The following is a 55,614-nucleotide window of genomic DNA, read 5'->3' as shown; positions in this document are numbered from 1 at the left end:
CGTTGCCCCGCCTCGGCACGCGGTCGCGTCGTCTCCGGACGGCGCCGACCGTGTTCCTCGTACTCGCCGTGGCGCTCGCCCTGGTGGCCCTGTGCACCGGCGGCTCCGAGCAGCGCAAGACCGCCGCCCGGCGCCTCGTCGTCGAGGTCTCCGAGAGCCACTGCGGCCGGGGCTGGACCCGGCCCGAGCCCGGGGTACAGACCTTCGACCTGCACAACACCTCCGACGGCGCCGCCGAGGTCTATCTGGAGGACCCCGGCAGCCACGCGGTCTACGGCGAGGTGGAGGACATCGGCCCCGGCACCACACGGCAGTTGACGGTCCAGGTGGGCAAGGGCGCGTACGCCTTCATGTGCGTGCCCGACGACGCCGACGCCGTCATCGGCCCCACCGTCCGGGTCACCGGCGGGCAGCGCGGCCCCGGCGCCGCCCCGGTCACCCAGCACGATCTGATCCCGCCCGCGCTCGCCTACCAGAAGTGGGTGGGCGGCGGACTCGCCACGGCCGTACGGCTTTCGGCCGAACTCAAGGACGCGATCGACCGCGGTGACCTCGCCGCCGCCCGCTCCGCCTGGCTGCCGGCACACCTCCAGTACGAGCGGCTGGGGGCGGCGTACGACGCCTTCGGTGACGCGGACGGCGAGATCAACGGCACCGACGCCGGGCTGGCCGACGGGGTGCACGACAAGGACTTCAGCGGGTTCCACCGCATCGAGTACGGCCTGTGGCACGGCGAGTCCGCGAGCGGGCTGCGCGCCCCGGCGGCCGCCCTGGTCAAGGCGCTCACCGGACTGCGCGACAGCTGGGCGCAGAGCCGCATGGACCCCGCCCAACTCGGGCTGCGCGCGCACGAGATCCTGGAGAACGCCGTCCAGTTCGAACTGACCGGCCGCACCGACTACGGCAGCGGCAGCAACCTCGCCACCGTCCGCGCCAACCTCGACGGCACCCGCGAGGTGCTGTCCCGGCTGCGTCCGCTGCTCACCACCCGGTACGCCGATCTGCCGGGCCTGGAGCGGGAGTTGACGCGGGCCGGGGGGACCCTCGACGGGTCCCGGCACGACGGGCGCTGGACCGCGCTCGACCGACTGACCCGCGCCCAGCGGGAGCGCATCGACTCCCAGCTCGACGACCTCGTGGAGCGGCTGGCGTCGGTGGCGACCCTGTGCGACCCCCGGAGGACCGTGTGAGCACCGCCGAACGACACCATGGACTGGCCCGGCGCGGCTTTCTGCGCGGCGCCGCCCTCGCCGGCGCGGGACTCGCCACCAGCGCCGCCGCCCCGGACCCGGGCACGGGCACGGCCGAGGCGGCGTCCACCCTCGCGCCGTTCCACGGCGTCCACCAGGCCTCCGCGATCGCGGCTCCCCGCCGTACCTGTGTGTTCGCCGCCCTGGACGTGACCGCCGAGAGCCGCGCCGAACTCACCGATCTGCTGCGCACCTTGACCGAGCGGGCCCGGCTGCTCACCTCCGGCGGCACCCCGGACCCGGTGGGCGTCACCGGACCGCCCGCCGACTCGGGCATCCTCGGCGAGGAGCTGCCCGGTGGGCAGTTGGCCGTCACGGTGGGCGTCGGCGCCTCGCTGTTCGACGACCGGTTCGGGCTGACCGCGCGCAAGCCCAAGCGGCTCAGGGCCATGCCCGCCTTCCCCGACGACGACCTCAAGGCCGAGTGGTGCCACGGCGACCTCAGCCTCCAACTGCACGCCGACGACCCGGACACCACCCTGCACGCGCTGCGCGACATCGCCCGGCACACCCGGGGCGGCATCCAGGTCCGCTGGCGGATGGACGGCTTCGCCAGCCCGCCCCGGCCCTCCGGCACCCCGCGCAATCTGCTGGGGTTCCGGGACGGCACCGCCAACCCGGACACGGCGAGCGCCCGCGAGATGGACCAACTGATCTGGGTGGACCGGGACTCGGACGAGCCGGACTGGGCCGTCGGCGGCAGCTACCAGGTCGTACGGCTGATCCGGATGCTCGTGGAGTTCTGGGACCGGGTCTCGCTCAGCGAGCAGGAGCGGATGATCGGCCGGTCCCGTTCCTCCGGCGCGCCGCTGGACGGCGACCGCGAGCACGACGTACCGAAGTACGCCGACGACCCCAAGGGCGATGTCATCCCGCTGGACGCGCACATCCGGCTGGCCAACCCGCGCACCCCGGACACCGCCCGCCAGCGCCTGCTGCGCCGCGCCTACAACTACGACCTGGGCATGGACGCCAACGGCAATCTCGACATGGGCCTGCTGTTCTCCTGCTACCAGCAGGACCTTGTACGGCAGTTCGAGACCGTCCAGCACCGGCTGGCGGGCGAGCCGCTGACCGACTACATCAGCCCGTTCGGCGGCGGCTACTTCTTCGCGCTGCCCGGGGTACGTGATGTCCAGGACTGGTACGGACGCGCCCTGTTCGCCTGACGTGTCCGGTCCCCCAGTGGACCGGTCCGGCTCTTTTCCCCTGTCTGACCGGGCAGTTCGTCGAAACCTGTCCGGACAACCCGGCGGCCCGCTCGGTCAACACACCGTCAAGTTTTCCCACAGGTTCCCTGACTCGGTGTTCACCTACGCGACATCATGGCTCCGCCATCGCGCCCCGCAAGGAGCGCAGCATGCCTGCTCGTACACCGCACAGACGTTCTGTCCAAAGGGGTAGACCACCATGGCCAGCAGAGGAAGACGAGCCGCGATGCGCAGCCTGGGCGCGCTCGTGGGAGTCGCGGCGCTCACCGCGCTCGGCAGCAACGCGCCCGGGTGGGCGGCGACGTCCGCCCACGGTCACGGGCCCTCGTCGACCGCGACGCCGATCAAGCACGTCGTCGTGCTCTTCGACGAGAACATCTCCTTCGACCACTACTTCGCCACGTACCCGAAGGCCGCCAACACGGACGGCACGAAGTTCACGGCGTCGAAGAGCACCCCGAAGGACATCGACACCCTCGCCAACGCCGGGCTGCTGGAGCACAACCCGAACCAGTACGCGCCCAAGCGGCTGTCGCCGTCCCAGGCCCTGACCTGCGACCAGAACCACTCCTACGGTCCGGAGCAGTACGCCTACAACGGCGGCAAGGCCGACCAGTTCGTGCAGAACACCGAGGTCGACAAGTGCAGCGGCGGCCTGTTCGGCGAGCCGGGCCTGGCGATGGACTACTACGACGGCAACACCGTCACCGCGCTGTGGAACTACGCCCAGCACTACACGCTGAGCGACCGCGCCTACAGCTCCAACTACGGGCCGTCCACCCCCGGTGCGCTCAACCTGGCCTCCGGCAACACGCACGGCGTGGTCTCCATCGACCCGGCCACCGGCAAGCAGACCGCCAAGCCGGACTCGTACACGGTCCAGTCCCCGGACGCCAAGGGTGTCGGCACGGTCGTCAACGACCCCGACCCGGCCTGGGACGACTGCTCCGACAAGGACCACACCAGCAGCAACGCGCTGGCGTCGATGCAGGGCAAGAACGTCGGTGACCTGCTCAACACCAAGAAGGTCTCCTGGGGTTGGTTCCAGGGCGGCTTCCGTCCGTCGACCGGGTGGGACGGCACGTCCGGCTCGTACGCGAAGTGCGACACCACGCACAACAACGTGGGCGGCGCGGCCGCGGTGGACTACAGCCCGCACCACAACCCGTTCTCGTACTACAAGTCGACGGCCAACCCGCACCACCTGCCGCCGAAGTCCGTCTCCGAGATCGGCCACAACGGTCAGGCCAACCACAACTACGACCTGACCGATTTCTCCGCCGCGCTCAAGGCGGGCCACCTCCCGTCCGTCAGCTTCCTCAAGGCCGGCGAGTACCAGGACGGCCACGCCGGGTACTCGGACCCGATCGACGAGCAGCACTTCCTGGTCAGCGAGATCAACGCGATCCAGAGCTCGCCGCAGTGGAAGTCCACCGCGATCGTGGTCGCCTACGACGACTCCGACGGCTGGTACGACCACGCGTTCGTCGCCCCGCGCAACGGCTCGACCGACACCTCGGTCGGCTCCAACGGCAAGGCCACCGACAGCCCGGCCTGCCAGAGCGGCCCGAAGGCGGCCGGCGGCTACGCGGACCGCTGCGGCCCCGGCACCCGTCAGCCGCTGCTGGTCATCTCGCCCTACAGCAAGGTGAACAAGGTCGACCACACGCTGACCGACCAGGCGTCCATCACCCGCTTCATCGAGGACAACTGGCACACCGGCCGCGTCGGTGACGCCTCCTTCGACGCCAAGGCGGGCTCGCTCGGCGGGATGTTCGACTTCCGGCACCCGAACAACAAGCGGGTGCTGCTGAACACCGACGGCTCCGTGCAGTCCGTCGGCCCGATCAAGCACGTCGCCCCGGTGCACACCAGCATCACCCCGGGCCCGGCCTTCCAGACCGCGGCCGACACCTCGGACGCGTCCTTCCCGACCCTCCCGGTCGGCCTCGGCGTCGGCGCCCTGCTGGCCGCCGGTCTGACGGGCACGTACTTCACGATGCGCCGCCGTCAGCAAGCCTGACGACAGCGGGTTCCCTGGGTGTGCCCCCGGCCGGCGGTCGGGGGCACACCCGTGTCCGCGCCGGAAAAACCGGTGGTCGGGGCCGTGGTCCTGCTGCTGGGATGGCGTGATGCACAGTGAGATCTCGATGACGGTGGACCGGGGCGCCTTCCCGGACGCGGTGACGCCCTGGGAGCAGGAGTCCTGGCGGGCCGCGGCCCTCGGCTGGGTACGGGAGCGGCTGGCCGAGCGCGGCCTGCGCGGGGAGGGCGAGCTCCGGGTGCGGCTGCGGCCGTGGTCGGTGCTGGCCCGGGTGCCCGTGGCGGGCCGGGACGCGGTCTGGTTCAAGGCGAATCCGCGGTCCGCCGCCTTCGAGGGCCCGCTGACCGCCGCGCTGGCCCGCTGGGTGCCCGGACATGTGCTGGAGCCGCTGGCCGTGGACGCGGCGCGCGCCTGGTCGCTGCTCCCGGACGGCGGTGATCTGTTCCGGCAGGTGCTGGCGCGGGAGCCGGTCGGACCGGAGGTCTGGGAGGACCTGCTGCGCCAGTACGCGGGCGTGCAGCGCGCCCTGACCCCGTACGCCGGGGAACTGGAGCGGCTGGGGGTCCCGAAGGCCCGTACCGTCGATCTGCCCGAGGTGTTCGACCGGCTGCTCGCCGCGAACACCGCGCTCGGCCCCGAGGCACGCGCCCGGGTGGCGGCCGTACGGCCCCGGCTCGTGGACTGGTGCGCCGAACTCGCCGCCGTCGGCATCGAGGACACCCTCGACCACGCGGATCTGCACGACGGGCAGCTGTTCCGCCCGGCGCCGGGCCGGTTCACGTTCTTCGACTGGGGGGACGCGGCCGTGTCCCACCCGTTCTGCAGCCTCCGGGTCACCGGTGAGCAGGTGCGCGAACGGTACGGCGCGGGGGCGCTGCCCCGGCTGCGCGACGCCTATCTGGAGCCCTGGACCGGCACCGGGGTCCCGGTCGCCGAGCTGCGCCGGGCCGCGAGCCTCGCCTGGCGGCTCAGTTCCCTGGGCCGCGCCACCTCCTGGAGCCGGATGTTCCCCGACCCGGGACGCCCCGCGCCCGGCGTCACCCAGAGCGCGGAATGGCTGCTTGACCTTCTGAACGAGCCGCCGTTCTAGACGCGTTGGCACCCGGCCGCCCGAAGTCGCCGGGGCGGCGCGCTCGACGGACACTGACGGTATGAGCCGTCCCCGCGCCGCCTCAGCGGGCCACCCCGCCGCCCCGGGCCCTCCCCCAGCGCCGGACCGCCCCGCCGCCCCCGACGCGCCTCCACAGCCGAGCCGCCCCATCGCCCCCGGCGCACCTCCACAGCCGAGCCGCCCCGCCGTACCGGGCGCGCCTCCACAGCCGGGCCGCCGCCCCGTGCCCTGCGCGCCCGCCGCTCCCCCGCCCGGTCGCCGTGCCGTCCTGGGCGCGCTCGCCGGGGTCGCGCTGGGCGCGGCGGGCTGCTCCGGCGCCCGGGGCCCGGCCGGGCGCGCCACCCCCTCGCCCACGTCCGCGCTGCCGAGGACCACTCCTTGGCGGCCGGGGCCCGGCGAGGTGGAACCGGCGGCGAAGCTGCGTGCCGTGCAGGTGGTGGAGGCGATCGGCGCGTGGCCGGAAGGGCACGGCGGGGCGGCCGCCGCCCGCTCCCGGGTCGCGGCCCTCGGCCTGCCGACAGCGCTCGTCGGCCAGGCCGGGCCGCTGGCGCCCGCGGCCGACCGGGCCGCGCTCCAGGTGGTCTTCGCGCAGTACGGCGGGATCCTGTCGCGGTCCGCCAGTGTGCTGGTGGTCTGCCGCCAGTGGACCCGGCGCGGCGGCGAGGTCGCCTCGGGCGGTACGACGGTGGACGTACGGCTCTCCCGGGGCGCGCACGGCTGGACGGTCGACGCGCTCCGTCCGGCGCACCCAGGGCCGCCCGCCCGCGCCCTGCCCGCCGACACCCGCGCGGCCCTGTCCGACGCCCGGATCACGCTGCCGCCCGCCGCCGTCGCCGACCTGCGTGGCGGCCGGGTGCACGGCAGCGTGACCCGGGCGATGCGGACCCTGGCCCGGACCTACCGGATCGAGGTGAGCGTCGTCCGCTCCGGGCATCCGCTGGACGTGTTCGGCACGGACCGGCCGAGCGACCATCCGCGGGGGCGGGCCTTCGACGTGTGGCGGATCGACGGCCACCCGGTGGTGGACCCGGCGACCTCACGGTCCCTGATCGAGCGGTTCATGCGGGCCGCGGCCGCCGCGGGGTCGTACAACGTCGGCGGCCCGGTACCGCTGACGGGCGGCAGCCCCGGCCAGTTCTTCAGCGACGCCACCCACCATGACCATGTGCACATCGGATTCCGCGCGTGACGGTTCGCGCGCCCGGCCGACGGGTGGCCTCGAAGACCCGCGCCGCCGGCCGACGGGTTGCACCGCGGCCCGGACCGCCCCGACGCTGGAGCGGTGACCCATCCGGGATTCGGCATGGCCCCGGCGGACGGCCCAGGGCTCGGGCGGCGGCGGTTCCTCGCCCTGTGCACGGGCGCGGGGCTCGCCACGGCCGCCGCGTGCACGGCCGCGCCGCCGTCCGGGCCCGGGAGCCGACTGCGGCCGGAGTCGGAGCGGGACGCGCCCGGCACCGCCGCCTGGCGGCTCGGCCCGACCGGGCCACCGGACGCGGTGAGCGGCTATCCGGACCGGGTGAGCGTGACCCCGGGCGAGAGCTTCGGCCTGCATGTGTCCACCACGGCGGCGGCGTTCCGGATCTCGGCGTTCCGGATCGGCTGGTACGGCGGCGCCGGGGCCCGGCGGATCTGGGCCTCGGGCCGGACACCCGGCCGGGCGCGGGCGGCCCCCGGGGTGCTGGCCGCCACCCGTACCGTGCGCGCCGACTGGCCGGTCAGCCTGCCCGTGGACACCACCGGCTGGCCGGAGGGCGCCTATCTGCTGCGACTGGAGGCGGACACCGGTCATCAGCGGTACATCCCGTTCGTGGTCCGCTCCACCGACGGCACGGGCCGTACGGTGCTGCTGCACGCCCCGGCCACCTGGCAGGCGTACAACCACTGGGGCGGCGCGAGCCTGTACACCGGAGCGGACGGCGGGTACGCAAGCCGTTCCCTCGCGGTCAGTTTCGACCGGCCCTACGACGGGAGCGGCGCGGAGAAGTTCCTGACGTACGAGCGGGCGCTGGTGGTGCTCGCCGAGCGTCTCGGCATCCCCCTCGCGTACAGCACCGGTAACGATGTCCACCGGGACCCAGGGGTGCTGCGGGGCGCGCACGCGGTGGTCTGCCTGGGGCACGACGAGTACTGGACGCCCGAGCAGCGCGCCCATGTCACCGCCGCCCGGGACGCCGGTGTGAACATCGCCTTCCTGGGCGCGAACACCTGCTTCCGCCGGGTGCGGCTGGAGCCCGGGACGGGCGCGCAGGATCGTACGGTGGTCTGCTACAAGAGCGACTACCGCGCGGACCCGGTCTATCCGTCCGCCCCCGCGCGGGTCACCACCGACTACCGGCTGCCGCCCGGCGCCGACCCCGAGTCCGCGCTCACCGGAGTGCTCTACGAGGGCTACCCCGTCGACGCGCCGTACGTCGTACGAGCGCCCGGACACTGGGCGTACGAGGGCACCGGCGTCCGTGCCGGGGAGGGCTTCGCGCATCTGGTGGGCGTGGAGTACGACCGGGTCACCCCCGGGGCCCCGACCCCCGGCCCGCTGGAGATCACCGCGCATTCGCCGCTGGTGTGCGCGGGCCGGCCGAGCCACAGCGACTCGGCGTACTACACCACCCCCGCCGGAGCGGGGGTGTTCGCGACCGGCACCATGCGCTGGGTGGAGGGCCTGCTGGCCGGGACCGGCGAGCTCGGTCGCGACCACGGGATGGACGCCCGCACCCGCGCCTTCGTCACCCGCGCCACGGAGAACGTGCTGCGGATGTTCGCGCGCGGCCCGGCCGCCCGGCACGCGCCGCCGCCGGACGCCGACACCCGTGCGGTGTACGGCGGTTGACCGGGTCCCGGTCAGGCCTCGTGGGCCCGCAACTGGTTCTGGCGGGCCTTGTTGAACAGGCGCCACAGATGCTTGGCCACGGCGCACGGCGCGGAGTCGGCGCGGCACTGGCGGCAGGCGCGGGTGTGCTGCTCGTACTGCGTACGGGCGTCTTCTAATGCGTCACTGACAGCAGACATGGACATCTCCGGGAAAGACATGACATCGAACGGCGCGCCGACTTGACCGGCCGATACAACCAGTCTCAAAGGTGATCATGTTACTGGCGGTACTGGGAAATTCGGGAGGCCTCAGGAGCCATGGATCCCGGTCAGCGTCCGGGCATGTCTCATAAAGGCGGTCAGACCGACCTCGAAGGCGCGGTCGGCCCGATGGCCGCCCACGGCGGCGAGGGCCGCGGCCAGACGGGGCGTCGCGGTGCGGTCCGGGAGCTCCCACATCGCCTCGGGGGCGGCGAGGTCGAGGGCGGAGCCCAGCACCAGGTTCTCCAGCGCGGTGATCAGCGCCATGACTCCGGCGGGCTCGAACCCGGCGTCCAGCAGCCGGGTGACCGCCCGCTCGTACTGGTCCAGGACCCGGGGCGCGCGCACCGGCGAGGTCATCAGCAGCGGGATGGCGCGGGGGTGCGCGGCGAAGGCGGCGCGGTAGGAGCGGGCCCAGGCCTCCATGGCCGTGTCCCAGGGTTCGAGGTCGAGGGTGGCGGTCTCGATCGCGGAGGCGACCCGCTCGCGCAGCAGTTCCACGATGCCGTCCCGGCCGTCCACGTGGTGGTAGACCGAGCCGGTCTGCACGCCGAGCCGCCTGGCTATCTGCGGCACGCTGAAGTCGCCGCTCTCGTCGACGAGTTGGAGCGCGGTGGTGGTGATGCGCTCGCGGTCGAGGAGCGGGGTGCGCGGCCGTCCCATGATCGGTGTTCTCCCTGAGGTCTTCCCGGATGCCCAACCGCAGGTTACATTGCGGAAACCAAAAGCCTTTAGGTTTACGGCTCCGGGCGCCCGCCATCCCTTCCGGGCGCCCGGTCGGCCGTACGCCCGGGAGCGTTCGCGGGGCCGTCGCCCGGTCCTCCGCGGACGCGCCCGCCCGTCTCCGGGACCCCCTCCCCTCCGCCGCCCGAAGGGCCCCTGTATGTCCGTCACCACCTCCGAACTGCCCGAGGAGAAGGCGCCGTCCGCCGCGGCCACCCTCCGCCCCGGTTCCCTCGGCACGGCCGACATCGTCTTCTTCGTCGTCTCCGCCGCCGCGCCCCTGACCGTCATGGCCGGGGTCGCGCCGCTCGCGATCCTGCTGGGCGGCATAGGCGCCCCGGTCGGCTATCTCCTCGCCGGGCTGACCCTCGCCGTCTTCGCCGTCGGCTTCACCACGATGAGCCGCCATGTCACGGGCGGCGGCGCCTTCTACGCCTTCATCGCCCGCGGTCTGGGCCGCCCGGCCGGCATCGGTGCCGCCCTGCTGGCGCTGCTCGGCTACAACGGCATGGAGATCGGCGTCTACGGCCTGCTCGCCTCCGCCTCCCGCGACACCCTGCACGCCCTGTTCGGCACCGATGTGCCCTGGCTGCCCGTCTCGCTGGCCGGGCTGCTGCTCATCGGCTACGGCGGCTTCCGCTCGATCGACTTCGGCGCCAAGCTGCTCGGCGTCCTGCTGGTCACCGAGACGGGGATACTCGTGCTGCTGGCCGGCGGGGTGCTGCTGAAGGGCGGCGCGCACGGGCTGTCCCTGGCCTCGCTCACGCCCTCACATGTGTTCGTGCCCGGCACGGCCGCCGTACTCGCCTTCGCGTTCGCCGCGTTCACCGGTTTCGAGTCGACGGTCATCTACCGCCGCGAGGCCCGCGATCCGGGGCGCACCGTGCCCCGCGCCACCTATCTGGCCGTCGGATTCCTCGGCCTGTTCTACGCGTTCGTGGTGTGGATCGCCGTCCAGGCGTTCGGCGACGACCAGGTGGTGCGCGCCGCCGGGAAGGATCCGGCCGGGCTGTTCTTCACCGCGATCACCACGTACGTGGGCGGCTGGGCCGCGGATCTGATGCACGTCTTCATCGTCACCAGCGTCATCGCCTCCCTCCTCGCCTTCCACAACGCCATCAACCGCTACGCGCTCGCGCTGGCGGAGGAGGGCGTACTGCCCCGCCGGCTCGGCCGGATCCACCCGCGCCACCGCTCCCCGTACCTCGCCGGCATCACCCAGACCGTGGTCGGCGCGGTGGTCGTCCTCGCCTTCTGGGCCGCGCACGCCGACCCCTACCAGCAGTTGCTGCTGTGGGTGAACACCCCGGGGATGATCGGCCTGATGCTGCTCCAGCTGCTCGCCGCGATCGCCGTGCCCTGCTACTTCCGGCGGGTGCGGCACGGCGAGGGAAGCCTGCGGACGGTGGTGGCACCGGTTCTCGCCACGGTGCTGCTCGCGACCGCGATCGTCCTGGTGGTGGGACACATCGACCTGTTCACCGGCGCCTCGCCCACCGTGAACACCCTGCTGGTGCTCGCGGCGCCGGTCGTCTTCCTGCTCGGGCTGCCGTTCGCGTGGTGGCTGCGGCGCAGCCGACCCGAGGTGTACGCGTCCTTCGCCACGGAGCCGCCGACACCGACGCCGACGCCGACCGAGACCGCCGAATGACCGTCGCTCACCAAGGAGTTCATGGCATGCCCGCCGCCGATCTCGTCCTCACCGGTGCCCAGGTGCGCACCCTCGACCCCGACCGTCCCACCGCCACGGCGGTCGCCGTGCGCGAGGGGGTGATCACCGCGGTCGGGGAGGCGGCCGACGTGCCGGACTGGCGCGGCCCCGGCACCGAGGTGGTCGAGCTGGGCGGGGCACATCTGGTGCCCGGTCTGGTCGACGCCCACAGCCATCCGGTGTGGGGCCTGGAGATGGCGACCGGTACGGACCTGTCGGGCGTGCGCGATCTGGCCGGGCTGCGCGCCGAGTTGGCGGCGGCCGGGCGGATCGGGGGCTGGGTGCTCGGGCACGGTCTGGACCACAACGCCTTCGAGGGCCGTCCGATCCACTACGACCTGGTGGCCGACGTCCTCGGCGGCGCCCCCGCCCTGCTGCGCCTGTACGACGGCCATTCCGCCCTCGCCGACGCGGCCGCCCTCGCCGCCGCCGGGGTGTCCGGGCCGCGCTCCTTCGACCAGCGCGCGGAGGTGGTGTGCGACGCCTCGGGCCGGCCCACCGGGCATCTGGTCGAACACGCCGCGATGGACCTGGTGACGGCCGTCGCGCCACGCCCCTCGGACGCCGAACGCCGTTCGCGGCTCGTGGAGTTGCTGTCCGCGATGGCCGCCACCGGACTCACCGGCGCCCATGTGATGGACGGCGGGGACCTGGAGCTGGTGGCGGCGCTGGCGCGGGAGACGGTGCTGCCGGTGCGGCTGCGGTTCGCGCCCTGGTGCATGCCGGGCGCGGACGCGGAGGCGCTGCGCGAGCTGGTCGCGCTCCAGGGGCGGGGCGGCCGGCACTGGCTGGTCGGCGGGGTGAAGTTCTTCATGGACGGCACCGTGGAGGGCGGCACGGCGTGGCTGGAGCATCCCGACTGCCACGGGCGGGGCACGGACGCGTTCTGGCCGGACCCGCACGCCTACGCCGAGGCCGTCCGCGCCCTGCACTCCGCCGGGGTGCGCACCGCCACCCATGCCATCGGGGACGCCGCCGTACGGCACGTGCTGGACACCGTGGCCTCGCTCGGGCCGAGCGGGCGCGGGGCGCACCGGATCGAGCACATCGAGACGGCGCCGGACGAACTCCTGCCCCGTTTCGCCGCGTTGGGCGTGGCGGCCTCCATGCAGCCGCCGCACACCGGGTACACCCGGGACGACGGCAGCGACGAGTGGTCCCGCCGACTCGGCGGTGAACGGGCCGCCCGTGCCTGGCGGTTGCGGGATCTGCGGGACGCGGGCGCCACCGTCGCGCTCGGCTCGGACTGGCCCATCGCGCACTACGACGCCCGCGCCGTGCTTGCGACCGCCCGCCGCCCCAAGGGCGCCGCCGCGCATCGCGCGGGCCTGACCCCGGCGCAGGCTCTGGAGGGCTGCACCAGCCACGCGGCCGCCGCGGCGGGCGAGTCGGGGATCGCCGGTCGTATCGCACCCGGGTTCCGCGCCGATCTGACCGCGCTGGGCGTGGACCCCGTGCTCGCGTCCGCCGACGAACTCGCCGACGCGCCGGTGGCGTTGACGGTGACGGGCGGGCAGGTGGTGCACCGGGGCACCCGCTGACGGGCGTCCGGTCCGCGTCCGGTCCGCGTCCTGCCCGCGTCCTGCCCGCTCCGGTCGTACGGCTCTCCGCCGTACTCGGTCGCGCTCAGTCGTGCGGGACGACCGCGACCGGGCACTCGGCGTGCTGGACGACCGCGTGGGCGACCTGGCCGAGGCGTTCGCCGAGCCTGCTGCCGCTGATCCGGCGGCCCACCACGACGAGTCCGGCGCCGTCCGTGGCCCGGACGAGTTCGTCCCCTGCCCGCCCCTCGGTGACGGTCGTGGCGACGGACACGTCCGGGTACTTCTCGTGCCAGGGCCGCAGCAGCGCGAGGACGGCGTGCTCGGCGGCGGCCGCCCGCTCGGGACCGGCGCCGCCGTCCGGCTCGTGGACATGGCACACGCGCAGCTCGGTGCGGCGCCGCCGGGCGGCCTCGAAGGCGAACCCGATCGGCTCGTCGCACGCGCTGTCGACGTCCAGGCCGAGGACGACGGCACGGTAGGGGATGCTCGGGATCTCGTCCGGCGCGAGTCCGGGCGCGGTCGGCAGATGCTCGTCGGCGGCACTGCGGCCCGCCCGCACCAGCACCACCGGGCAGGGGGCCCGGCCCGCGACCCGCAGCGAGACCGAGCCGACGAGGACCCCGGCGGCCCGGCCGAGCCCGAGGGTGCCCACCACCAGCGTGTCCGTCTCGGCGGCCACGGACAGCAGCGCGGGCACGGGCGACTCGGCGATCAGCCTGCCGGTCACGGCCAGCGTCGGATGCGCCGCGCGCACGCTGTCGACCGCCTCCCGCAGCACGCGCTGCGCCCAGCCGCGTTCCGTACTGTCCCGCGTCGCCGGCGGCGCCGACCGCACATCGGTGACCCATGCGTGCGCCACGATCAGCTCGGCACCCCGGCGCACCGCCTCCTGCGCGGCCCAGTGAGCGGCGGCGACACTCTGCGGGGACCCGTCGACTCCCACCGCGATATGACCAGCCATGACGTGTCCCTCCGGATCCGACCCGACGCTTCCCGCCGTCCACCGAGCGCTCTCCCGTACGACAAGCGTGCCTCGTGAAGGGGACTCGCGCCCGTGGGCCGGGTGGGTCGTCCGGGGGCCGGGCGTCCCCCGGAGAAACACCCTGCCGAGGCGGCCGGGCGACCGGGCCCCCGACCGGCGACGGCGCAGGTCCCCGGGCGATACGCGCGCGGCCGAGCGCGATGGCGACTCGGCCGGTCCGCCCGCCCCCGGCGGTGCCGGAAGGGGTCCGGGTACAGGACCAAAGGTCCCGTTCACGGGGGCGCCCGGCCCTCGGCCCCGGGCAACGGAGGCGGCACGCTGGTGGTACCGGCTCGAAACGGACAGCGGGGACGCGCGTGGCCGGGGCGTCGAGCGGGCCCACGAAGGCGGGACATCGACCGCCGCCCGATGAAGCGGGCCCGCCCACCCTGAAGGAGGAAGAGCCGTGATCCAGAGCACGATCGGCGAGGTGATGACCGGCGATGTCGTCACCGCGTCGGAGACGATGTCGTCCGCGGCCGTGACCCGGCTGCTGGACCGGTACGGGATCAGCGGGCTGCCGGTGATCGACCACGACGACAAGGTGCTCGGCGTCGTCTCGGCCTCCGACCTGGTACGCGAGCGGGCCGCCCGGCAGGCGCAGGCCCCCGACGAGCCGGTACGGAAGTCACCGGCGCGCGAACTGATGTCGACGCCCGCCGTCACCGTCCACCCCGAGCAGCGGGTCTCCGACGCCGCCCGGCTGATGGAGCGGCGTGGCGTGGAGCGGCTGCCCGTGGTGGACGAGGAGGACCGGCTGATCGGCATCGTCACCCGTCGTGATCTGCTCCGGGTCTTCCTGCGCGGGGACGACGAGATCCGCCGCCAGGTGTCCGAGGAGATCGTGTCGGGCGAGCTGGGCCTGCCGCCGGAGGCCGTCACCGTGTCCGTGCGGGACGGCATCGTCACCCTCGCGGGCGACGCGGAACTGCGCGGTGCCATCGCCCGCGCCGGCTTCGCGGCCTGGCGGCTGGACGGGGTCGTCGGAGTGGTCAATCTGGTGCCGTCGGCAACCCCCGAAGGGGTGGCGCGCCCGGGGTGATGCCCGTGCGGCGGAGCGCGGGGCTCGGCCTCACCGGTACGCGCCGAACCCCCGTCGCTCTCACCCCGCTTCGATACGACGGCCCGTGTACGCCGTGGGCTCGATCCGCACCCACAGATCACGGCCCCCGCCGGCCCACGGGGTGCTGTACGCGCGCTCGGCCAGCCGCTCCGCCTCGCCGGGATCGCTCACCACGCGGGCGGTCCCCCGTACCAGGACGCTCCAGCCCTCGCTCAACGCGTCGTCCACCCGGTCCACCTCGAAGGCCACCTCGCGGTCGAGGCCCTGGGCGATCACCGAGCCCTCGCGGGTCCGGAACACGATCGCGCCGTCCACGACGGTGTAGTTCACCGGGAGGACGACGGGCGCGCCCTCGGTGCTGAGGGCGAACCTCCCGACGCCATGCGTCGACAGCAGCTCCCTGCACTCCTGTTCGTCGAGTTCGCCCATCCGGGGATCGCGGGCGGCCTGCCCCAGTCCGGACGGCAGCCCGGAGTATCCGCCGCCGAGTTCCTGGGGGCTGGTGCGCAGCGCCCCGGCGAGCCGCAGCAGGGTGCCGGAGTCGGGTGCGGCGGTGCTGTGCTGCTCCAGATGGGCGACGTACGCCTCGGCCATGCCGGCGCGCTCGGCCACCTCTTCCCGGCTCAGCCCGAGTTCCGCCCGGCGCCGCTGGAGCCGGCGTCCGAGGTCGCCCCGCGCGCGACCGTCCTCCGGCTCCGGTTCGCCGTGCCCGGGTGTGGGGCGTTCTGCCATGCTCGCTCACTCCTCGCCGGGGCCCTGGCTCGTACCACGTCTACCACCGGGGCACCCCGCCTACCACTCGGGTGCGCCGGGGCATCCGGAGACCGTCGTGTCCGGCCTCCCCCCACTGGAGGCCGGACACGACGCCGCACGATCGGAAACCCTACGATCGCCCCGTCCCGCCCGCCTTGGGCCGAACGGCCCCTGCCCGGGCGGGACGTCACCTGGAGGAGACCAGGGGAAATCCCGTACGGGCTACGGGAGTCGCTCGGGTAGTCTCGGGGCCATGCCGAGTCCTGAGTCGGACAGGGTGGGGGCTTTCGGTCACGCCGTCAGCCCCCGGAACCACTGACCTCACCACCGTTCCGCCGTGCCTTCGCGCGCTACGGCCGGACGCGTGTGCCCCCGGGTGCTGACCGCGGTGACGAGATGACCGTCTCGTGCTTCTCCTCACCCCGGAGTCACCCTCGATGCCTCTCGCGCTCTACCCGCTCGCCCTCGCCGTCTTCGCCATGAGCACCTCGGAGTTCATGCTCGCCGGTCTCGTACCGGACATCGCCTCCGACCTCGGTGTCACCGTCGGCACAGCGGGCCTGCTGACCTCGGCCTTCGCCATCGGAATGGTCGCCGGCGCCCCGCTGATGGCCGCCCTCGCCCGTGACCGGTCCGGCCGCGCCGCCCTGCTCGGCTGCGTCCTCCTCTTCGCGGCGGCGCACGCGGTGGGCGCCGTCGCCACCGGCTTCCCCGTGCTGTTCGCGTCCCGGGTGGTCGCGGCGCTCGCCAACGCGGGATTCCTCGCCGTGGCGCTGACGGCCGCCGCCGCGCTGGTCCCGCCCGACCGCAAGGGCCGGGCGCTCGCGGTGCTGCTGTCGGGCACCACGGTGGCCACGATCGTCGGCGTCCCGGCGGGCTCGGTGCTGGGCACGCTGCTCGGCTGGCGGGCCACGTTCTGGGCTGTCGCCGTCCTGTGCCTGCCCGCGGCGGCGGGCATTGTCCGCTCGATCCCCGGCCGCCGTCCTGAGCGGGGCACGGCCCGGGCGCTGGGGGCCGAACTGGCACAGCTGCGGCGGCCACGGCTGCTCCTGGTGATGCTGCTCGGCGCCCTGGTCAACGCGGCGACCTTCGCGAGCTTCACCTTCCTCGCCCCCGTCGTGACCGGCACCGCGGGGCTGGGCGGGCTGTGGATCTCCGTCGCCCTGGTGCTGTTCGGCACCGGTTCCCTCGCCGGTGTCGGTGTCGCGGGGCGGCTGTCCGATCGGCGCCCCGGGATCGTCGTCGCGGTGGGCGGACCACTGCTGCTCGCCGGCTGGCCCGCGCTGGCCCTGCTGGCGCACCGGCCGGCCGCCCTGCTGACCCTGGTCTTCGTGCAGGGCGCGCTGTCGTTCGCGCTGGGCAGCACCCTGATCACCCGGGTCCTGTACGAGGCCGCGCATGCCCCCACCATGGCGGGCTCGTACGCGACCGCCGCGCTCAACATCGGCGCCGCCACCGGACCCCTCCTCGCCTCCGCCACCCTCACCGGCACGGCCCTGGGCCCGCTGTGGGTCAGCGGCGCCCTGGTCGCGCTCGCCCTGCTGATCGCGCTCCCGCTCCGCGCCGTGACACCTGTCGCCCCCTGACGGGCGCCCGGGGTCAGTCGGGCGTCAGTCCCCGGTCAGCGTCTCCTGGCACTGTTGTTCCTGTGAGTGGGACGGGAAACCGGAGCCGGTCACAGGAACAGCCGGGATCACAGGGATCCCAGGGAGAGGTGCCCGGAGTGGTTTATCGGGGACCAGCGAGCACAGCTCACGGTCGGGCCCTTCGGGGCCCGCGCAGGTTCAAATCCTGCCCTCTCCGCTCCGCCGAACGGCTGACTACACTGGACGGCGGCATCGCGTGCCGGTCACCGGCCGGGTGAGGCATGGAGGTGCCAGGAGATGCCTCTGGAGGCATTCCTTGTCGGTCGATCTGAACCACACCATCGTCCATGCCCGGGACAACCGGGAATCCGCCCGCTTCTTCACCGAGATCGTGGGCCTGGACATCACCGGGGAGTGGGGCCCGTTCGTGGCCGTCGCCCTGGGCAACGGCGTCACGCTGGACTTCGCCACCGTCCCCGAGGACAGGATCACCCCGCAGCACTACGCGTTCCTGGTCTCCGAGAAGGAGTTCGACGCCGCGTACGCCCGCATCACCGAGCGCGGCATAGAGCACTACGCCGACCCGCACCAGAAGCACCCCGGCACCATCAACCGCAACGATGGCGGCAAGGGCGTGTACTTCATGGATCCGGTCGGACACGCCATGGAGCTGCTCACCGTTCCCTACGGCGGCTGGCCGGACGCGTAAGGTGCCCGGGTCCCGCGACCGGCCGGCGACGGCCGGCTCGCGGGGTGTCCGGGGGCCGATTCGGTCCCCGCGGGGCCTCCGGGTGAGGATGGACCCCATGGTGTTGACGTATGGGTCGATGGGACGGGCCGAGACCGGGCCGCAGGGGGCGGGTCGCCGGGCCGGTGAAGGGACGGTCCGGTGAGCAAGCCGCTGTACCAGCTGAAGGCGGAGTTCTTCAAGACGCTCGGCCATCCGGCCCGTATCCGCGTGCTGGAACTGCTCAGCGAACGCGAGCACGCGGTCGCCGAGATGCTGCCGGAGGTGGGCATCGAGCCCGCCCACCTCTCCCAGCAACTGGCCGTGCTGCGCCGCGCCAACCTGGTCAAGACCCGCAAAGAAGGCTCGAACGTCTACTACTCCCTGACCAGCCCGCATGTGGCGGAACTGCTGCGGGTGGCACGGACGATCCTGTCCGGGGTCCTCGCGGAACAGGCGGAGCTGCTCGCCGACCTCCAGGCGGCACAGGGGGAACGGCCGGGGCAGACCTGATGCCGACGGGCTGATGCCGACGGGCCCGGCCTCGACGGCGTCTCCCCGCCCCGCCGCTCCTCACTCCCCCGGCGCCACCGTCCGTGCGGCGATGCGGGCTGCCTCCGCGATGAGCGCCTCGTCGACCGGGGCGTCCTTGTCGTCCTTGCCCTCCTTGGTCGACAGGACGGCGAGTACGACGGGGGTCCGCCGGGTGGTCCAGGCGACGCCGACGTCGTTGGCGCTCGCGTAGTCGCCGGTCCCGGTCTTATCGGCGATGGTCCAGCCCGCGGGCAGCCCGGCGCGGAACCGTGCGCCGCTGGTGGTGTTGCCCTTCAACCAGGTGACGAACCGCTCCCGGTCGGGGGCGGCCAGGGCCCGGCCGAGGGCCAGCCGCTCGATGTTCCGGGCAAATGCCTCGGGGCTCGTGGTGTCGCGCGGGTCCCCGGGGATCGCCGTGTTCAGCTCGGGCTCCCACCGGTCGAGCCGGCTCACCTCGTCGCCGAGCGAGCGGAAGAACCGGGTCAGGCCGGCCGGTCCGTCCAGCTGGCGCAGCAGCAGGTTGCCGGCCGCGTTGTCGCTGTACTGGATCGCCGCCGCGCACACCTCGGCCATGGCCATGCCGGTGGCCTGGTTCTCCTGCGTGCGGGGCGAGTTGGGCAGCAGATCGTGCGGCGGATAGTGGATCACCTTGTCCATCGGCGCGCAGCGCGCCGCGTCGCGCAGCACGGCGGCCGCCGCGAACGCCTTGAACACCGAGCACATCGCGAACCGCTCGCCCGCCCGGTGGGCGAGCACCTGCCCGGTGCGCACATTGCGCGCGTACACACCGAGCCGGGCGCCGTAGCGCCGCTCCAGATCGGCCAACTCACCGGAGGTCGGAGCGGCCGGGGCGGCGGCGGCCCGCCCGGTGGATGCCACGGCGGCCGCGGAGGTGAGCGCGATGCCTGCCTTCAACAGGCCACGGCGCGCGAGCGGTCCGGAAGCGGTCATGGTGAAGTCCTCCCAGGTCATGCCCTGTCGGGCGGGGTGATCCATGGGGAACAGCGAAACAGCACGAGGGCGCTCATGTCCAAGAGTGAACTGTGCACATCTCATGCCTTATTGATATGACTACTGGATGGATCTCTTGGCGCATCTGGAGGCGTACGTGGCGACCGCCGACGAGGCGAGCTTCTCCCGGGCGGCCGACCGGCTCGGAATCGCCCAGCCGCTGCTCAGCCGACGGATCAAGACGCTGGAGGGCCACTTCGGCGGTCCGCTGTTCGACCGCTCCCGGCGCCAGGTCACGACCACCGAGCTGGGCGTACTGCTCCTCCCTTACGCCCGGGACGTCCTGGACCGCGCCCAGCGGCTACGGCAGGCCGCCCGCTCGGCCCGGCACGCGCGGGTGCGTGCCGTCGGCGTGCCCGCGGACTGCGCCCCGGCCGCCCTGGCCCGCGCCCTGCGCGCCGGCACCGAGCGCGGGATCACCCTCGGCATGCGTGAACTACCGCCCATGGAGCGGGAGTCGGGCCTGAGCGACGGCACGCTCGCCTGCGCGCTCCTCCGCGTCGTACCGGAATCCGCCGCCTTCCGGGTGCCGTTGGGACTGGCCTCCGCCCCGGCCGACACCGAGGAGGCGCCGCGCGCCCTCCACCTCGAAGAGCTACGGCCACGGCGTCGCCGTACCGGCGAACCACCCGTGTCCCCGCTGCCCCTTCTCGTCCTGGCCGAGGACCGAGTCCCCTGCTTCGAGGACCGGTTCGCCCGGGCCGTCGCGCGTGCCGGGCTCCCCGAGGGACGGATCGCAGCGGCGGGACCGGCCGCCGACGCGCTCACCGAGACCTTGGCCGGGCGCGCCCTGCTGCTGTGCACCGAGTCCTACGCACGCCGGTACGACGCCCGGTGGGCACCCCTGGGCGACACCGCCCTGCACCGGGGGTACGACGTGAGCGCACCACCCGGTCCGCGCGGCGCAGCGGACGTACCGGAGTGGCTGACCCGGCTGCTGGGCACGGCGGTCGGGGCGGCGGGCCACGGGGACACCGGTGGCCGCCGGGCCGTCGGCGACGCCCCCTCCCGGCTGGCGGCCCGCGGATGAGCGCCGTGGAGCCGAGCGGCAGCCGAACCCGGCCCGTCTGCGTCGGCGACGACGGTGCCCTGCTGGATGCCGCCGAGGCGGTCGCGGCGGACTGGGCGGCGCTCGGGGTGCGCGGTTCCTTCCTCGCCCTGAACCTGGACACGGGCGAGCGACTCGGCTTCGACCTCGACGAGCCGATGCCCCTCGCGTCCGTCGCCAAGGTCCCGCTGGCCCTGGTCGTACTGGACCGGATCGCGGCCGGAGAACTGGACCCGGCGCGGCCGGTGACCGTCGATCCGGCACGGAGCAGCGTCGGCTCCACCGGTCTCTCGGCGTTCCGGCACCCGGCCACCGTGGCCGTCGGCGATCTGCTCCTGCTGATGCTGTCGGTGAGCGACAACGCCGCCGCGGACGCGCTGTTCGGCCTGGTGCCGGTGGCGGAGGTGGACGCGCGGCTGCGGGCGTGGGGGTGCGACGGCATCCGGATGCGGCACCGGATGAACCATATGTACGAGTGCGCGGTCGGCGCCGCCGGAAACGACTTCTCGCTCGCGCTGGAACTGGCCGTGCGGGACGAGCAAACGGGTCTGCCCACCATCGAGACCCTGGATCCGGCGCATGCCAACGCCGGCTCGGCGGCGGCGCTCGTCGAGCTGCTGCGGCGGGTGTGGGGCGACGAGATCGCCGCGCCCGGGGCGACGGCGGAGCTGCGGCGGCTGATGGGCTGCCAGGTCTTCACCCAGCGGCTGGCGTGCGAGCTGCGCGCGGACTCGCTGCGGTGGAGCGGGAAGACGGGCACGTTCCTGCATCTGCGGCACGAGATCGGAGTGGTGGAGGCGGAGTCGGGCGACCGGGTGGCCATGGCCGCGCTCACCCGCGCGGACCGGCGGGCCGGTCTCGCCCCGGACATCGAGCTGGCGATGGGCGCGGCGGCCCGGGACGCGTTCGAGGCGCTGCGCCGCTGAAGGGGGCGGGGCCGCGCCGACGGCGTCCCGGTCAGGACAGCAGCCGCTGCTCCTTCGCCACCGCGACCGCGCCCGCGCGCGTGTCCACGCCGAGCTTGTCGTAGATGCGCCGCAGATGCGTCTTCACCGTGGCCTCGCTGATGAACAGGGCGCGGGCGATGGCCTGGTTGGGCAGGCCCTGGGCGAGCTGGGCGAGGATGTCGCGTTCGCGCGGGGTGAGGGCGGGGCGCGGATTGCGCAGCCGGGACATGACGCGGTCGGCGACCGGGGGCGAGAGCGCGGGGCGGCCCTGGGCGGCGGCGTGGATCGCGGTGAACAGGTCTTCCGCGCGCTCGGCCTTGAGCAGATACCCGGTGGCGCCCGCCGCCACGGCCCGGGTGACATCGGCGTCCGTGTCGTACGTGGTGAGCACGAGGACGTGCGGCGCGGGGCTCATGGCGCGCAGCCGCCGGGTGGTCTCGACGCCGTCGATGCCGGCGCCGAGCTGGAGATCCATCAGGACGACGTCGGGCGCGGTCTTCCGGGCCAGCGCCAGGGCCTCCTCGCCGGTGCCCGCCTCGCCGACGACCTCGATGTCCGGGGCGCTGTGCAGCAGGGCGAGCAGCCCGGCGCGTACGACGGCATGGTCGTCGCAGACCAGGATGCGTACGGGGCGTTCGGTCATGGTCGCTCCAGGGGGATCGCCGCCGACAGGGCCGTGCCCTCGCCCGGCGCCGACTCGATGGTGAGGGTGCCGCCGAGCTGACGCAGCCGGGCGCGGATGGCGGGCAGACCGTGGCCACGGCCCTCGCGACCGGCACCGTCGCGGCGCTCCTCGGCGGGGTCGAAGCCGCGGCCGTCGTCCATGACGTCCAGGACGATCTGGTCGTCCAGGCAGGTCAGGGTGAGGGTGGCGGTCGTGGCGCCCGCGTGTTCGCGGACGTTGGCGAGGGCGCCCTGGGCGATGCGCAGCAGGGCGGACTCGACAGGTGCGGGCAGCCGGCCGGGCGGGGCGCCCTCGGTGTGCACCCGGACGGTGAGTCCGGGTGTCGTCTCGCGGGCGGCGACCGCGCGCAGGGCCCGCAGCAGGCCGCCGCCCTCGGCGAGGTCGGCCGGGGTCAGATCGTGCACGAAGCGGCGGGCCTCGGCGAGGCCCCGCTCGGCGATCCGCGCGGCGGTGCGAACGTGCTCGTGGGCGGTGCCGGGCGCGCTGTCCCAGAGCCGGTCGGCGGCCTGGAGCAGCATGCGCTGGCTGGACAGGCCCTGGGCGAGGGTGTCGTGGATCTCCCGGGCGAGCCGTTCGCGTTCGGCGAGGGTGCCCTCGCGGCGCTCGGTGGCGGCGAGTTCGCGCCGGGTGCGGACCAGGTCGTCGATGAGGTCGCTCTGCCGGGCGGCCTGGCGGTGCATGACGACATAGACGGTGGCGGCGACGGCGGCCACGGCCGGCGGGGCGAGCAGCACATTCGGGTCGGGCCAGCCGGCGAGTTCGAGCTGGGCGGCCACCGCGAGCGCGGTCAGCAGCGCGACCAGCGGGATCGCGGCGCGCGGCGGCAGGGTGCGCAGACCGGTGTAGAAGAGCGGAACCGCGCACCAGGCGAAGCTCGGGGCCAGGACGACGAGCAGCGCCCAGGCCGCCACGACCAGGCCGAGCCAGGTCAGCCGGCGCGGGGTGGGGCGGGTGCCGAGGGCGGGGCCGAGGACGTAGAGCACGGCGAGCAGTGCGGAGAGGGCGACGATCCAGGGGGTGTGGGGGCTCTCGCCGTGCCGTGCGAGGTAGCGGGCGAGCGACGCGCCCAGCAGCACGAAGAACGCCGTGTGCATGACGATCGTGAGGGCGCGGGTGTCGCCCTGTGCGGGTTCCGGCACCGCCATCACCTCCCGTGTCACCGCGCTGAACTGGGCAAACAAGGCCCATTGTGCCCCGGCCCCGAGCGCGCGGGGTCATTCGATCGGATGACCCGGGGGACCACCGGTCCATCGACGGGAGACGGCACGGGACGGGCCGAGGATCGATACCGAAGCGATTCCGCCTCGGCCCGGCCGCACCTCGGCCGCGGCCCCCACCGCCATCGGAAGGTTGCCCGTCATGTCCAGCCGTAGGAAGCCGTCCCGCCGTACCCGTGTCCTCGTCGGCGGTGCCGCCCTGGCCGTCATGGGCGCGGGTGTCGTCGGCACCGTCGCCGCCCATGCCGCCGGTTCGACCGGCGCCGCTCGGGCCGTCGCGCCCGCCGCGGCCCGTCCCGGCGATCTCACCCGGAGCACCCATCTCACCGTGCGGGCCGCGGAGAAGGCGGCGCGGGCCGCGCTGGACGCCGCCGTCAAGGACGGCCGGCAGGTGTCCGTGGCCGTGGTCGACCGGAACGGCGACACGCTGGTCACGCTGCGCGGGGACGGCGCGGGCCCGCAGTCGTACGAGTCCGCCGGGCGCAAGGCGTTCACGGCGGTGTCCTGGAACGCCCCCACCTCGGAGCTGACCGGGCGGCTGGCGCAGGCGCCGACCCTGAAGGACATCCCGGGGACGCTGTTCCTCGCGGGCGGCACCCCGGTGACCGCCAAGGGCGCCCCGGTCGCGGGCATCGGCGTCGCGGGCGCCCCCTCCGGCGACCTGGACGAGAAGTACGCCCGGGCGGGCGCGGCGGCACTGGACCACTGACGGCTGACACGCGCCGGGGGCGTCGTAACCGCTCGTCGCGCCGGGGATGTCGGCACCACTCGTCCCCACCGCACCGATGAGACGACGATGCCCGGGCCGCCCAGCAAGGGGCGGCCCGGACATCGTGTCGGCGGATCAGGCCAGGTCGAACCGGTCCAGGTTCATGACCTTGTCCCAGGCGGCGACGAAGTCCTTCACGAACTTCTCCTTCGCGTCGTCGCTCGCGTAGACCTCGGCGACGGCGCGCAGCTCGGAGTTGGAGCCGAAGACCAGGTCGGCACGGCTGCCGGCCCACTTCAGCTCGCCCGTCACGGCGTCGCGGCCCTCGAAGGCGGTCTGGTCCTCGGAGGTGGACTTCCAGGTCGTGCCCATGTCGAGCAGGTTGACGAAGAAGTCGTTGGTGAGGACGCCCGGCGTCTTGGTGAGGACGCCCTGCTGCTGGGCCTGGGCGTGGTTGGCGCCGAGCACGCGCAGGCCGCCGATGAGGACGGTCAGCTCGGGGGCGCTGAGGGTGAGCAGGTTGGCGCGGTCGAGCAGCAGGTACTCGCCCGGCAGCCGGTTGCCCTTGCCGAGGTAGTTGCGGAAGCCGTCCGCGGTCGGCTCCAGCGCCTCGAAGGACTCGGTGTCGGTGTGCTCCTCACCGGCGTCCACCCGGCCCGGCGTGAACGGCACCCGGACCTCGAAGCCGCCCTCCTTGGCCGCCTTCTCGACCGCGGCGACACCGCCGAGGACGATCAGGTCGGCCAGCGAGACCTTCTTGGCTCCGGCGGCGTTGAAGTCCTGCTGGATGCCCTCCAGGGCGCGCAGCACCTGGGCCAGCTCATCGGGCTGGTTGACCTCCCAGCCGCGCTGCGGTGCGAGGCGGATGCGGGCGCCGTTGGCGCCGCCGCGCTTGTCGCTGCCGCGGAAGGTGGACGCGGAGGCCCACGCGGTGGTGACCAGCTGGCCGACGCCGAGCCCGGAGCCGAGCAGCTTGGTCTTCAGGGCCGCGATGTCCGCGTCGTCGATCAGCTCGCCCTCGCGCGCCGGCAGCGGCTCCTGCCAGATCAGGGTCTCCTCGGGGACCTCGGGGCCGAGGTACAGGGACTTCGGGCCCATGTCGCGGTGGGTGAGCTTGTACCAGGCGCGGGCGAAGGCGTCGGCGAACTCCTGCGGGTTCTCGTGGAAGCGGCGGGAGATCGGCTCGTAGATCGGGTCGAAGCGCAGGGAGAGGTCCGTGGTGAGCATCGTGGGCAGACGCTTCTTGGACGGGTCCTGCGGGTCGGGGATCGTGGCCTCGGCGTCCTTGGCGACCCACTGCTTGGCGCCGGCCGGGGACTCGGTCAGCTCCCACTCGTAGCGGAACAGGTTGTCGAAGAAGCCGTTGCCCCACCGGGTCGGGGTGGAGGTCCAGGTGACCTCGAGACCGGAGCCGATGGCGTCCCTGCCCTTGCCGCTGGCGTAGGTGCTCTTCCAGCCCAGGCCCTGCTCCTCAAGACCGGCGGCCTCGGGGTCGAGGCCCACGTGGTCGGCGGGGCCGGCGCCGTGGGTCTTGCCGAAGGTGTGGCCTCCGGCGATCAGGGCGACGGTCTCCTCGTCGTTCATCGCCATGCGGCGGAACGTCTCACGGATGTCGCGGGCCGCGGCCAGCGGGTCCGGGTTGCCGTTCGGGCCCTCGGGGTTGACGTAGATCAGACCCATCTGGACGGCGCCGAGCGGGTTCTCCAGCTCGCGGTCGCCGGTGTAGCGGCGGTCGTCGAGCCAGGTGGTCTCGGGGCCCCAGTAGACGTCCTCCTCCGGCTCCCAGACGTCCTTGCGGCCGCCGCCGAAGCCGAAGGTCTCAAAGCCCATGGACTCCAGCGCCACATTGCCCGCGAGGACCATCAGGTCGCCCCAGGAGATCTTCTGGCCGTACTTCTTCTTCACCGGCCACAGCAGGCGGCGGGCCTTGTCCAGGTTGACGTTGTCGGGCCAGCTGTTCAGCGGGGCGAAGCGCTGCTGACCGTGACCGGCACCGCCGCGGCCGTCGCTGATGCGGTAGGTACCGGCGGCGTGCCAGGCCATACGGATGATCAGACCGCCGTAGTGGCCGAAGTCGGCGGGCCACCAGTCCTGGGAGGTGGTGAGCACCTCCTCGATGTCCCGCTTCACCGTCGGGAGGTCGAGGCTCTGGAAGGCCGCCGCGTAGTCGAATTCCTCGCCCAGCGGGTTGGCCGCGGGCGGGTTCTTGGCGAGGATCTTCAGATTGAGCCGCTCCGGCCACCACTGGCGGTTGCCGCCGCCCTGGGTCGGGTGCAGGGCCCGGTCGTGAACGACGGGGCAGCCGCCGCTCCCCTCCTCCGACTTCGCGTCTGTGACGATCGCGTCGTGGTTCTCAGTCATGGCAATCCTTCCGAACTAAGCGGAACCAGGTGCTCAGGAACTGCGGCCGGTGGAACAGTCGGGGCATACGCCCCAGTAGACGACCTCGGCTTCGTCGATGGCGAAGCCCCGGTCGTCGGCGGCGGTCAGACAGGGCGCTTCGCCGACGGCGCAGTCGACGTCGACGACGGCCCCGCACGACCGGCACACGATGTGGTGGTGGTTGTCGCCGACGCGCCCCTCGAACCGGGCCGGATGACCGGCCGGCTCGATGCGGCGCACGAGACCCGCCGCGGCGAGCGCGTGCAGAGCCTCGTAGACGGCTTGCAGGGATATATGGCCTACGCGGTCACGGACCCCGGAGGCGATCGCCTCGACACCGAGGTGGTCGCCGTCCCGGACCGTCTCCAGCAGCGCGACGCGAGCCGCCGTCACGCGCAGGCCGGCACCGCGGAGCTCCTCGGCGGTGGTCGGAGTCGGGGAGGCGGTCATGAGGCCGAACCTACTCTCACAAACACGAGGGATTCAAGAAAACGAACGATGCAATTCTGGTCTTCCGCCGTTGTACGGCGTTCCTCTCCGCGTTCACAGCTGCGCAGCTTTGCTCCGCATGCCGGGCGCCGTCGCTCCTGCGCCGCGCCGGGACACGCACGGATCTTGTGCCCCACCCCACTCTCCCCGGACAGCACGAGTCGAACCGTCCGCCGATCGGGTGAGAGGGATCTATGTGACGCCGATGCGGGAGACTACGGCGATGCGTGATCATCTGGAGGCATCGCCGGGACTGTGGCTGCGGCGCTGGTCGGAGGGGGACGCGCGGGCGGTCCTGACGGCGTTCGCGGACCCTCTGATGCGCGAACAGGCCAGGGAGCCGGTGGTCTCGCCCGGGGACGCCGGGCGCTGGCTCGCCGGGCAGCGGGAGCGGTGGCGGGCGGGAACGGCCTTCGCGTTCGCCGTCGTGGACGAGGAGGACACCGTCCTCGGCCAGGTGGCCGTGAGCGCGATCGACCGGCGGCACTCGACGGGCTGGGTGTCCTACTGGACCACCCGGGCCGCCCGGGGCGGCGGTGTGGCCTCCGGCGCCTGCCGGTCACTGGCCCGCTGGGCCTTCGACGACGCCGGGCTCTTCCGCCTCGAACTCGGCCACCGGGTCAACAACCCGGCGTCCTGCCGGGTCGCCCGGGCGGCCGGGTTCGCGGTGGAGGGCCTGCAACGGCAGAAGCTGGAGTACGACGGGGTGCGCCACGACGTCGAGACGCACGCCCGGCTGGCCACCGACCCGGAGCCCGCCGAGGCCGGTCGGCCTGCCCTCTCACCCGCTGCCCGAAGTTGCCGCCGCCCTACCTGAGGACGTTGACGGCGCGGGCCACCACGAGCCCGACGGTCACCAGGGACACCGACGACTGGAGCATCATCAGCATCTTGGCCCACCTGGACAGGGGCATCACATCGGTCGGGCTGAAGGCGGTGGCGTTGGTGAACGAGAGGTACAGGTAGTCGAGGAACTCCGGCTCCCAGTCCGGGGGCGCCATGTCGGGGCTCTGCATCTGGACGAACAGGAAGTCGGCGTACTGCTGCTGCCCGCGCACCCGCGCCATCGGGCCGCCGCGGTCCGACTCCCAGTACCAGAGCGCGAAGACGATGACATTGGTGAACCAGATGACGGCACCGGCGCGCAGCAGCGGCACCGCGTCCTGGCCGCCGATGCCGTGCACCAGATCCCATACGAGCTGGCCCGCCGACCAGCCGTTGGCCAGGCTGATGACGCCGATCAGGAGCAGCCCCAGCCACCGCCACCACACCGTGCCGGGCTCCACCCGCCGGGGGTTGCCCGCCACCAGCGCGGCCAGCAGGACCACTTCCAGCACCGGCAGGATCCAGACCGGACGCAGCAGCACCAGCCGGTGCGGCAGGACCAGTTGCAGGGCGACCGCCGCCAGCATGACGGTGGTCACGGCCCATCGCGTCTCGCCCCGGGTCGCCCGGCGCCACGCCGGCTGAAGTCCGCGCTCGCCGCTCTGCAGCAGTCGTTCGATCCTGGCCAGACGGCCGTCGGCGTCGTCCCTGTCCTCGCTCATGCCGGACATTGTCGCGGGCGGACGGGGGCGGGTTGCGGCGGGGAGACGGTACGGCGCGCACGCGTGCGGGGAGTACGACGGTCAGACCGCGACGGTCACACCGCGAGTGGGCGGTACGGCGGTGGTCCTGCCGCTCTCGTCAGACGGATCGCTCGTCGTGACGTACCCGTTCGCTCGGCTCGGTCCGGCCCGGAAGCGTGCCGAGCGGCACCACGGTGCGCCCGTGCGCCGCGTTGATGACACCGGCCGCCGACGCGTACCAGGCGGCGAGCCCCGTGAGGATGCCGAACCAGCCGCCCACCTCGGTCATGACGTGCCCGGCGCCGCCCTGGAACGACCCGATGGCCAGGAAGAGGAAGGTCAGGGTCAGCAGCACGAACACCGCGAGGACCGGGAGGCTGACCCGCAGGGCGCCGATGGTCATGTAGGCGGTGAAGATCGCCCAGCCGAGCAGGAACAGCCCCAGCGCGTTGTGCGCGTCACCGGCGAGCGCCACGCGCGGCGCGATCCACCAGTAGGACAGCCAGAAGGCGGCGAAGGAGACGAACGCCGTCGCCCCGAACGTGTTGCCGCGGCGGAACTCCATGAGTCCCGCGGCGAACTGTGCGAGACCGCCGTAGAACAGGGCGAGACCCAGGACGGGCAGGATGCCGGCGGTCTCCTTCAGGAGATTGGTGTTGATGATCGACAGCAGCAGAGTCGTCAGGGCGAAGCCGGCCAGGCCCAGGGGGGCGGGATCGGCCCAGGCCGTCGCGCGCGGAGCCGCCTCGGACGCGGTGCCCGTGGGCGGGACCGCCCCGGGTGGCGGCTGCTCCGGGTGCAGGCTCCTCGTGTCCTCGTTCATATCCGGGCATCCCTTCGACCAATGGTCAGCAGGGCCGGAGGCCCTTGCTCGCCGAGCCCGCAAACATGCTGGTCCGTGCCCCCGAGGCGGGCTGTGACACGCGTGTGCCACGTAGATACACCTGTACAGAATGTACCCATTTACTCCGCTTCATAGCATTTGCATCTCATACGGTTTCGCCGCTGACGCCGTCCCACTTCGTCGGCCGGGCGGGGCCGGAGCAGGGCGGGGCCGCCGCCGTGACCGCCGCTGCGTGACATGGCGGGTCGCGTGGTGCCGTGGTGCGTTCTTCCGCCGCGTCGGCCCCGGGCCTAGGGTGAGCCGTCATGTACCCCTGCTCCGAAGGGAACTGATGGTGCGTAGGGTTCCGGGCTTACGTCACCTCGCCGTCTGCGCGGCCGCCGTGCTGCTGTCGGGCGGTCCGGCCGCGGCGGCTTCGGCTTCGCCGACCTCGCCGGATTCGACGGGTGCGGCGGGTGCGGCGGAGAATGCGACGGCCGGGCCGAATCCGGTCGCCGCCCGGCTCGACGCCTACTGGACGGCGGCCCGTATGACGGCCGCCCTGCCCGCCGACGCGGCGAAGGGTTCCGGGACGGGCCCGGCCCTCTCCCCCGCGGTGGACGGTCCCCGGCCGGGCGAGTACATTCCGCCCAGCCGGAGCTTCGACGGCATCCCGCAGGCCGGAACCTTCTTCTGGACCGACGCCCAGGGCACCGGCCGCACCTGTAGCGGCTCCGTCGTCCGCAGCCCCGGGCGCGACCTGGTCCTCAGCGCGGGCCACTGCCTGAAGGGCTACTCCGGCACCGCACCGCAGCGCCGGCTGGCCTTCGTCCCCCGGTATCACGACGGGGTCAAGCCCTACGGGGTCTTCCCGGTCGGGGCCGACGGCGTCTATGTGCCGCAGCGGTACTACGACCTGGGCGAACACGCGGGCGCCGCCTACGATTTCGGCTTCGCGGTGACGGAACCCAACCAGGACGGCACGTCCTTGCAGGACGCGGTCGGCGGGGTCCGGCTGCTCACCGGGACGGGGTACCGCCACGCGCCGGTACGGATGATCGGCTACCCGGCGGGCGCGGAGAAACCGCTGGAGTGCTGGAGCCGGACCACGAGGTGGGCGAGCGACGATCCGGCGGACCCGGGGACGTTCCCGCGCATCGCCTGCGACGCCTTCGTCGGCGGCACGAGCGGCGGTCCCATGCTCGTGCCCCGGCTTGACGGGTGGGCGGTCATCGGCGTGATCGGCGGCTACCACACGGGCGGCAACACCGCGCAGGTCTCGTACAGCGCGTACTTCGGCTCCGCGACCCGCGCGTTGTACGACGCCGCCACCACCGGTGCTCCGCCGGCGGGGGCGGGGGGCGTGCGGGGGTGACACCGGGGAGTCCGGGGGCGGGGTGACGGAAGTCCGGGGCGCCGGAGACTCCGGAAGCCCGGGAAGGCAAGGAAGTCCGGCGTCCATCCCCTACGGATACCCCGAGTGAAAAGACCGGGTTCCGTCCCCGATGTGCGGATGGTGACGGCCCGTCACCCTTGGGACATGACCGATGAACACCCGCGCCTCCGCCGCCGGATCACGGGGCTACGGGCGCTTCTCGCCTGGGCGGTCGCCGCATTCTGCACTCTCGCGGCGGTCCTGCCGGCCGGTGCCACCACACCCATCGGCCCCGCCTCCGCCGCGCCGCCCTCGCCGACGAGACCACACCCCGTCGGCGAGACGCCGCTGCACCTGGTGGACCGCACGCGTCCCGATCCACGGCAACCGGGCTTAACACACCGCGAGTTGATGGTCAGCGCGTTCTACCCGGCGACGCGCACGGCCCACCGGCCGCCAGCTCCGTACACGCTGCCCGCCGCGGCCGCCCAATTCGACCTTGTCACCGCCGACGACTACCTGCGGCACGGCACCCCGAAGGGCCGGGCCGACTGGGCCGGTGTGGTCACCCGGGTGACCCGCGACGCTCCCGTGGGCCCGGGGCGAAGAGAGCGGCTTCCCGTGCTGCTCCACTCCCCCGGTCTCGGCGAACCCCGCACCTGGGAGACCACGTCGGCGGCGGACCTGGCCTGTTCGGACGGATCGCCGATGCCGGTGGCCCGGCATGGTCTCGACCGGCCGTTCCTGCCGCTGGGCAAGGACGGCGAGACGGACATCGCACCGGGCTGGCGGGCGTTCCGGGCCCACACCCCGGGCTGGACGCGTCAACTCACCCTGCGCGGCTCGGAACACGCCTCGTTCACCGACGCGGAGGCGCTGCTTCCGCAGCCGGGCCTGCCGGCGTCCGTCCCGACGGGCGACCTCGGCACCATCGCTCCGGCCGCGGCGATCCGCACGACCGAGGCGTATGTGGCGGCGTACTTCGACCACTGGTTGCACGGCCGCGACGGACAGCTGCTGGAGAGACCCTCACCGATATATCCGGCCATGGAGTTCGTGGACCGAGGGCGCCGACGGGACGGAGGGACAGGGGGCTCGCGTCAGCCCTGGCCGCGGAAGGCGGGCACGTACTGGGCCAGCTGGTCCTTCACCCACGGGTCGAACACGGCCAGCCGGTGCCTGGCCACGGGGTCGAACCGCGCCAGCTGCCCCTCGATCCAGGGGTCGAGCCGGTGCCCGCCGTGATGCGCGGAGTAGCCGGGGCCGCCGGTCTGGCTCGCGGTGGTGCGGGCGGGGAGGTGCGCGGTGCTCGTGCTCTGCGGGGCCGCCGCCGCGGTCCCGGCGGTGGCGAGCAGGGCCCCACCGACCAGCGCCGCCGAAGCTCCGACCGTACCCGCGTACCGTGCCAGCTTGATCATGTTCGTCTCCTTCCATCTACGGCCGGTGACGAGCCCTGGGCACCATGTAGCGGATTGCCCGACTTTGCGGCTCGACCGTCCGGTGGAGGCGTCTACCCCACCCGTCACACCTCACTCATCGGAGCGTTCCCGCCCAGGGCCACGGCCCTGAGTTCGTCGAGCGATTCCCGCGCCAGCCGGGCCAGCGGACGGGTCTCGTCGGCGGTGATCCAGCGCTCGAAGGCCACCTTGAAGACGGCGACGCCGGTCTCGGCGGTGAGGGCGGCGACCGAGGGCGGGACACCGCGGCCACGGAGGGTTTCGGTGAGGGCGGCGGCCAGGGAGGCGAGTTTGATCAGTTCGCGTTCACGGAGTTCCGCGGTCGCCGAGATCACGGCCTGGCGCTTGCGCGCGAAGTCGCGCCGTTCCTCGAACACCGCGCAGATCGCGTCCAGGCCCGCGGCCATCGCGTCGATCGGCGCGGCGGACGGCGGGGCGCCGACGACCGCCTGCGTGAACAGCTGCTCGAGTTCGATGGCGCCGGAGAACAGCACCTCGCGCTTGTCGGCGTAGTGCCGGAAGAACGTGCGCTCGGTGAGCCCCGCGCTCCTGGCGATCTCCGCCACGGTGGTCTGCTCGAACCCGCGCTCGCCGTACAGGTCCAACGCCGCCTTCGCGAGGCGCTCGCGCGTGTTCGGCTCCCATCTGCCCATGGCCCGCATCCTACGCGATGACAGCGACTGACATCAGTGCTAGCGTCGATGTCAGTAACTGACATCAACAGTGTCTGGGGATCTCTCATGCGTGTTTTCGTGACCGGGGCGTCCGGCTGGATCGGTTCGGCCGTCGTTCCGGAGCTCATCGGGGCGGGGCATCAGGTCGTCGGTCTGGCCCGCTCCGACGCCTCCGCCGAGGCGCTGACCGCGGCCGGCGCCGAGGTCGTCCGGGGCAGCCTGGACGACCTGGACGTCCTGCGTGCCGTGGCCGCCGACTCGGACGGCGTGATCCACCTCGCCTTCAAGCACGACGTGGCCTTCTCCGGCGGCTTCCAGAGCGCCGCGGAGGCCGACCGCAGGGCTGTCGACGCGCTCACCGAGACGCTCGTCGGCAGCGACCGCCCGTTCGTGCTCGCCTCCGGACTCGCGGGGCTCAAGCCGGGTCGGGTGGCGACGGAGCAGGACATGCCGGTGATCGAGGGCGACTCGCCGGTCCTGATCCGTGCCGTCACCGCGCAGGCCGTCCTCGCGTGCGCGGAGCGCGGGGTGCGGTCGTCCGTGGTCCGGCTCTCCCCCACCTGCCATGGCGACGGCGACAACGGCTTCATGACCTCCCTGATCGGCACCGCGCGGGAAAAGGGCGTCTCCGGCTACCCCGGTGACGGCGCCAACCGCTGGCCGGCCGTCCACCGGCTGGACGCGGCCCGGCTGTTCCGGCTCGCGGTCGAGAAGGCCCCGGCCGGCACGGTGCTGCACGGGGCCGCCGAGGAGGGTGTGCCGCTCCGTGAGATCGCCGAGGTGATCGGCCGTCAGCTGAAGCTGCCGACGGTGTCGGTGGGTGCCGGGGAGCTGGCCGGGCACTTCGGCTGGATGAGCGGCTTCGTCGGCCTCGACGCCCCCGCCTCGAACGCCGCCACCCGCGCCCTGCTCGACTGGGACCCGACCGGGCCGACCCTCCTCACCGACCTGGAGGCGGGCCACTACTTCCGTGCCACCGAGGACAGCACCGTCTGACACCGAGGGACGGCCCCCGGGCGCGTGTCCGGGGGTGCGCGCCCGTGGGTGCGCATCCGGGGGTGCACGTCCGGGTGGCTCGCCTAGTGGGAGTCCTTCGCGGGGACGGGATTCGGGGGCCACGACCGGTCCCGTGCCCGACACCCGTGCCGGGCCGGTCGCTCCTAGCGTGGCGCCCCGGGTGCGCCGAACCACCCCGGCAGTCGTTCGGCGAGGTCGGACGGGTCCTCGCCCGCCCAGGCCACATGGCCGTCGGGCCGCAGGAGTACGGCGGGGGCGTCCAGTTGGTCGCTGCCGTCGATGACGTGGTCGATCCGGTCGGCCCAGCCGGTCACGGAGAGGCGGCCGGTCCGGTCGAGGAGCAGACCGCGGCCCCGGTGCAGCAGCTCGTAGAGGCGTCCCTGCTTCAGGGGCAGGTCCGGGAGGCGGCGGCCGAGGAGTTCGTGGCCGGTGCCGAAGTCGTAGCGGATGCCGGTCGCGATGATCTTCTCGGTCAGGCGGCGGTTCACCTCCTCGAAGTCCATGAGTTCCGACAGCAGTCGGCGTACCGCCCGGGCCCCCGGTTCGAGGGAGACCAGTTCCATCTGGGCCCGGGTGTTGTCGAGCACATCGGCGGCGACGGGGTGGCGTTCGCGCTCGTAGGTGTCGAGCAGCCCCGGGGGTGCCCAGCCGTCGATCTCGGCGGCCAGTTTCCAGCCGAGGTTGAACGCGTCCTGGACACCGAGGTTGAGCCCCTGTCCGCCCATCGGCGGGTGGACGTGGGCGGCGTCGCCGGCCAGCAGGACGCGGCCGACCCGGTAGCGCTCGGCCTGCCGGGTGCCGTCGCCGAAGCGGGAGAGCCAGCGCGGCGCGTGGATGCCGAAGTCGGTGCCGGCGATCGCCCGCAATTGCCGTCGTACCTCGTCCAGGGTCGGCGGGGCCGTACGGTCCTCGGCGACGCCGTCGGCCGGTACGACGAAGCGGTACACCCCCTCTCCGAGGGGTCCGAGGCCGAACCGCAGCTGGGTCCTGCGGACCTCGGTCACCACGGTGTCCACCTCCTCGGGCGAGGCCGTCAGCCGGGCCTCGCCGAGCAGCGTGTCGACCCGGGAGGACTCGCCGGGAAAGGCGACGCCGAGCAGCTTGCGCACCGTGCTGCGGCCGCCGTCGCAGCCGACGAGGTAGCGCGAGCGCAGCCGGGTGCCGTCGGCCAGTTCGACGGTCACGCCGTCCTCGTGCTGGCTCAGCCCGACCACCGCACCACCCCGGCGGATCTCGGCGCCCAGCTCCGCGGCGCGCTCGGCGAGCAGGCGGTCGGTGACGGGCTGCGGAATGCCGAGGACGTACGGGTGCGCGGTGTCCAGGCCTGTCGGCGACGGTTTGCGGATGCCCGCGAAGAAGCCGCCGAGCGGGTACTTCTTGCCCTGGGCGAGGAAGCGTTCCAGCAGGCCGCGCTGGTCCAGCACCTCAATGCTGCGGGCGTGCAGCCCGAGCGCCCGGACGATCCGGGTGGGCTCCGTCTCCTTCTCCAGCACGACGGTGCGCACGCCGTGCAGCCGTAGCTCGGCGGCCAGCATCAGACCGGTCGGTCCGCCGCCCGCGATGATCACGTCGATCATGAAAGTCCTCACCCACAGCAGGCGTCCCACCTGCGGTTCGCCGTCCAGAGCGGAGATTGTGCGACAGGTGGGGGGCCTTGCCGCAAGGCCCCCCACCCGCTATAAGTTGAGAGTGGCAAGGAGTACGCACTCCTTGCCTTTTCCGTTTCCGTTCGGCCGTGCGGGTGACGTCCGTCCGGGTGAACGCCGGGCGAGCGGCGGCCCGACCGGCGCCACGGACGATGCCCGCCACCCCGAGTCCCAACCCCGAGCGCACTGACGGAGCGGATTGTCAACGTCGCGGACCGTGACGAGGCGGGGGTGGCGTGGGTCCGCGATAAACGGGGGCATGAGACCGTTCCGCATCCAGTCCTGGGCCGCCGCCGTGTCCCTCGCGGGCGCCTGCACCCTCGCCGGTCCCGCCAGCGCACCGGCGGCGCCGAACCGCGCGGCCCTGGACTACGTGGCTCTCGGGGACTCCTACTCGGCCGGTGTCGGCGCCGGCGACTATCTCCCCGAGGGGGCGAGCTGTCTGCGCAGCAGCCGGGCGTACCCCGCGCTGTGGGCCTCGACGCACGCCTCGTCCTTCGCCTTCGCCGCCTGCAACGGCGCCAAGACCGGGGATGTGCTGAACAAGCAACTGGGGGCGCTGAGCGGCCGTACCAACCTGGTCAGCGTCACCGCGGGCGGCAGTGACGCGAGCTGGGCCAAGGTGATGGGGATCTGTGCGCTGCCCGGCACCAAGGCGTGCCTCAACGCCATCGACACCGCGCGCGCCTATGTCGACAAGATGCTGCCCGCGAACCTGGACCGGCTCTACTCGGGGATCAGGGGCAAGGCCCCGGGCGCCCGCGTCGTGGTGCTCGGCTATCCGCACTTCTACCAGCTCCACGGCACCTGCTCGCGGGGACTTGAGGACTCGGAGCGGGCGGCGCTCAACGCGGCCATCGACCACCTCGACGGTGTGATCGCCCAGCATGCCACCGGTCACGGGTTCGCGTTCGCGGACGCCCGGACCGCGTTCAGCGGGCACGAGATCTGTTCCGCGGGGCCATGGCTGCGCAGCGTCGAGGTGCTGGACCTCACCGAGTCCTACCACCCGAACGCCTCCGGGCAGTCCCTCGGCTACCTGCCCCTGTTCACCCGCGCGGCCTGAGACCGGGCGCACCCGGCGCGGGCGGCAGGGGAAGCACGGACGTCAGCGGTCGTCCGGCGTCCGGTTCCGTCGGCCCCGGCTCGCGCCGAAGCCCGTCTCGTGGTCCCAGACATAGGTGCAGGTCGGGCACTGGAGATGGAGCATGCTGCCGGTGTTGGACAGCAGATAGCGCCAGTGCCGGGTGCACCTGCGGCGCTCCTCGCAGGTGGCGCAGCCCTGGTGGTCCGAGCACTTCGGGCAGGTCACCCAGGCCCGGCGGCCGATGTCCGCGTGCGGATCAAGCGGTAGCACGGCCGTCTCCGCGCTCGGGCAGGACACCGGCGGCGACCAGCTGGTCGTAGATGCGCTGCTGCTCCTCGTCGAGGTCGGAGTAGAGCAGGTCCTGGGCCGCGTCCTCGTCCCGCAGCGCCTTGACGGGGTCCCACGTGGGGCCGACGGCGTCCATGACATGGGCGCGCCGGAGCATCTCGTGGGCGGTGAGGTCGACGGAGAACTCGACCGGCTGGGCGGGCGGGGTGGGGCCATAAGCGGACATACATACGAACTTAGGTAGCCCTTCCCCGCCAGGACAAGGGTGGGTGGGGGACATCACAGCGGGTCGGTGCGGCCCGTGACGGGGACCGGCCCGGTTCCGCGAGTGGCGGCACCGGGCCGGTCGGCCATCAGGAACACCGGGGTCACCCCCGGGGGGCTCAGCGCTCCTCGCGGAACGCGACGTGCTCCCCGGCGACCGGGTCGTACTTGCGCAGCACGAGGCGGTCGGGGTCGTTGAGACGATTCTTTCGCGTCACATAGGTGACGCCGGTCCCGGCCGTCGACTTCAGCCTGACGACGGGACGCGCGGTGCTGCGTGCCATGGGATACCTTTCCGCCCGGCCCTCGCTCTCGCCCTTCTCGGGCTCACCCTTTTCGGGCTCTGTTCCGGGCATGCCAATCAGGGCATCTCAACGGGACCCCGGCCCCGGATATTCCGGCACCGGCAGGCCCTCGCCGACGGCTCCCCGCACCCCGTTGTCACAGACCCCGCACCCTGTTGCCACAGACCCCGCACCCCGCCCTCACAGGCCGACGGTGGCCCTGCGCTGCGCCTGGTCGTACTCGCCGAGGGCCTCGCCGCCGAGGCGCCAGGGCCAGGCGGTGACGATGCCGCCCAGGGCCTCGAAGACGGGCGCGGCGTCGCGGCGGCGGTCGGCGGCCATCAGGGCGTAGGCGAGCAGGTTGAGATCGGCGAGCGCCTTGGCGTGGCGGAGGAATCCCGGCTGGGGCCAGGTGTGGGCCACCCGGTCGAGGGCCTGGGCGGCCATGGCGTGGGACCAGTGGTTGCGGGCCACCAGGGCCTCGAACCCGCCGCGGCCGAGCACGGAGTGGTACTGGAGGACCTGGGCGGTGAGTTCGATCCCCGCGCAGGGGGCGTTCGCCGGCATACGGGCGCACAGGGTGTCCACGAACTCCAGGACCTGGATGCGCGAGCCGCCCTCCTCGGGGCTGAGGTAGCCGAGCATGCCGAGGTAGGCCTCGCGGTTCCAGCGGTCGCGGGCGAGCACCTCGTTCCACACGCCGAACGCCTGGGGCTGCGCCCAGCGTTGGAGGCGGGCCACCGCCAGCAGGGCGACCCAGGGGGTGGGGTCGTCGGGGGCGATCTCGGCGGCCCGCAGACAGAGGTCGGTGGCCTCGGAGGCGTCCTCCGGGCGGCCCTGGGCGCGGGCGTCGGCGACCATGGTCCAGGCGTGCAGCACCAGCGCGTCGGCGCTGCGCGGCTCGCGCGCGGCCCAGGAGCGCGGCAGGTGTGACGCCGTCAGGAAGTCCGCCAGGACGTCGATGCGGTGCGTACGGCGGTCCCAGTCGCCCGGGTCCTGGTCGAGCAGGCGGGTGATCTGCGCCGCGCACAGGTCGGTCGTCGCGATCGTCCCCGTCCGGGTGGTCGCCCGCAGGGACTTGAGAAGTCTGCCCAGCTCCTGGTCGTCCAGCTCGGGAGCCAGACGCGTTCTCCTGCGGCGACTTGAAAGAAAAGCCATGGGGGGAGGCTAGGGGCGTTCGTCCCTTGCACAAGGTCCGCGCCAAGATCGTTATGGATTACCCCGCTTACCCGCGGTTACCTGTCCATTGACTGGGAATTTCCTGTCCGGACGACACCCTGTCAGTAGTCCGGACGACACCCCGTAGGTAGGTCTCTTCGCCGCTACGACGCCTCGCCCGGACCCCCGCCACCGGCTCGGGCGGGTTTGCGGACCGCCGCCGCGGGTGGCCGCTCGCGCCGGGCGCCGTACGCGATGAAGTAGGCGGGCAGCCTGCGCAACCGCCGTGATCCGGCGAGCAGATGGGCGACGCGCCGGGCCCGGTCCGCGTTGCCGAGCGGTGGCCGGCCCTCCAGCACCGGGCGGATGAGGCGGGCGTGGGCCAGTCGCTGGAGTGTCTGGGTGGCGACCGTGGTGGGCAGGCGCCGGCGCTGCACCCCGCGCAGCTCGCGCTCGCTCACGGCGCCCCGGCGCAGCGGTCCGGCGAGCCGGCGGGCGGTGGCCACGGCGTCCTGGACCGCGAGGTTGATGCCGATGCCGAAGACCGGGGACATGGCGTGCGCCGCGTCGCCGATGCACAGCAGTCCGGGGCGGTGCCAGCGGCGCAGCCGGTCCAGGCGTACGTCCAGGAGCTTGACCTCGTCCCAGGAGCGCAGGGCGTCGGTGCGGTCGGCGAGCCAGGGCACGGCCGCGGTGAACTGGGCCCGGAACCGGTCGAGTCCGGCGGCGCGGCGGCTTTCGTCGGTGCCCTTGGGGATGAGCGCGGCGCACTGCCAGTACGCGCCGCGGTCGATCATCGCGGTGAGGAAGCGGTCGCCCGCGCCGCCGACCAGCCCGCTCGGATCGCCCGTGCGGCGCGGCAGCCGGAACCACCAGGCGTCCATCGGGCAGTCGAAGGAGCGCGGCCCCAGCTCCCGCCGGGCGCGGGCGAGCGAGCCCCGGCCGTCGCAGGCGACGGTGAGCAGGGCGCGCAGTTCGCCGGTGCGGCCGTCGGCGGTGCGGTAGCGCACCCCGGTCACCCGCCCCGCCTCGGTCAGGAAGCCGGTGGCCTCCGTGTTCATCCGCAAATGGAAGGAGGGTTCGCGGCGGGCCTCGTCGGCGAGCAGGTCGAGGAGGTCCCACTGGGGCACCATCGCCACGTAGTTGTAGGGGCCACGCAGCACCGACAGGTCGGCGACGGTGACCCCCGGGCGGCCGGGGTCGACCGGCAGCCGCACGGTGCGCACCCGGCGCTGCGGCAGCCGGGCGAACCGCTCGGCCAGGCCCAGTTCGTCCAGCAGCGCCAGGGTGGAGGGGTGGACGGTGTCGCCGCGGAAGTCACGCAAAAAGTCGGCGTGTTTCTCCAGCACCGTCACCTCGACGCCGGAGCGGGCGAGCAGCAGGGCGAGCACCATGCCCGCCGGGCCGCCGCCCACCACACAGCACGTGGTCCGCTCCACGGGGTCACCCGTGTCCACCCTGCCCGCACTGCCCGCCGTGTCCATCGCGGTCCTGCCCTTCGCCGGAGCAGTAATTCATCAGGCAATGAATATCCTGGTCCTACTCTACCCACCGTCCCCGTCTCATACGCCCGCCGCCACGGCGGGCGGCCGGTCCCGGTGGATCGGCGCCCGGCCGCCGGTCAGCGGCACCCCGGTGCCGCCCCGCCGGGCGGCGACGATCTCCGCCGCGATGGACAGGGCGGTCTCCTCGGGCGTACGGGCGCCGAGGTCGAGGCCGATCGGCGAGCGCAGCCGGGCCAGTTGGCCTTCGCTCACGCCCTCGGCGCGCAGCCGCCGCGCCCGGTCCTCATGGGTGCGCCGGGAGCCCATCGCGCCGATGAACGCGAGCGGCATGCCGAGGGCCACCTTGAGCAGCGGTACGTCGAACTTCGCGTCGTGGGTGAGCACGCACAGCACGGTCCGCGCGTCGGTCGCGGTGCGCCGCAGATAGCGGTGCGGCCAGTCGACCACCACCTCGTCGGCGTCGGGGAAGCGGGCCGGGGTGGCGAAGACGGGGCGGGCGTCGCAGACGGTCACATGGTGGCCGAGGAACTTGCCGGCCCGCGCCAGCGCCGAGGCGAAGTCCACCGCCCCGAAGATGATCATGCGCGGGGGCGGCACATCGGACTCCACCAGCAGGGTGAGGCCGCCGGGGCAGTGCGAGCCGTCCGCGGAGATCTCCACCGTGGTGGTACGGCCCGCCTCCAGCAGGGCGCTCGCCTCGGCCACCGCGGTCCGGTCGAGGTCCGGGTGGCCGCCGAGCGTGCCCTCGTGGGCGCCGCCGGGCCGGACCAGGAGGGTTCGGCCCAGCATGCCGTCGGGGCCGCGGGCGACCCGGGCGAGGGCCGCCGGCTCGCCCCCGGCGGCCAAGGTGAGGGCCGTTTCGAGTACCGGCCGGGCGGGCGCCTGGGCGCCCACCGGAGTGACCAGGACGTCGATCACCCCGCCGCAGGTCAGGCCCACGGCGAAGGCGTCCTCGTCGCTGTACCCGAACCGCTCTACGACGCTCCGGCCGCTCTCCAGCGCCTCCTGGCACAGGTCGTAGACCGCGCCCTCGACGCAGCCGCCGGAGACCGAGCCGATGACGGTGCCCGCGCGGTCGACGGCGAGGGCGGCGCCGGGGTCGCGCGGGGCGCTGCCGCCGACCGCCACCACGGTGGCGACGGCGAACTCCCGCCCCTCGGCCAGCCATCGGGTCAGCTCGGCCGCCAGGTCAAGCATCCGGCGCCCCCGCCGTCAGAACGCGGTCCGGGCCGATCGGCAGATCGCGGTGGCGGGCGCCGGTCGCGTGCCAGACGGCATTGGCGACGGCGGCCGCGGCACCCACGATGCCGATCTCACCGATGCCCTTGATGCCGACCGGGTCGTCCGGGTCCGGGTCCTCGATCCAGTCGGCCTCGATGCGCGGGACATCGGCGTGGGTCGCGACGTGATACCCGGCGAGGTCGGCGCCGACCAGACCGCCCGAGGCGCGGTCGCGCAGCGCCTCCTCGTGCAGGGCCATGGAGATGCCCCAGGTCATGCCGCCGAGGAACTGGTTGCGCGCGGTGAGCGGGTTGATGATCCGGCCCGCCGCGAAGATCCCGAGCATCCGGCGCACCCGCACCTCGCCGGTGCCGACGTCCACGGCCACCTCGGCGAACTGGGCGCCGAAGGAGTGTCGTTCGGCGGCGGCGAGCGCGCCGATGGCCGCGGTGGTGTCCGAGCGGACGGTGATGCCCTCGGCCGGGATGTCGGCGCCGAGGGCGAGCCGCTCGCGCAGTTCCTCGGCCGCGATCTTGACCGCCCAGGACCAGGAGCGGGTGCCCATGGAGCCACCGGCGATCATCGCCGGTCCGAAGGCGCTGTCGCCGATGCGGACCCGGACCCGCTCGGGTGCCACGCCCAACGCGTCCGCGGCGACCAGGGTGAGGGCCGTACGGGCTCCGGTGCCGATGTCGGCGGCGGCGATCCGGACGGTGAAGGCGCCGTCCGGGTGGGCGGTGGCGGTCGCCGTGGAGGGGGCCGCGCCCGCCTGGAAGGAGGCCGCCGCGGTGCCGGTGCCCAGCAGCCAGCGGCCGTCGCGGCGCGTGCCGGGGCGCGGATCGCGGTCGGCCCAGCCGAACCTGCGGGCACCCTCCCGGAAGCACTCGGCCAGCCGTCGGCCCGCGAACGGCAGGCCCGAGACCGGCCCCCGCTCGGCGTCGTTGCGCAGCCGCAGTTCGATCGGGTCGAGCCCGCAGGCAACCGCGAGTTCGTCCAGCGCGGACTCCAGCGCGAACGAGCCCGGCGCCTCGCCCGGGGCGCGCATGAAGGTCGGGCTCGGCACATCGAGCCGTACCACGCGGTTCTCGGTGCGATGGGCGTCGGCGTCGTACATCACCCGCGCCACCCCGGCGCTGGGCTCCACGAACTCGTAGACGGTGGAGGTGTGGCTCAGGGAGCGGTGCTCCAGGGCGCGCAGCCGTCCCCCGGCGTCGGCGCCGAGCCTGACCCGCTGGACGGTGGGGCTGCGGTGGCCGGCCAGGGTGAACATCTGCCGTCGGGTCATGACCACGCGCACCGGCCGCCCCAGCACGCTCGCGGCCATCGCGGCGGCCACCTGGTGGGCGCGCACGCCCTTGCTGCCGAAGCCGCCGCCGACATGTTCGGAGCGCACCCGTACGGCGGCCGGGTCGAGCGAGAAGAGGTTGGCGAGGTCGCCGACGACCCAGGTGGCACCCTGGTTGGAGTCGACCACTTCGAGGCGGCCCTCGTCCCACACGGCGGTGGCCGCGTGCGGCTCCATCGGGTTGTGGTGCTCTTCGGGGGTGGTGTACTCGGCGTCCACCACCACGGCGGAGGCCGCGAGTTCGGCCTCGATGTCGCCCTTCTCCGTCAGCGCCGGCATGACGCCGTCCAGCGCGTAGGCGTCGGGAGTCCGCGCGGTGAAGTCGGTGGTGTGCGGCTCCGGTTCGTAGTGCACCACGAGCGACTCGGCGGCTTCCCGGGCCTGTTCGGAGGTCTCGGCCACGACGAGCGCCACCGGCCAGCCCAGGTGCGGCACCCGGTCGTGCTGGAAGACGGCGCAGGTCGGGTCGGGCCGCATGCCCAGCAGACCGGCGAAGTCGGTGTTCAGGCGCAGTGCGTTGCGGTGGTCGAGGACCGCGAGGACACCGGGCATGGCGAGCACCGCGTCGGTGTCGAGGGCGCTGATGCGGCCGCGGGCGACCGTGGAGAGGGCCAGCCAGCCGTGGGCGAGGTCGGTGAAGGGGATCTCGCCCGCGTACCGGGCGGCGCCGGTGACCTTCTCCACGCCCTCCACACGGGTCCGGGCGGTGCCGACGGACGGCGCGCGGGTGGCCGTCCCGGTGGCGGTGACGGTGGTCATCGGGCGGCCTCCTCGGCGAGTTCGGTGAGCACGGCCACGACGAGGTTGCGCATCAGTGCCACCTTGTATCCGTTGTGCGGCAGCGGCCGGGCGGCGGCCAGTTCGGCCTCCGCCGCGGCGGCATAGGTCTCGGGTACGGCCGGTGCCCCGGTCAGCACCTCTTCGGCGGCCCGGGCCCGCCAAGGCCGGGAGGCGACCGCGCCGAGGGCGAGGCGCGCCTCGCGCACGACGCCGTCCCCGATGTCGAGCGCGGCCGCGAGCGAGCCGATGGCGAACGCGTACGAGGCGCGCTCGCGCACCTTGCGGTAGCGGGAGCGGGCGGCGACCGGCGCGGGCGGCAGGACGACACCGGTGATCAGCGCGCCGGCCGGCAGGGCGGTCTCCAGATGCGGGGTCGCGCCGACCGGCAGATAGAACTCGGTGAGCGGCAACTCGCCCGGCCCGTCAGCGGTTTCGTAGTGCACGACGGCGTCGAAGGCGGTGAGCGGGACGGCCATGTCCGAGGGGTGTACGGCCACGCAGTGCTCGGAGGCGCCGAGGATCGCGTGGTTGTGGTGCTCGCCCTCGACGGCGGGGCAGCCGCTGCCCGGGATCCGCTTGTTGCAGGGCTGGGTGACATCGGCGAAGTAGCCGCAGCGGGTGCGCTGGAGCAGATTCCCGCCGACGGTGGCCATGTTGCGCAGCTGCCCGGAGGCACCGGCCAGCACGGCCTGGGCCAGCGCCGGGTAGCGGCGGCGGACCTCGGGGTGGGCGGCGAGGTCGGCGTTGGTGACGGTGGCACCGATGCGCAGACCGCCGTCCCGTGTCGACTCGACCCGGTCCAGCGGGAGTTCACGGATGTCGATCAGCCGGGTGGGGCGTTCGACGCCGGTCTTCATCAGGTCCACGAGGTTGGTGCCGCCGCCGAGGTAGCGGGTGTCCGGGTCGGCGCCGAGCAGGGCGACGGCGCCCGCGACATCGCCGGCCCGCCGGTAGTCGAACTCCCTCATGCCACGGCCTCCTCGGACTCGGACTCGATCGCGGCAGCGGTACGTTCGCCGTCCGCCGCCGCCCTGGCCACGGCATCGACGATGGCGACGTAGGCACCGCACCGGCACAGATTGCCGCTCATGCGCTCCCGGATCTCCTCAGGTGTCAGCGGGGGCGGCCCCGCCTCCGGCCGGATGTCGTCGGTGACGGCGCTCGGCAGGCCCTCCGCGTGCTCCCTGAGCACCCCGATCGCCGAACAGATCTGCCCCGGGGTGCAGTAACCGCACTGGTAGCCGTCGAGTTCGAGGAACGCCTGCTGCACGGGATGCAGCCGGTCGCCCTCGGCGACGCCTTCGATCGTGGTGATCTCCCGCCCCTCGGCCGCCACGGCCAGTTGCAGACAGGCGACCGCCCTGCGCCCGTCCAACAGGACGGTGCAGGCCCCGCATTGCCCTTGATCACAGCCTTTCTTGGTGCCGGTCAGGGTGAGGCGTTCACGCAGTGCGTCGAGCAGGGTGGTGCGGTGGTCGACGGGCAGTGTGAACTTCTCGCCGTTGATGTGCAGGGTGATGACACTGGACGTCGGGGAGGCCATGGCAGCTTCTTTCGCGTTCCCAGAAACACATGGTGTGCGGAGGCGGCACGGATACGGACCGCCGCGACAGGGCCGATGCGGATCGCCGTAATGGGGGGGCGGCGGCCTGATGGCTGCCGCGATGGCGGTTCCGCGGCTATCGTGGAGTCAACCGGACAACTGTCCGTTACCTCAGAAACGTAACGGACACCTGTCCGCTTAGCAAGGGCGAGGTTCGGCCACGACCCTCGGGGAGGACGAGTGCCACACATGAAGGACTCACCACGGCGCTCGGACGCGCAGCGCAACCGGGAGCGCATCCTGGAGGTGGCCCTCGGCGAGCTGTCGCGCTGCCCGGACGTCCCGCTGAGCGCCATCGCCCGCAAGGCGGGTGTCGGGCAGGGGACCTTCTACCGTAACTTCCCGGGCCGCGAGGCGCTGGTCCTGGAGATCTACCGCCATGAGATGGGGCATGTCGCGGACAGCGCGGCGCAGTTGCTGGCCACCCGGCCGCCCGCGCAGGCCCTGCGCGCCTGGATGGACCGGCTCTCCGAGTTCGCCATGGCCAAGGCCGGTCTGGCCGGCGCGATCCGGCAGGTCACCGGCACGCCGGGCGGCCCGGCCAAGCCCGCGCACACCCCGGTGACCGACGCGGCCGCGCTTCTGCTGCGGGCCAACGAGGAGGCCGGCACCATCCGGCCCGGCGTCACCGCGGACGACTTCCTGCTCGCCATCGCCGGCCTGTGGCAGCTCGACCCCCGCGAGGACTGGCGGCCGCGCGCCACCCGGCTCCTCGACCTGGTGATGGACGGCCTGCGCCGGGGCGCGCCCGGGAGCTGAACGGCGGCCCCCGCGACAGCGGCCGCGCCTGAGGCACCCGCAACAGCTCCGCCGGACGTACCCGGTCAGAATTTCGCACCCCGGGTGATGACTCGGCGTACTTCGGGGCACCCGACTACCAGGAACGTTCGTCGACAGGAGGCGGGCCATGATCGCCCTCGGCATCATCTTGCTCATCGTCGGATTCCTCACCGGGATATCCATTCTGTGGACCATCGGGATCATCCTTCTGGTGGTCGGCGCGGTGCTGTGGATCCTCGGATCGATGGGACACGCGGTCGCCGGCCGCCGGCACTACTGGTAACCCGTTCCCCCGGCCGGACGCCCCGGTCCCCCGGACCGGGGCGCCGGCCCCCGGAGACCGGAACATGCCGCTGAGTGGAGCAATGACCGGTGCGGCGCGGACCCGCGCACCAGGCTGGATCCTTGTCCAGCCCGTGTGACAGGAGTCCCGTGTGCGAAGTCCACGCCGCCAGCCGGAGGTCGGTGCCGCCACGCGCACCGGAGCGCCGGCGCCCCCGGGCTGGATGCGCTGGCTCCCGGTGTTCTACGTCGCGGCCGTACTGATCCTCGAACCGATCACGCCCGTCGACTGGCCCGTGAGCTTTCTGCTGGTCGCCCTGCCGCTGGTGACCGCGTTCGCGCACGGACCGTACGCCGTCGCGGGCGCCACGGTCTTCGCGGTCGTCATGGAGGCGGTGCTGGCCGGCACGCCGTGCTGTGCGGGCCGCCCGGTCGGCTATCTGTGGGACCGCCACTACGTCGCCGACTACGTGTGCACGGCCCTGGTGGGCGCGCTCGGCACGATCCTCGCCGCGCACCGCATCCGCCGTGAACGCACCCTGGCCGATGTGCGGTTCGTGGCCGATATCGCGCAGCGCGTGCTGCTGCGGCCGCTGCCGCAGCGGATCGGCAATCTGCGCCTGGAGAGCCTCTATCTGTCCGCCGCCGCGGAGGCACGCATCGGCGGCGACCTCTACGAGGCCGTGCCCACCGCCTTCGGGGTACGGCTGCTCATCGGCGATGTGCGCGGCAAGGGGCTGCTCGCGGTGGAGACGGCCGCGGCGCTGCTCGGCGCGTTCCGCGAGGCCGCGCACGACGAGCCCGATCTCGCCGCCCTGGCCCTGCGCATGGAGCGCAGCATGACGCGCCGGGCCGAGCACCTCGGCGGCAGCGAGATCGGCGAGCGGTTCGTGACCGCGATCTTCGCCGAGATCCCGGCCGACGGGCGGATCATCCGGGTCGTCAACTGCGGTCATCCGCCGCCGCTGCTGATCCGCGCCGACGAGGTGCTGGAGCTGGACAACGGGTGCTCGGGCCCCCCGCTGAACCTCGGTGTGCTGCTGCCTGACCCGCACCACGTCGACAGCTACCCCTTCGAGCCCGGCGAGCAGCTGCTGCTGTACACGGACGGCGTCACCGAGACCAGGGACGCGTCCGGCACCTTCTACCCCCTGGTGCAGCGCCTGAGCTCCTTCGGCCCGCTGCCCCCGCACGAACTGCTGGAGCGGCTGCACCACGATCTGCTGGAGTACAGCGGCGACAACCTCCAGGACGACACGGCGGCCCTCGCGGCGTGTCTGCTCGCCGACGACGGGATCCGCGCCGTGGACAAGCCGCGCACGTCCTAGCCGAGCCGCCATCCGTCTCCTAGGGAATCTCCCGCTCGTCGGGGATCCGGTACTCGGCGGAGATCTGCTGCTCGGCGGGGATCTTCTGCTCGGCCCAGATGATCTTTCCCTCGCCGGTGTAGCGGGCGCCCCAGCGCAGCGACATCTGGGCGACGAGGAACAGTCCGCGGCCGCCCTCGTCCGTGCTGCGGGCGTGCCTGAGGCGGGGCGCGGTGCTGCTGGCGTCGGCGACCTCGCAGGTCAGCCGGGAGTCGCGGAGGAGCCGTACCCGGATCGGCGGGGCGGCGTAGCGGATCGCGTTGGTGACCAGCTCGCTCACCAGGAGTTCCGTCGTCATGGCCAGCTCCCCGAGGCCCCACTCGGTGACCTGGCGGGCGGCCAGGGTGCGGATCTCGCCGACGGCGGCGGGGTCGTCGGGGACGTCCCAGGAGACGGCGTGGTCGGCGCCGAGGGCATGGGTGCGGGTCAGCAGCAGCGCGATGTCGTCGGGCTGCGGCCCGGGGATCAGGTCGCGTACGGCGGTGGAGCACAGCCTGTCGAGATCCGGCTCGGGGCGGGCGAGGGCCTCGGCGAGCCGGGTCATACCGCGCTCGACGTCGTCGCAGGCCTGGATGAGGCCGTCGGTGTACAGGCCGAACAGGCTGTGCTCGGCCAGCTCGATCTCGGTGGCCTCGAAGGCCATCCCGCCCAGGCCCAGCGGGGGCCCCGGGGGGATCTCCGGGAAGTAGGCGGGCCCGTCCGGGGGGACGACGACGGGCGGCGGATGGCCGGCGCGGGCCATGGTGCACCGCCGGGTGACGGGGTCGTACACGGCGTAGAGGCAGGTCGCGCCGGTGAAGGCGGCCGTGCCCCGGGCGTCGGCGCCGGAGAAGGACTCCTCGCCGCCCAGCCGCAGCACGAGGTCGTCCAGATGGGCGAGGAGTTCGTCCGGGGGCAGCTCCATGTCGGCGAGGGTCTGTACGGCGGTGCGCAGCCGTCCCATGCTCGCGGCGGCGCTGATGCCGTGCCCCACCACATCGCCGACGACGAGCCCGACCCGCGCCCCGGACAGCGGGATCACATCGAACCAGTCGCCGCCGACCCCGCCCGCCGAGTCGGCCGGGAGGTAGGAGGAGGCCACGTCCAGCGCGGTGCCGCCGGTCAGGGCCGGGGGCAGCAGGCTGCGCTGGAGGGTGAGCGCGGCCGTGTGCTCCCTGGTGTAGCGGCGGGCGTTGTCCAGGCAGACCGCCGCCCGAGCCACCAGTTCCCGGGCCAGCAGTACGTCGTCGGAGCCGAAGGGCGCCGGATTGGTCGTACGGGCGAAGGTGGCGAGGCCGAGCGCGGTGTTGCGGGCCCGCATGGGGACGGAGATCAGCGAGTGGATGCCGAATTCGCGGATGCGGTCGGCGCGCCGCGGCTCGGCGGCGACCCAGGGGCCCTGTTCCGCGTCGAGGACCGGGATGAACAGCGGGTCGCCCTTGATGAGCGTCCTGGCGTCGTGCGGCGGGCCGAAAAAGCCGACCCGGTCGCCGACCCGGTAGACGGCCTCGGGGCAGCCCTCGCGCACCGAGCACAGGGCGGCGCGGCGCAGTGCGGGCCGGGCGGGCGTGGAGCCGGGGTCGTCGAGCAGCGCCTCGTGGGTCTCACTGCCGAGCACCGGTTCGAGCAGGTCCACGACCACGAAGTCGGCGAAGCGCGGGACGGCGAAGTCGGCCAGTTCCTCGGCCGTGCGCAGCACATCGAGGGTGGTGCCGATGCTGGTGCCGGCCTCGTTGACCATGGCCAGGATCCGGCGGGCGGCCCAGCGTTCGGTGACGTCCAGGACCATGTAGCAGATGCCGGTGACGGTGTCGTCGGTGTCCACCAGGGGGAAGAACGACGCCGAGTAGGCGTGCCTGCGGTGCGGGTCGGCCCAGCTCCAGCCGTCGTACTCGTAGTCGGTGACGGGCACGCCGGTGGCCAGCACCTTGCGCATCAGCTTTTCCAGGGCCTCGCCCTGCAATCCGGGCAGCAGTTCGCTCAGGCGCCGGCCGAGCCGCTCCTCCCGGGGTACTCCGCCGAGCTGTTCCAGGGTGCCGTTCAGCCATACGTAGCGCAGGTCGCGGTCCAGGACGGCCATGCCGACCGGTGAGCGGGCGAGGAATCCGTCGAGGACGGACTGGGCCATCGTCCACCGTCCGCGTTCCTCGCGCGCCGACAGCAGGAAGCAGTCCCGGCCGTCCATGCGGAAGGCGGCCGAGACCCGCAGCAGGACGTCGAGCGGACGGCCGTCGCGGTGCCGCAGCCGGATCGTGCCGCTCCAGCCGTTTCCGGCGCGGCAGCGTTCCGCGATGCCGCCGACCCGGGCGGGGTCCTCGGGCACGGCGAGCAGGCGCCCGGCGGAGGAGCCGACCATCTCCGGCGCGGAGTAGCCGAGCAGTGCCTCGGCGCCGCGGGTCCAGCCCACCACCGCACCGCCTTGCGAGATCACCGCGGCCGCGTCCGTGGACGCGTCGAAGAGGTCCGCCGACCCCACGGACGTGGCTGCGGTGTCGCTCTTGCGCGCTGGTTCCATCAGTCTCACTTTTACACCAGTATCGGCCGGTTTAATCGTCCGATGGCCGGTGACGGTGGCACCGCCGGGGCCGGCGAGTCCTCCCCCGCCGGATTTTTGAGCGGTCCGGATCGGCATTCCGGTAACGATCTCGCAGTAATCGTCTCGTCACTTCATGGAACGTACATACGATCCGGCGCATGAACAGAGCTGTGAAGATCGGCATTGCCGGTACGTCCACCGCGCTGCTCGTTCTGGGGGGAATAGGCACCTACAACCTCCTGCACGGGCTGACCGGCGGTACGGCCGGGGACCGGACGCAGGACACGGGCTTCGACCCGTCGGCGGCCTCGACCACGCCGCCCTCCGGAACCGAGGCGGTGAAATCGGCCCGGGCGTTCCTGGACCACTGGTCCGGGCAGAACGTCGGCGGGGCGGCCGCCGAGACCGACGAGCCGGACGCGGCCGCCCTGGCCCTGCGGCAGTACAAGGACGGGCTGCATCTGGAGAAGGTGACGTTCGACAACGTTCTCCCGGCCGGCCCTTCGAGCGTGACCGCCGGGGCGACGAAGGTCACCTTCACCGTCACCGCGCAGGTGGCGGGCGGCAGTTGGAGCTACCCGAGTGCGGTGGCCGTGCGCAAGAGCGACAACGGGGCGACGGCGGTGCACTGGAACAACTCGGTGCTGTACCCGGGTCTCGGGGACGACCAGTCGCTGACCGCGGGCACGCTGCCCGCGGGTTCGAGCGACGCGAAGGTGGTGGCCAGTGACGGCAAGACGGATCTGACGGGGTTCGACTCGCTGCGGGACATCGCGGCGACGATCGGGCAGCACGGCGAGGCCACCGGCGGCCGTCCCGGCACCGGAGTGGCCGTCGTGGACTCCGACGGTGCCGGGGTGAAGACGCTGAAGACGTTCAAGAAGGGCAGCGCTCCGGTCATCAGGACGACGATCGACGCGCGGCTCCAGTCGGCGGCCGAGCAGGCGGTGAAGGACCCGCATCTCGGGGGCAGGCCCGCCGGTTCGGTGGCCGTCGACTGGAGCAACGGACACATCCTGGCGGTCGCGCACACGGGCTCGGACGGGGACATCGCCATCAACGGCATCAAGTCCCCCGGCTCCACCATGAAGATCATCACGTCGGCGGCCCTGTTCGACAAGGCGGGCCTGACCCCGGCCAGTCCGGCGCCGTGCACCGACTCCCTGACGGCCAACAGCCAGTCGTTCCACAACGACCCCGGGGTGAAGGCGAATCCGGGGTCGAATATCGCGCAGGCCTTCGCCGTCTCGTGCAACACCTCCTTCATCAAGGACGGTTTCCACTACCTCGTGCACGACGGCGACGCCTCCGCCCTGCACGACGAGGCGGTGAACGTCTTCGGCATGGGCAGCTGGTCCATCGGCGGCGGGGTCGCCACCAGCGATCCGAGCATTCCGGTGGACGCCCAGGGCAGCGACCAGGCGGCCCAGTTCATCGGGCAGGGCAAGGTCACCGCCACGCCGCTGTTCATGGCGTCCGTTGCGGCCACCGTGCGGGGCGGGGGCTTCCGGCAGCCCATCATCCTGCCGGGGCAGCCGCAGACGAGCGCGCCGCGGCCCATCACGCCCCGCACCGCGGGCTATCTCCAGTCGATGATGCGCGCGACCGCCACCGGGGGCACCGCCGCACCGCGGCTGAGCGGTCTCGCCGGTGTCGGCGCCAAGACGGGCACCGCCGAGGAGGGCGACCACACCAACGGCTGGCTGACGGCCTACAACGCGCACATCGCGGTCGCGGCCCTGGTCGAGGGCGGCGCCTCCGGCGTGGACTCCGCCGGATATGTCGTACGGCGCCTGTTGACGACCGACTGATCACTCTGTGCCCCGGCCCGGTGAAGGCCACCGGGCCGGGGGCCGGGAATCTGCCCAGGAGCGACACACCGACTGCACACAGCCTTTCGAAAGCCCCGTTAGCGTGACTGGCCGCTCGATCCTTCGTACGAACGTGACCAGGCCGTGGCCCGGGCGGGCCGATGGCGCAGTCGAACAGGGAAGACCGGAAGACGCAGATGGACTACTGCTCCGAGTGCCGTCGGCACCTCAACGGCGCGCTGGTGTGCCCCGGCTGCGGCGCCTACGCCCCGGACATCGCCCCACCCGGCACCGGTGGCTCCCCCGCGGGCGCCGCCGGGACCGAAGTGACCTCGTTCCCCGGGGAGTTCGAGCCGGCCTCGGACCCGTTCCCGAGTGCACCGGCCGACGGCGGCACACCGGCCGACGTCGAGGACGCACCCCCGCTGCGGGAGGGCCGGGCGGCGCGGCGGCGGCAGCTGGCCCGCTGGAAGAAGAGCCGGCGCCGGGCCGTGGTCGCCACCGCCGTCGCCCTCGTCGGGGGCGGGTTGACCCTCGCCTCGATGGACCGGCACACCGCCGACCGGGCGCAGGCGGCCACGCTGCCCGACGACCGGAGCACGTCCGCCGCCCCGCAGGACGAGGCACCCGCTCAGGCCTCCGACCCATCGGCGACGCCCGGCACGCACCCGGCCCACCACTCCACCCCCACGACCCGGACACCGGGCGGCACGGGCCCCGTCCAACAGACCCTCGCGACCCACCACCACACGGCGCCCTCGAACACCCACCTGGACTCCGCCACCCCCGCCGCCCCGGTCACCCAGACCCGGCCCGCCACCACACGGCCGTCGCACACCACCACCTCCTCGACCCCCGCGACCGGCCGCACCTCCAGCCCCGCCCCCACCACGTCGTCCACCCCCGCACCCGCTCCCACCACCGGCGGCTCCGACCAGGGCACGACCTCCAGCACTCCCCCGGCGCGCGCGTCGACCTCGCCGGAACAGCTCTGCGTGCTGGTGCTCTGCATCGGCTGAGCGGCTCCCAGGTCTTACGGAGCCGTGACATGACCCGCGCGTTCCGGGGGCGGGGCGCGGGCCGCGTCTAGCGTGGCCGTATGCGTGTATTGGTCACCGGCAGTGCCGGTTTCATCGGTTCCCATGTCGTCGAGGCGCTGCGGACGCGCGGCCATGAGCCGGTGGTGTACGACGTCCGTACGGATCCCGGCGCGGACGTGCGGGACGCGGCGGCGGTGGCGCGGGCGCTGGCCGGGGTGGACGCCGTATGCCATCAGGCGGCGATGGTCGGGCTCGGCAACGGCGTCGCGGACGCCCCGGAGTACGTCTCGCGCAATGACCTGGGTACGGCCGTGCTGCTCGCGGCGATGGCCCAGGCGGGCGTGGGGCGCCTGGTGCTCGCCGGGTCCATGGTCGTCTACGGCGAGGGCCGGTACACCTGTCCGCGCCACGGTGTCGTACGGCCGGGCCCGCGCGCCGTGGCCGACCTCGACGCGGGCCGGTTCGAGCCCCGGTGCCCGGCGTGCGGGGCGGAGCTGTCCCCCGGCCTGGTCGGGGAGGACGCCCCGGCCGATCCCCGTAACGTGTACGCGGCGACCAAGCTCGCCCAGGAGCACCTGGCAGCCTCCTGGGCCCGGGCCACGGGCGGAACGGCGGTGTCCCTGCGCTACCACAATGTGTACGGCCCCCGGATGCCCCGCGACACCCCCTACGCCGGGGTCGCCTCCTTCTTCCGCTCCGCGCTCGCCCGCGGAGCGGCACCCCGGGTCTTCGAGGACGGCGGCCAGCGGCGGGACTTCGTGCACGTCCGGGACGTGGCCGCGGCGAACGTGGCCGCGCTGGAGGCGGAGTCCGCGCCGGGCGCGCTCACCGCGTACAACACCGGCAGCGGTGAGCCCCGTACCGTCGGCGAACTGGCGCGGGCGCTCGCGAAGGCGTGCGGCGGCCCGGAGCCGGTGGTCACCGGGGAGTACCGGCTGGGGGACGTACGGCACATCACCGCCGACTCCGCCCGGCTGCGGACCGCGCTGGGATGGCGGCCGCGCGTGGAATTCGCGGACGGGGTGAGGGAGTTCGCGCGGGCCGGGCTCAGGGAGGAACCAGCTCCCTCGTGTTAGCGCGCGGTCGGCAGCGTCACCTCGAAGCGGCAGCCGCCGGGGATGTTGCGGACGGCGGCCCGGCCCCGGTGGGCCTCCACGATGCCCCGGACGATGGCGAGGCCGAGTCCCGCGCCCGCCGGGGGCGTCCGGGCGTCGGTGCCGCGCCAGCCGGTGTCGAAGACGCGTGGCAGGTCCTCCTCCGGGATGCCGCCGCAGCCGTCGGTGACGGACAGCACCACGCCCCCGTCGGTGCGCTCGGCGGCGATCGCGACCGTGCCGTCGGCGGGCGTCCGGCGGATGGCGTTGACCAGCAGATTGCCGAGCACCCGGCTCATCTCCCGGCCGTCGACCTCCACCGGCACCGGTTCGACCCGCTCCCCCACCAGCCGCACGCCGTGTTCCCTGGCCAGCGGGTCGGCCCCGGCGAGCGCGTCGCCGACCAGGTCGTACAGGGAGATCCGGGCGAGGCTCAGGGAGAGGGTGCCCGCGTGTATCCGGGAGAGTTCGAAGAGGTCGCCGACCATGTCGTTGAGGCGTTCCACCTCGGCGCGGATCTGCTTCAGATAGCGGTCGGGGTCGGCGGCGACCCCGTCCTCCAGGGCCTCCGCCATGGCCCGGAGTCCGGCCAGCGGGGTACGCAGATCGTGCGAGATCCAGGCGACCAGTTCGCGCCGCGATGCCTCCAACGCCCGCTCCCGCTCCCGGGATTCGGCGAGCCGCGCACTGGTGGCGGCCAACTCGCGGCTGAGTTGCTCCAGTTCGGCGGTCGCGGGCCCGTCCGGCGCGGCGAAGGCGCCGCCGTCCCCGAAAGACCGTGCGGCGTCGGTCAGTTCGCGGCTGCGGGCGACCACCCAGCGGCCCATCGTCAGCGCGGTGGCCAGGGAGACCACGGCCGCCATGGCGACGACGGTGGTGACCACGGACAGGTCGTGCGGGGACAGGAACATCGCCCAGGCGACCGCGAGGGTCCCGGCGAGCATGGCGACGACACCGACGGCCGCGACCACGGCGAGGGAGGCGGTGAGCGAGCGGCGCCGGATCAGCCGCAGGACACAGGCTCCGGCGAGACCGGTCGCGGCGGCGCCGGCGAAGGCGTAGAGGGCGATGAGGGGCATGGCGTGCACGGTCAGTCCACCGCCCCGCCGGGCTCGAAGCGGTAGCCCACACCCCACACCGTCCGGATCAGCCGGGGCCGGGCCGGGTCGTCCTCGACCTTGCCGCGCAGCCTGCGCACATGGACCGTGACCGTCGAGAGGTCACCGAAGTCCCAGCCCCACACCTCCCGCATCAGGTCCTCCCGGCCGAAGGCGCGGCCGGGATGGCGCAGGAAGAAGGCGAGCAGGTCGAACTCCCTGAGCGTGAGCGCCAGTTCCTCGCCGTTCTTGGTGGCGCGGCGGGCGTCCGGATCGACCGAGAGGCCGGCCGCGGCCAGCCGGTGCCCGCCGGTCGCGGCGGGGCGGCTGCGGCGCAGCACGGACTCGACGCGCAGCACGAGTTCCCGGGGGCTGAAGGGCTTGGTGACGTAGTCGTCGGCGCCGACCTCCAGGCCGAGGACGCGGTCCTCCTCGTCGCCCCGGGCGGTCAGCATGATGACCGGCACCGGCCCCTGTTCCCGCAGTCGCCGGCACACCTCCAGGCCGTCCATGCCGGGCAGCATCAGGTCGAGCACGACGAGGTCGGGCCACCGGTCGCGGGCCCGGCCGAGCGCCGTGGGGCCGTCGTCAGCGCGGTCGACCACGTAGCCGGAGCGGTCCAGATATCCGGCGACCACCTCGGCGACGGTGGGGTCGTCGTCCACGACCAGGACCCGGGCACGGGCTCCGTCCCG

51 protein-coding genes and 1 pseudogene (2 of these 52 running past the window's edge) are annotated in these 55,614 nt (G+C 73.4%); 27 read left to right on the top strand and 25 right to left on the bottom strand.

Features of this window, described 5'->3' with window-relative positions; all coding sequences use genetic code 11:
- From AB0N90_RS03480 to AB0N90_RS03455, 6 genes are all read left to right on the top strand, one after another.
- Positions 1 to 1,190: the 3' portion of an EfeM/EfeO family lipoprotein gene (locus AB0N90_RS03480; RefSeq protein WP_365192654.1), read on the top strand. 4 nt of this gene lie to the left of the window's left edge; the window shows 1,190 of its 1,194 coding nt (coding positions 5–1,194); its start codon lies off the left edge, out of view; the stop codon is at positions 1,188 to 1,190.
- Positions 1,187 to 2,419, top strand: coding sequence for an iron uptake transporter deferrochelatase/peroxidase subunit (gene efeB, locus AB0N90_RS03475; RefSeq protein ID WP_365192652.1), 1,233 nt, complete (start codon positions 1,187 to 1,189; stop codon positions 2,417 to 2,419). The genes AB0N90_RS03480 and efeB overlap by 4 nt, the downstream gene beginning before the upstream one ends.
- Positions 2,420 to 2,660: 241 nt before the next feature.
- Entirely contained in the window at positions 2,661 to 4,484 is a 1,824-nt protein-coding gene (locus AB0N90_RS03470; protein WP_365192650.1) for an alkaline phosphatase family protein, read from the top strand.
- Positions 4,485 to 4,593: 109 nt separating this feature from the next.
- A complete protein-coding gene (locus tag AB0N90_RS03465) occupies positions 4,594 to 5,595 on the top strand; it encodes an aminoglycoside phosphotransferase family protein (protein ID WP_365192648.1) in 1,002 nt (333 codons plus the stop codon).
- 61 nt (positions 5,596 to 5,656) lie between these two features.
- Complete coding sequence (locus tag AB0N90_RS03460) at positions 5,657 to 6,805, top strand: hypothetical protein (protein WP_365192646.1); 1,149 nt, start codon at positions 5,657 to 5,659, stop codon at positions 6,803 to 6,805.
- 114 nt (positions 6,806 to 6,919) lie between these two features.
- Positions 6,920 to 8,446: a N,N-dimethylformamidase beta subunit family domain-containing protein gene (locus AB0N90_RS03455; RefSeq protein WP_365192812.1), complete on the top strand. Its 1,527-nt coding sequence runs from the start codon at positions 6,920 to 6,922 to the stop codon at positions 8,444 to 8,446.
- Positions 8,447 to 8,457: 11 nt separating this feature from the next.
- Here AB0N90_RS03455 and AB0N90_RS03450 read toward each other — a convergent pair whose 3' ends face one another.
- Together AB0N90_RS03450 and AB0N90_RS03445 are read right to left on the bottom strand one after the other, a co-directional pair.
- On the bottom strand, positions 8,458 to 8,625 hold the full coding sequence (locus tag AB0N90_RS03450) for a hypothetical protein (protein WP_365192645.1): 168 nt from the start codon (positions 8,623 to 8,625) through the stop codon (positions 8,458 to 8,460).
- 111 nt (positions 8,626 to 8,736) lie between these two features.
- Positions 8,737 to 9,351, bottom strand: coding sequence for a TetR/AcrR family transcriptional regulator C-terminal domain-containing protein (locus AB0N90_RS03445; protein WP_365192643.1), 615 nt, complete (start codon positions 9,349 to 9,351; stop codon positions 8,737 to 8,739).
- A 220-nt stretch (positions 9,352 to 9,571) separates the two neighbouring features.
- Between AB0N90_RS03445 and AB0N90_RS03440 the strand changes: the two genes are divergently transcribed.
- On the top strand, positions 9,572 to 11,062 hold the full coding sequence (locus tag AB0N90_RS03440; RefSeq protein ID WP_365192641.1) for an APC family permease: 1,491 nt from the start codon (positions 9,572 to 9,574) through the stop codon (positions 11,060 to 11,062).
- A gap of 26 nt (positions 11,063 to 11,088) precedes the next feature.
- Positions 11,089 to 12,663 (top strand): amidohydrolase, encoded by a 1,575-nt coding sequence (locus AB0N90_RS03435; RefSeq protein WP_365192639.1) that lies wholly within the window; start codon positions 11,089 to 11,091, stop codon positions 12,661 to 12,663.
- A gap of 85 nt (positions 12,664 to 12,748) precedes the next feature.
- Here the strand turns inward: AB0N90_RS03435 and AB0N90_RS03430 are convergent, their stop codons facing one another.
- The gene (locus AB0N90_RS03430; protein ID WP_365192637.1) at positions 12,749 to 13,627 is read right to left on the bottom strand and encodes a universal stress protein; all 879 of its coding nucleotides are present in this window, start codon (positions 13,625 to 13,627) and stop codon (positions 12,749 to 12,751) included.
- Between the two features lie 466 nt (positions 13,628 to 14,093).
- On the opposite strand from AB0N90_RS03430, the gene AB0N90_RS03425 reads away from it, so the two are divergent.
- Positions 14,094 to 14,729, top strand: coding sequence for a CBS domain-containing protein (locus AB0N90_RS03425; RefSeq protein WP_365192635.1), 636 nt, complete (start codon positions 14,094 to 14,096; stop codon positions 14,727 to 14,729).
- A gap of 60 nt (positions 14,730 to 14,789) precedes the next feature.
- Here AB0N90_RS03425 and AB0N90_RS03420 read toward each other — a convergent pair whose 3' ends face one another.
- Positions 14,790 to 15,482, bottom strand: coding sequence for a pyridoxamine 5'-phosphate oxidase family protein (locus tag AB0N90_RS03420; RefSeq protein ID WP_365192633.1), 693 nt, complete (start codon positions 15,480 to 15,482; stop codon positions 14,790 to 14,792).
- Between the two features lie 458 nt (positions 15,483 to 15,940).
- On the opposite strand from AB0N90_RS03420, the gene AB0N90_RS03415 reads away from it, so the two are divergent.
- The 4 genes and pseudogenes from AB0N90_RS03415 to AB0N90_RS03400 all read left to right on the top strand — a co-directional run bounded on the left by AB0N90_RS03415 (position 15,941) and on the right by AB0N90_RS03400 (position 18,329).
- Positions 15,941 to 17,089, top strand: a complete 1,149-nt coding sequence (locus AB0N90_RS03415) for a Cmx/CmrA family chloramphenicol efflux MFS transporter (RefSeq protein WP_365192631.1) — start codon at positions 15,941 to 15,943, stop codon at positions 17,087 to 17,089.
- Between the two features lie 122 nt (positions 17,090 to 17,211).
- Positions 17,212 to 17,306, top strand: a pseudogene (locus AB0N90_RS03410).
- A 99-nt stretch (positions 17,307 to 17,405) separates the two neighbouring features.
- Entirely contained in the window at positions 17,406 to 17,798 is a 393-nt protein-coding gene (locus AB0N90_RS03405; protein WP_365192630.1) for a VOC family protein, read from the top strand.
- A 180-nt stretch (positions 17,799 to 17,978) separates the two neighbouring features.
- Positions 17,979 to 18,329: a metalloregulator ArsR/SmtB family transcription factor gene (locus AB0N90_RS03400; RefSeq protein ID WP_085563413.1), complete on the top strand. Its 351-nt coding sequence runs from the start codon at positions 17,979 to 17,981 to the stop codon at positions 18,327 to 18,329.
- Between the two features lie 60 nt (positions 18,330 to 18,389).
- Here the strand turns inward: AB0N90_RS03400 and bla are convergent, their stop codons facing one another.
- Positions 18,390 to 19,301 (bottom strand): class A beta-lactamase, encoded by a 912-nt coding sequence (bla, locus tag AB0N90_RS03395; RefSeq protein ID WP_365192810.1) that lies wholly within the window; start codon positions 19,299 to 19,301, stop codon positions 18,390 to 18,392.
- Positions 19,302 to 19,428: 127 nt separating this feature from the next.
- Between bla and AB0N90_RS03390 the strand changes: the two genes are divergently transcribed.
- Together AB0N90_RS03390 and AB0N90_RS03385 are read left to right on the top strand one after the other, a co-directional pair.
- Entirely contained in the window at positions 19,429 to 20,391 is a 963-nt protein-coding gene (locus tag AB0N90_RS03390; protein WP_365192628.1) for a LysR family transcriptional regulator, read from the top strand.
- On the top strand, positions 20,388 to 21,335 hold the full coding sequence (locus tag AB0N90_RS03385; RefSeq protein WP_365192627.1) for a serine hydrolase: 948 nt from the start codon (positions 20,388 to 20,390) through the stop codon (positions 21,333 to 21,335). Before AB0N90_RS03390 ends, AB0N90_RS03385 begins: the two co-directional genes overlap by 4 nt.
- A 31-nt stretch (positions 21,336 to 21,366) precedes the next feature.
- Here the strand turns inward: AB0N90_RS03385 and AB0N90_RS03380 are convergent, their stop codons facing one another.
- Together AB0N90_RS03380 and AB0N90_RS03375 are read right to left on the bottom strand one after the other, a co-directional pair.
- On the bottom strand, positions 21,367 to 21,999 hold the full coding sequence (locus AB0N90_RS03380; RefSeq protein WP_365192626.1) for a response regulator transcription factor: 633 nt from the start codon (positions 21,997 to 21,999) through the stop codon (positions 21,367 to 21,369).
- Positions 21,996 to 23,186 carry a sensor histidine kinase gene (locus tag AB0N90_RS03375; protein ID WP_365192624.1) on the bottom strand — a complete coding sequence of 397 codons (1,191 nt, stop codon included), beginning with the start codon at positions 23,184 to 23,186 and terminating at the stop codon, positions 21,996 to 21,998. The genes AB0N90_RS03380 and AB0N90_RS03375 overlap by 4 nt, the downstream gene beginning before the upstream one ends.
- Positions 23,187 to 23,400: 214 nt before the next feature.
- Here AB0N90_RS03375 and AB0N90_RS03370 point away from each other — a divergent pair, with 214 nt between their 5' ends.
- Entirely contained in the window at positions 23,401 to 23,967 is a 567-nt protein-coding gene (locus AB0N90_RS03370; RefSeq protein ID WP_365192622.1) for a heme-binding protein, read from the top strand.
- A gap of 135 nt (positions 23,968 to 24,102) precedes the next feature.
- On the opposite strand, the gene katG is transcribed toward AB0N90_RS03370, so the two are convergent.
- A complete protein-coding gene (gene katG / locus AB0N90_RS03365; RefSeq protein WP_365192620.1) occupies positions 24,103 to 26,328 on the bottom strand; it encodes a catalase/peroxidase HPI in 2,226 nt (741 codons plus the stop codon).
- Between the two features lie 33 nt (positions 26,329 to 26,361).
- Positions 26,362 to 26,799, bottom strand: a complete 438-nt coding sequence (locus AB0N90_RS03360; RefSeq protein WP_361679629.1) for a Fur family transcriptional regulator — start codon at positions 26,797 to 26,799, stop codon at positions 26,362 to 26,364.
- 262 nt (positions 26,800 to 27,061) lie between these two features.
- Here AB0N90_RS03360 and AB0N90_RS03355 point away from each other — a divergent pair, with 262 nt between their 5' ends.
- Positions 27,062 to 27,655: a GNAT family N-acetyltransferase gene (locus AB0N90_RS03355; RefSeq protein WP_365192618.1), complete on the top strand. Its 594-nt coding sequence runs from the start codon at positions 27,062 to 27,064 to the stop codon at positions 27,653 to 27,655.
- Here AB0N90_RS03355 and AB0N90_RS03350 read toward each other — a convergent pair.
- The gene (locus AB0N90_RS03350; protein ID WP_361679635.1) at positions 27,648 to 28,385 is read right to left on the bottom strand and encodes a hypothetical protein; all 738 of its coding nucleotides are present in this window, start codon (positions 28,383 to 28,385) and stop codon (positions 27,648 to 27,650) included. The genes AB0N90_RS03355 and AB0N90_RS03350 overlap by 8 nt on opposite strands.
- 139 nt (positions 28,386 to 28,524) lie before the next feature.
- The gene (locus AB0N90_RS03345) at positions 28,525 to 29,229 is read right to left on the bottom strand and encodes an acetate uptake transporter (RefSeq protein ID WP_365192616.1); all 705 of its coding nucleotides are present in this window, start codon (positions 29,227 to 29,229) and stop codon (positions 28,525 to 28,527) included.
- Positions 29,230 to 29,581: 352 nt separating this feature from the next.
- Between AB0N90_RS03345 and AB0N90_RS03340 the strand changes: the two genes are divergently transcribed.
- Both AB0N90_RS03340 and AB0N90_RS03335 read left to right on the top strand, forming a co-directional pair.
- Entirely contained in the window at positions 29,582 to 30,604 is a 1,023-nt protein-coding gene (locus AB0N90_RS03340; protein WP_365192614.1) for a trypsin-like peptidase domain-containing protein, read from the top strand.
- A gap of 165 nt (positions 30,605 to 30,769) precedes the next feature.
- A complete protein-coding gene (locus AB0N90_RS03335; RefSeq protein ID WP_365192612.1) occupies positions 30,770 to 31,849 on the top strand; it encodes a hypothetical protein in 1,080 nt (359 codons plus the stop codon).
- Between the two features lie 277 nt (positions 31,850 to 32,126).
- On the opposite strand, the gene AB0N90_RS03330 is transcribed toward AB0N90_RS03335, so the two are convergent.
- Entirely contained in the window at positions 32,127 to 32,714 is a 588-nt protein-coding gene (locus AB0N90_RS03330) for a TetR family transcriptional regulator (RefSeq protein ID WP_365192611.1), read from the bottom strand.
- 87 nt (positions 32,715 to 32,801) lie between these two features.
- Here AB0N90_RS03330 and AB0N90_RS03325 point away from each other — a divergent pair, with 87 nt between their 5' ends.
- Positions 32,802 to 33,731 (top strand): SDR family oxidoreductase, encoded by a 930-nt coding sequence (locus tag AB0N90_RS03325; protein WP_365192609.1) that lies wholly within the window; start codon positions 32,802 to 32,804, stop codon positions 33,729 to 33,731.
- A gap of 164 nt (positions 33,732 to 33,895) precedes the next feature.
- On the opposite strand, the gene rox is transcribed toward AB0N90_RS03325, so the two are convergent.
- Entirely contained in the window at positions 33,896 to 35,329 is a 1,434-nt protein-coding gene (gene rox / locus AB0N90_RS03320; RefSeq protein ID WP_365192607.1) for a rifampin monooxygenase, read from the bottom strand.
- A gap of 328 nt (positions 35,330 to 35,657) precedes the next feature.
- Here rox and AB0N90_RS03315 point away from each other — a divergent pair, with 328 nt between their 5' ends.
- The gene (locus tag AB0N90_RS03315; protein ID WP_365192605.1) at positions 35,658 to 36,464 is read left to right on the top strand and encodes an SGNH/GDSL hydrolase family protein; all 807 of its coding nucleotides are present in this window, start codon (positions 35,658 to 35,660) and stop codon (positions 36,462 to 36,464) included.
- 42 nt (positions 36,465 to 36,506) lie between these two features.
- Here AB0N90_RS03315 and AB0N90_RS03310 read toward each other — a convergent pair whose 3' ends face one another.
- The 9 genes from AB0N90_RS03310 to AB0N90_RS03270 all read right to left on the bottom strand — a co-directional run bounded on the left by AB0N90_RS03310 (position 36,507) and on the right by AB0N90_RS03270 (position 44,873).
- Positions 36,507 to 36,755, bottom strand: coding sequence for a hypothetical protein (locus AB0N90_RS03310; protein WP_365192603.1), 249 nt, complete (start codon positions 36,753 to 36,755; stop codon positions 36,507 to 36,509).
- Complete coding sequence (locus AB0N90_RS03305) at positions 36,742 to 36,999, bottom strand: DUF6400 family protein (RefSeq protein WP_365192601.1); 258 nt, start codon at positions 36,997 to 36,999, stop codon at positions 36,742 to 36,744. The genes AB0N90_RS03310 and AB0N90_RS03305 overlap by 14 nt, the downstream gene beginning before the upstream one ends.
- 157 nt (positions 37,000 to 37,156) lie before the next feature.
- Entirely contained in the window at positions 37,157 to 37,321 is a 165-nt protein-coding gene (gene rpmG, locus AB0N90_RS03300; RefSeq protein WP_085563397.1) for a 50S ribosomal protein L33, read from the bottom strand.
- A 201-nt stretch (positions 37,322 to 37,522) separates the two neighbouring features.
- Positions 37,523 to 38,479: a hypothetical protein gene (locus AB0N90_RS03295; protein WP_365192599.1), complete on the bottom strand. Its 957-nt coding sequence runs from the start codon at positions 38,477 to 38,479 to the stop codon at positions 37,523 to 37,525.
- Between the two features lie 164 nt (positions 38,480 to 38,643).
- Positions 38,644 to 39,918 carry an FAD-dependent oxidoreductase gene (locus AB0N90_RS03290; protein WP_365192597.1) on the bottom strand — a complete coding sequence of 425 codons (1,275 nt, stop codon included), beginning with the start codon at positions 39,916 to 39,918 and terminating at the stop codon, positions 38,644 to 38,646.
- A gap of 123 nt (positions 39,919 to 40,041) precedes the next feature.
- Complete coding sequence (locus tag AB0N90_RS03285) at positions 40,042 to 41,181, bottom strand: XdhC/CoxI family protein (RefSeq protein WP_365192595.1); 1,140 nt, start codon at positions 41,179 to 41,181, stop codon at positions 40,042 to 40,044.
- Positions 41,174 to 43,309: a xanthine dehydrogenase family protein molybdopterin-binding subunit gene (locus tag AB0N90_RS03280; RefSeq protein ID WP_365192593.1), complete on the bottom strand. Its 2,136-nt coding sequence runs from the start codon at positions 43,307 to 43,309 to the stop codon at positions 41,174 to 41,176. The genes AB0N90_RS03285 and AB0N90_RS03280 overlap by 8 nt, the downstream gene beginning before the upstream one ends.
- Positions 43,306 to 44,298, bottom strand: coding sequence for a xanthine dehydrogenase family protein subunit M (locus AB0N90_RS03275; protein ID WP_365192591.1), 993 nt, complete (start codon positions 44,296 to 44,298; stop codon positions 43,306 to 43,308). Before AB0N90_RS03275 ends, AB0N90_RS03280 begins: the two co-directional genes overlap by 4 nt.
- Positions 44,295 to 44,873: a 2Fe-2S iron-sulfur cluster-binding protein gene (locus tag AB0N90_RS03270; RefSeq protein ID WP_365192589.1), complete on the bottom strand. Its 579-nt coding sequence runs from the start codon at positions 44,871 to 44,873 to the stop codon at positions 44,295 to 44,297. Before AB0N90_RS03270 ends, AB0N90_RS03275 begins: the two co-directional genes overlap by 4 nt.
- Positions 44,874 to 45,113: 240 nt before the next feature.
- Between AB0N90_RS03270 and AB0N90_RS03265 the strand changes: the two genes are divergently transcribed.
- The 3 genes from AB0N90_RS03265 to AB0N90_RS03255 all read left to right on the top strand — a co-directional run bounded on the left by AB0N90_RS03265 (position 45,114) and on the right by AB0N90_RS03255 (position 47,323).
- Entirely contained in the window at positions 45,114 to 45,692 is a 579-nt protein-coding gene (locus AB0N90_RS03265) for a TetR/AcrR family transcriptional regulator (RefSeq protein ID WP_365192587.1), read from the top strand.
- Between the two features lie 148 nt (positions 45,693 to 45,840).
- The gene (locus AB0N90_RS03260) at positions 45,841 to 45,996 is read left to right on the top strand and encodes a DUF6131 family protein (RefSeq protein ID WP_086807291.1); all 156 of its coding nucleotides are present in this window, start codon (positions 45,841 to 45,843) and stop codon (positions 45,994 to 45,996) included.
- A gap of 151 nt (positions 45,997 to 46,147) precedes the next feature.
- Positions 46,148 to 47,323, top strand: coding sequence for a PP2C family protein-serine/threonine phosphatase (locus tag AB0N90_RS03255; protein WP_361679686.1), 1,176 nt, complete (start codon positions 46,148 to 46,150; stop codon positions 47,321 to 47,323).
- A gap of 19 nt (positions 47,324 to 47,342) precedes the next feature.
- Here the strand turns inward: AB0N90_RS03255 and AB0N90_RS03250 are convergent, their stop codons facing one another.
- A complete protein-coding gene (locus tag AB0N90_RS03250; protein ID WP_365192585.1) occupies positions 47,343 to 49,856 on the bottom strand; it encodes a SpoIIE family protein phosphatase in 2,514 nt (837 codons plus the stop codon).
- Between the two features lie 179 nt (positions 49,857 to 50,035).
- Between AB0N90_RS03250 and AB0N90_RS03245 the strand changes: the two genes are divergently transcribed.
- From AB0N90_RS03245 to AB0N90_RS03235, 3 genes are all read left to right on the top strand, one after another.
- A complete protein-coding gene (locus AB0N90_RS03245) occupies positions 50,036 to 51,688 on the top strand; it encodes a penicillin-binding transpeptidase domain-containing protein (RefSeq protein ID WP_365192583.1) in 1,653 nt (550 codons plus the stop codon).
- 197 nt (positions 51,689 to 51,885) lie between these two features.
- Positions 51,886 to 52,707, top strand: coding sequence for a hypothetical protein (locus tag AB0N90_RS03240; RefSeq protein ID WP_365192581.1), 822 nt, complete (start codon positions 51,886 to 51,888; stop codon positions 52,705 to 52,707).
- A gap of 80 nt (positions 52,708 to 52,787) precedes the next feature.
- Positions 52,788 to 53,804: an NAD-dependent epimerase/dehydratase family protein gene (locus AB0N90_RS03235; protein WP_365192580.1), complete on the top strand. Its 1,017-nt coding sequence runs from the start codon at positions 52,788 to 52,790 to the stop codon at positions 53,802 to 53,804.
- Here AB0N90_RS03235 and AB0N90_RS03230 read toward each other — a convergent pair.
- Both AB0N90_RS03230 and AB0N90_RS03225 read right to left on the bottom strand, forming a co-directional pair.
- Complete coding sequence (locus tag AB0N90_RS03230) at positions 53,801 to 54,901, bottom strand: HAMP domain-containing sensor histidine kinase (protein ID WP_365192578.1); 1,101 nt, start codon at positions 54,899 to 54,901, stop codon at positions 53,801 to 53,803. The two genes, AB0N90_RS03235 and AB0N90_RS03230, sit on opposite strands and share 4 nt — an antisense overlap.
- 11 nt (positions 54,902 to 54,912) lie before the next feature.
- Positions 54,913 to 55,614: the 3' portion of a response regulator transcription factor gene (locus AB0N90_RS03225; protein WP_365192576.1), read on the bottom strand. It continues 63 nt past the right edge of the window; only the last 702 of its 765 coding nucleotides appear in the window; the start codon falls outside the window, past its right edge; the stop codon is at positions 54,913 to 54,915.

It is taken from the genome of Streptomyces sp. NPDC093018 (assembly GCF_040684035.1).
In the GTDB taxonomy this organism is placed as follows: domain Bacteria; phylum Actinomycetota; class Actinomycetes; order Streptomycetales; family Streptomycetaceae; genus Streptomyces; species Streptomyces murinus.
Note: the sequence above shows the minus strand (reverse complement) of the source record. Positions and strands in the feature narration are given on the sequence as shown.

Coding starts and splice junctions, on each gene's coding strand:
- AB0N90_RS03470 (WP_365192650.1), top strand. CDS start 2,661: ATGGCCAGCAGAGGAAGACGAGCCGCGATGCGCAGCCTGGGCGCGCTC.
- AB0N90_RS03465 (WP_365192648.1), top strand. CDS start 4,594: ATGCACAGTGAGATCTCGATGACGGTGGACCGGGGCGCCTTCCCGGAC.
- AB0N90_RS03460 (WP_365192646.1), top strand. CDS start 5,657: ATGAGCCGTCCCCGCGCCGCCTCAGCGGGCCACCCCGCCGCCCCGGGC.
- AB0N90_RS03455 (WP_365192812.1), top strand. CDS start 6,920: ATGGCCCCGGCGGACGGCCCAGGGCTCGGGCGGCGGCGGTTCCTCGCC.
- AB0N90_RS03450 (WP_365192645.1), bottom strand. CDS start 8,625: ATGTCTGCTGTCAGTGACGCATTAGAAGACGCCCGTACGCAGTACGAG.
- AB0N90_RS03445 (WP_365192643.1), bottom strand. CDS start 9,351: ATGGGACGGCCGCGCACCCCGCTCCTCGACCGCGAGCGCATCACCACC.
- AB0N90_RS03440 (WP_365192641.1), top strand. CDS start 9,572: ATGTCCGTCACCACCTCCGAACTGCCCGAGGAGAAGGCGCCGTCCGCC.
- AB0N90_RS03435 (WP_365192639.1), top strand. CDS start 11,089: ATGCCCGCCGCCGATCTCGTCCTCACCGGTGCCCAGGTGCGCACCCTC.
- AB0N90_RS03430 (WP_365192637.1), bottom strand. CDS start 13,627: ATGGCTGGTCATATCGCGGTGGGAGTCGACGGGTCCCCGCAGAGTGTC.
- AB0N90_RS03420 (WP_365192633.1), bottom strand. CDS start 15,482: ATGGCAGAACGCCCCACACCCGGGCACGGCGAACCGGAGCCGGAGGAC.
- AB0N90_RS03415 (WP_365192631.1), top strand. CDS start 15,941: ATGCCTCTCGCGCTCTACCCGCTCGCCCTCGCCGTCTTCGCCATGAGC.
- bla (WP_365192810.1), bottom strand. CDS start 19,301: ATGACCGCTTCCGGACCGCTCGCGCGCCGTGGCCTGTTGAAGGCAGGC.
- AB0N90_RS03390 (WP_365192628.1), top strand. CDS start 19,429: ATGGATCTCTTGGCGCATCTGGAGGCGTACGTGGCGACCGCCGACGAG.
- AB0N90_RS03385 (WP_365192627.1), top strand. CDS start 20,388: ATGAGCGCCGTGGAGCCGAGCGGCAGCCGAACCCGGCCCGTCTGCGTC.
- AB0N90_RS03380 (WP_365192626.1), bottom strand. CDS start 21,999: ATGACCGAACGCCCCGTACGCATCCTGGTCTGCGACGACCATGCCGTC.
- AB0N90_RS03375 (WP_365192624.1), bottom strand. CDS start 23,186: ATGGCGGTGCCGGAACCCGCACAGGGCGACACCCGCGCCCTCACGATC.
- AB0N90_RS03370 (WP_365192622.1), top strand. CDS start 23,401: ATGTCCAGCCGTAGGAAGCCGTCCCGCCGTACCCGTGTCCTCGTCGGC.
- katG (WP_365192620.1), bottom strand. CDS start 26,328: ATGACTGAGAACCACGACGCGATCGTCACAGACGCGAAGTCGGAGGAG.
- AB0N90_RS03360 (WP_361679629.1), bottom strand. CDS start 26,799: ATGACCGCCTCCCCGACTCCGACCACCGCCGAGGAGCTCCGCGGTGCC.
- AB0N90_RS03355 (WP_365192618.1), top strand. CDS start 27,062: ATGCGTGATCATCTGGAGGCATCGCCGGGACTGTGGCTGCGGCGCTGG.
- AB0N90_RS03350 (WP_361679635.1), bottom strand. CDS start 28,385: ATGAGCGAGGACAGGGACGACGCCGACGGCCGTCTGGCCAGGATCGAA.
- AB0N90_RS03345 (WP_365192616.1), bottom strand. CDS start 29,229: ATGAACGAGGACACGAGGAGCCTGCACCCGGAGCAGCCGCCACCCGGG.
- AB0N90_RS03340 (WP_365192614.1), top strand. CDS start 29,582: ATGGTGCGTAGGGTTCCGGGCTTACGTCACCTCGCCGTCTGCGCGGCC.
- AB0N90_RS03335 (WP_365192612.1), top strand. CDS start 30,770: ATGACCGATGAACACCCGCGCCTCCGCCGCCGGATCACGGGGCTACGG.
- AB0N90_RS03330 (WP_365192611.1), bottom strand. CDS start 32,714: ATGGGCAGATGGGAGCCGAACACGCGCGAGCGCCTCGCGAAGGCGGCG.
- AB0N90_RS03325 (WP_365192609.1), top strand. CDS start 32,802: ATGCGTGTTTTCGTGACCGGGGCGTCCGGCTGGATCGGTTCGGCCGTC.
- rox (WP_365192607.1), bottom strand. CDS start 35,329: ATGATCGACGTGATCATCGCGGGCGGCGGACCGACCGGTCTGATGCTG.
- AB0N90_RS03315 (WP_365192605.1), top strand. CDS start 35,658: ATGAGACCGTTCCGCATCCAGTCCTGGGCCGCCGCCGTGTCCCTCGCG.
- AB0N90_RS03305 (WP_365192601.1), bottom strand. CDS start 36,999: ATGTCCGCTTATGGCCCCACCCCGCCCGCCCAGCCGGTCGAGTTCTCC.
- rpmG (WP_085563397.1), bottom strand. CDS start 37,321: ATGGCACGCAGCACCGCGCGTCCCGTCGTCAGGCTGAAGTCGACGGCC.
- AB0N90_RS03295 (WP_365192599.1), bottom strand. CDS start 38,479: ATGGCTTTTCTTTCAAGTCGCCGCAGGAGAACGCGTCTGGCTCCCGAG.
- AB0N90_RS03285 (WP_365192595.1), bottom strand. CDS start 41,181: ATGCTTGACCTGGCGGCCGAGCTGACCCGATGGCTGGCCGAGGGGCGG.
- AB0N90_RS03280 (WP_365192593.1), bottom strand. CDS start 43,309: ATGACCACCGTCACCGCCACCGGGACGGCCACCCGCGCGCCGTCCGTC.
- AB0N90_RS03275 (WP_365192591.1), bottom strand. CDS start 44,298: ATGAGGGAGTTCGACTACCGGCGGGCCGGCGATGTCGCGGGCGCCGTC.
- AB0N90_RS03270 (WP_365192589.1), bottom strand. CDS start 44,873: ATGGCCTCCCCGACGTCCAGTGTCATCACCCTGCACATCAACGGCGAG.
- AB0N90_RS03260 (WP_086807291.1), top strand. CDS start 45,841: ATGATCGCCCTCGGCATCATCTTGCTCATCGTCGGATTCCTCACCGGG.
- AB0N90_RS03250 (WP_365192585.1), bottom strand. CDS start 49,856: ATGGAACCAGCGCGCAAGAGCGACACCGCAGCCACGTCCGTGGGGTCG.
- AB0N90_RS03245 (WP_365192583.1), top strand. CDS start 50,036: ATGAACAGAGCTGTGAAGATCGGCATTGCCGGTACGTCCACCGCGCTG.
- AB0N90_RS03240 (WP_365192581.1), top strand. CDS start 51,886: ATGGACTACTGCTCCGAGTGCCGTCGGCACCTCAACGGCGCGCTGGTG.
- AB0N90_RS03235 (WP_365192580.1), top strand. CDS start 52,788: ATGCGTGTATTGGTCACCGGCAGTGCCGGTTTCATCGGTTCCCATGTC.
- AB0N90_RS03230 (WP_365192578.1), bottom strand. CDS start 54,901: ATGCCCCTCATCGCCCTCTACGCCTTCGCCGGCGCCGCCGCGACCGGT.